The 57,671-nt window shown below is 30.5% G+C and carries 65 protein-coding genes and 2 pseudogenes (2 of these 67 only partly in view); 45 read left to right on the forward strand and 22 right to left on the reverse strand.

Annotated features, from left to right (window positions below; genetic code table 11):
- From G9F72_RS09995 to G9F72_RS10005, 3 genes and pseudogenes are all read left to right on the forward strand, one after another.
- Positions 1–838: pseudogene (locus tag G9F72_RS09995) on the forward strand (ATP-binding cassette domain-containing protein) (it extends 38 nt beyond the left edge of the window).
- The gene (locus G9F72_RS10000) at positions 838–1,587 is read left to right on the forward strand and encodes a hypothetical protein (RefSeq protein WP_164956283.1); all 750 of its coding nucleotides are present in this window, start codon (positions 838–840) and stop codon (positions 1,585–1,587) included. The pseudogene G9F72_RS09995 and the gene G9F72_RS10000 overlap by 1 nt, the downstream one beginning before the upstream one ends.
- A 439-nt stretch (positions 1,588–2,026) precedes the next feature.
- The gene (locus G9F72_RS10005; protein ID WP_164956284.1) at positions 2,027–2,779 is read left to right on the forward strand and encodes an NYN domain-containing protein; all 753 of its coding nucleotides are present in this window, start codon (positions 2,027–2,029) and stop codon (positions 2,777–2,779) included.
- A 59-nt stretch (positions 2,780–2,838) separates the two neighbouring features.
- Here G9F72_RS10005 and G9F72_RS27580 read toward each other — a convergent pair whose 3' ends face one another.
- The gene (locus G9F72_RS27580; RefSeq protein ID WP_164956285.1) at positions 2,839–2,976 is read right to left on the reverse strand and encodes a FeoB-associated Cys-rich membrane protein; all 138 of its coding nucleotides are present in this window, start codon (positions 2,974–2,976) and stop codon (positions 2,839–2,841) included.
- Here G9F72_RS27580 and G9F72_RS10015 point away from each other — a divergent pair.
- The 15 genes from G9F72_RS10015 (at position 2,943) to G9F72_RS10075 (ending at position 16,760) form a co-directional block, all read left to right on the forward strand.
- Positions 2,943–3,212, forward strand: coding sequence for a hypothetical protein (locus tag G9F72_RS10015; RefSeq protein WP_164956090.1), 270 nt, complete (start codon positions 2,943–2,945; stop codon positions 3,210–3,212). The genes G9F72_RS27580 and G9F72_RS10015 overlap by 34 nt on opposite strands.
- A complete protein-coding gene (locus tag G9F72_RS27010) occupies positions 3,209–3,343 on the forward strand; it encodes a hypothetical protein (protein WP_263486853.1) in 135 nt (44 codons plus the stop codon). Before G9F72_RS10015 ends, G9F72_RS27010 begins: the two co-directional genes overlap by 4 nt.
- Positions 3,344–3,610: 267 nt before the next feature.
- Complete coding sequence (locus G9F72_RS10020) at positions 3,611–4,798, forward strand: winged helix-turn-helix domain-containing protein (protein WP_164956286.1); 1,188 nt, start codon at positions 3,611–3,613, stop codon at positions 4,796–4,798.
- A 52-nt stretch (positions 4,799–4,850) separates the two neighbouring features.
- Positions 4,851–5,627: a 4,5-DOPA dioxygenase extradiol gene (gene ygiD, locus G9F72_RS10025; RefSeq protein ID WP_164956287.1), complete on the forward strand. Its 777-nt coding sequence runs from the start codon at positions 4,851–4,853 to the stop codon at positions 5,625–5,627.
- Positions 5,628–5,646: 19 nt separating this feature from the next.
- A complete protein-coding gene (locus G9F72_RS10030; RefSeq protein ID WP_164956288.1) occupies positions 5,647–6,090 on the forward strand; it encodes a DUF3052 domain-containing protein in 444 nt (147 codons plus the stop codon).
- 186 nt (positions 6,091–6,276) lie between these two features.
- Positions 6,277–7,293, forward strand: coding sequence for a LacI family DNA-binding transcriptional regulator (locus tag G9F72_RS10035; protein WP_164956289.1), 1,017 nt, complete (start codon positions 6,277–6,279; stop codon positions 7,291–7,293).
- A gap of 124 nt (positions 7,294–7,417) precedes the next feature.
- On the forward strand, positions 7,418–7,693 hold the full coding sequence (locus G9F72_RS27015) for an alpha-amylase family glycosyl hydrolase (protein WP_318010946.1): 276 nt from the start codon (positions 7,418–7,420) through the stop codon (positions 7,691–7,693).
- Positions 7,694–7,716: 23 nt separating this feature from the next.
- Positions 7,717–7,905 carry an alpha-amylase family glycosyl hydrolase gene (locus G9F72_RS27020; protein WP_263486854.1) on the forward strand — a complete coding sequence of 63 codons (189 nt, stop codon included), beginning with the start codon at positions 7,717–7,719 and terminating at the stop codon, positions 7,903–7,905.
- Between the two features lie 387 nt (positions 7,906–8,292).
- Positions 8,293–9,162 (forward strand): cation diffusion facilitator family transporter, encoded by an 870-nt coding sequence (locus G9F72_RS10045; RefSeq protein ID WP_164956290.1) that lies wholly within the window; start codon positions 8,293–8,295, stop codon positions 9,160–9,162.
- A 482-nt stretch (positions 9,163–9,644) separates the two neighbouring features.
- On the forward strand, positions 9,645–10,874 hold the full coding sequence (locus G9F72_RS10050) for a cofactor-independent phosphoglycerate mutase (protein WP_164956291.1): 1,230 nt from the start codon (positions 9,645–9,647) through the stop codon (positions 10,872–10,874).
- Positions 10,875–10,888: 14 nt separating this feature from the next.
- Entirely contained in the window at positions 10,889–12,379 is a 1,491-nt protein-coding gene (gene thrC, locus G9F72_RS10055) for a threonine synthase (RefSeq protein ID WP_164956292.1), read from the forward strand.
- Between the two features lie 28 nt (positions 12,380–12,407).
- The gene (locus G9F72_RS10060; RefSeq protein ID WP_164956293.1) at positions 12,408–13,721 is read left to right on the forward strand and encodes an aspartate kinase; all 1,314 of its coding nucleotides are present in this window, start codon (positions 12,408–12,410) and stop codon (positions 13,719–13,721) included.
- Between the two features lie 54 nt (positions 13,722–13,775).
- Positions 13,776–15,065 carry a homoserine dehydrogenase gene (locus G9F72_RS10065; protein WP_164956294.1) on the forward strand — a complete coding sequence of 430 codons (1,290 nt, stop codon included), beginning with the start codon at positions 13,776–13,778 and terminating at the stop codon, positions 15,063–15,065.
- Between the two features lie 172 nt (positions 15,066–15,237).
- Positions 15,238–16,530 (forward strand): helix-turn-helix transcriptional regulator, encoded by a 1,293-nt coding sequence (locus tag G9F72_RS10070; RefSeq protein ID WP_164956295.1) that lies wholly within the window; start codon positions 15,238–15,240, stop codon positions 16,528–16,530.
- A gap of 89 nt (positions 16,531–16,619) precedes the next feature.
- Positions 16,620–16,760, forward strand: a complete 141-nt coding sequence (locus G9F72_RS10075) for a hypothetical protein (RefSeq protein WP_164956296.1) — start codon at positions 16,620–16,622, stop codon at positions 16,758–16,760.
- A 61-nt stretch (positions 16,761–16,821) separates the two neighbouring features.
- Here G9F72_RS10075 and G9F72_RS10080 read toward each other — a convergent pair whose 3' ends face one another.
- On the reverse strand, positions 16,822–18,378 hold the full coding sequence (locus G9F72_RS10080; RefSeq protein ID WP_164956297.1) for a M4 family metallopeptidase: 1,557 nt from the start codon (positions 18,376–18,378) through the stop codon (positions 16,822–16,824).
- Positions 18,379–18,940: 562 nt separating this feature from the next.
- On the opposite strand from G9F72_RS10080, the gene G9F72_RS10085 reads away from it, so the two are divergent.
- Both G9F72_RS10085 and G9F72_RS10090 read left to right on the forward strand, forming a co-directional pair.
- Positions 18,941–19,168, forward strand: coding sequence for a DUF6199 family natural product biosynthesis protein (locus tag G9F72_RS10085; protein ID WP_164956298.1), 228 nt, complete (start codon positions 18,941–18,943; stop codon positions 19,166–19,168).
- 194 nt (positions 19,169–19,362) lie between these two features.
- The gene (locus tag G9F72_RS10090; protein WP_164956299.1) at positions 19,363–19,542 is read left to right on the forward strand and encodes a hypothetical protein; all 180 of its coding nucleotides are present in this window, start codon (positions 19,363–19,365) and stop codon (positions 19,540–19,542) included.
- Positions 19,543–20,148: 606 nt separating this feature from the next.
- On the opposite strand, the gene G9F72_RS10095 is transcribed toward G9F72_RS10090, so the two are convergent.
- From G9F72_RS10095 to G9F72_RS10105, 3 genes are all read right to left on the reverse strand, one after another.
- Positions 20,149–20,637 (reverse strand): DUF6773 family protein, encoded by a 489-nt coding sequence (locus tag G9F72_RS10095; RefSeq protein ID WP_164956300.1) that lies wholly within the window; start codon positions 20,635–20,637, stop codon positions 20,149–20,151.
- Entirely contained in the window at positions 20,615–20,833 is a 219-nt protein-coding gene (locus G9F72_RS10100) for a helix-turn-helix transcriptional regulator (RefSeq protein WP_164956301.1), read from the reverse strand. Before G9F72_RS10100 ends, G9F72_RS10095 begins: the two co-directional genes overlap by 23 nt.
- 181 nt (positions 20,834–21,014) lie before the next feature.
- Positions 21,015–21,635, reverse strand: coding sequence for a hypothetical protein (locus G9F72_RS10105; protein WP_224676057.1), 621 nt, complete (start codon positions 21,633–21,635; stop codon positions 21,015–21,017).
- Here G9F72_RS10105 and G9F72_RS10110 point away from each other — a divergent pair.
- From G9F72_RS10110 to G9F72_RS10130, 5 genes and pseudogenes are all read left to right on the forward strand, one after another.
- A complete protein-coding gene (locus tag G9F72_RS10110; RefSeq protein ID WP_411955953.1) occupies positions 21,599–21,712 on the forward strand; it encodes a CatA-like O-acetyltransferase in 114 nt (37 codons plus the stop codon). The two genes, G9F72_RS10105 and G9F72_RS10110, sit on opposite strands and share 37 nt — an antisense overlap.
- A 581-nt stretch (positions 21,713–22,293) precedes the next feature.
- On the forward strand, positions 22,294–22,950 hold the full coding sequence (locus G9F72_RS10115) for a class I SAM-dependent methyltransferase (RefSeq protein WP_164956302.1): 657 nt from the start codon (positions 22,294–22,296) through the stop codon (positions 22,948–22,950).
- 83 nt (positions 22,951–23,033) lie between these two features.
- Positions 23,034–23,444, forward strand: a complete 411-nt coding sequence (locus tag G9F72_RS10120) for a GNAT family N-acetyltransferase (protein WP_164956303.1) — start codon at positions 23,034–23,036, stop codon at positions 23,442–23,444.
- A gap of 420 nt (positions 23,445–23,864) precedes the next feature.
- Complete coding sequence (locus tag G9F72_RS10125; protein WP_164956304.1) at positions 23,865–24,755, forward strand: GNAT family N-acetyltransferase; 891 nt, start codon at positions 23,865–23,867, stop codon at positions 24,753–24,755.
- Positions 24,756–24,956: 201 nt separating this feature from the next.
- Positions 24,957–25,597, forward strand: a pseudogene (locus G9F72_RS10130) (lactate utilization protein).
- A 136-nt stretch (positions 25,598–25,733) separates the two neighbouring features.
- Here G9F72_RS10130 and G9F72_RS10135 read toward each other — a convergent pair.
- Entirely contained in the window at positions 25,734–26,108 is a 375-nt protein-coding gene (locus G9F72_RS10135; RefSeq protein WP_164956305.1) for a pyridoxamine 5'-phosphate oxidase family protein, read from the reverse strand.
- A 232-nt stretch (positions 26,109–26,340) separates the two neighbouring features.
- Between G9F72_RS10135 and G9F72_RS10140 the strand changes: the two genes are divergently transcribed.
- The 7 genes from G9F72_RS10140 (at position 26,341) to G9F72_RS10170 (ending at position 31,952) form a co-directional block, all read left to right on the forward strand.
- Positions 26,341–26,844, forward strand: a complete 504-nt coding sequence (locus G9F72_RS10140) for an RrF2 family transcriptional regulator (protein WP_164956306.1) — start codon at positions 26,341–26,343, stop codon at positions 26,842–26,844.
- A gap of 132 nt (positions 26,845–26,976) precedes the next feature.
- Entirely contained in the window at positions 26,977–27,195 is a 219-nt protein-coding gene (locus G9F72_RS10145; RefSeq protein WP_164956307.1) for a hypothetical protein, read from the forward strand.
- Between the two features lie 434 nt (positions 27,196–27,629).
- A complete protein-coding gene (locus G9F72_RS10150; protein WP_164956308.1) occupies positions 27,630–27,827 on the forward strand; it encodes a BlaI/MecI/CopY family transcriptional regulator in 198 nt (65 codons plus the stop codon).
- Positions 27,828–27,832: 5 nt separating this feature from the next.
- Positions 27,833–29,359, forward strand: coding sequence for a M56 family metallopeptidase (locus G9F72_RS10155; RefSeq protein ID WP_164956309.1), 1,527 nt, complete (start codon positions 27,833–27,835; stop codon positions 29,357–29,359).
- Between the two features lie 366 nt (positions 29,360–29,725).
- Positions 29,726–30,499, forward strand: a complete 774-nt coding sequence (locus G9F72_RS10160) for a hypothetical protein (protein ID WP_164956310.1) — start codon at positions 29,726–29,728, stop codon at positions 30,497–30,499.
- A 264-nt stretch (positions 30,500–30,763) separates the two neighbouring features.
- Positions 30,764–31,219 carry a DUF441 domain-containing protein gene (locus G9F72_RS10165; protein ID WP_164956311.1) on the forward strand — a complete coding sequence of 152 codons (456 nt, stop codon included), beginning with the start codon at positions 30,764–30,766 and terminating at the stop codon, positions 31,217–31,219.
- Between the two features lie 214 nt (positions 31,220–31,433).
- Positions 31,434–31,952 carry a hypothetical protein gene (locus tag G9F72_RS10170; RefSeq protein WP_164956312.1) on the forward strand — a complete coding sequence of 173 codons (519 nt, stop codon included), beginning with the start codon at positions 31,434–31,436 and terminating at the stop codon, positions 31,950–31,952.
- A gap of 63 nt (positions 31,953–32,015) precedes the next feature.
- Here G9F72_RS10170 and G9F72_RS10175 read toward each other — a convergent pair whose 3' ends face one another.
- On the reverse strand, positions 32,016–32,345 hold the full coding sequence (locus tag G9F72_RS10175) for a FlxA-like family protein (protein WP_164956313.1): 330 nt from the start codon (positions 32,343–32,345) through the stop codon (positions 32,016–32,018).
- A 441-nt stretch (positions 32,346–32,786) separates the two neighbouring features.
- Here G9F72_RS10175 and G9F72_RS10180 point away from each other — a divergent pair, with 441 nt between their 5' ends.
- Entirely contained in the window at positions 32,787–33,317 is a 531-nt protein-coding gene (locus G9F72_RS10180; RefSeq protein WP_164956314.1) for a GH85 family endohexosaminidase C-terminal domain-containing protein, read from the forward strand.
- Positions 33,318–33,390: 73 nt separating this feature from the next.
- Here G9F72_RS10180 and G9F72_RS10185 read toward each other — a convergent pair whose 3' ends face one another.
- Together G9F72_RS10185 and G9F72_RS10190 are read right to left on the reverse strand one after the other, a co-directional pair.
- Positions 33,391–34,782, reverse strand: coding sequence for a sensor histidine kinase (locus G9F72_RS10185; protein WP_164956315.1), 1,392 nt, complete (start codon positions 34,780–34,782; stop codon positions 33,391–33,393).
- On the reverse strand, positions 34,779–35,465 hold the full coding sequence (locus G9F72_RS10190) for a response regulator transcription factor (RefSeq protein WP_164956316.1): 687 nt from the start codon (positions 35,463–35,465) through the stop codon (positions 34,779–34,781). Before G9F72_RS10190 ends, G9F72_RS10185 begins: the two co-directional genes overlap by 4 nt.
- A 218-nt stretch (positions 35,466–35,683) precedes the next feature.
- Here G9F72_RS10190 and G9F72_RS10195 point away from each other — a divergent pair, with 218 nt between their 5' ends.
- The 3 genes from G9F72_RS10195 (at position 35,684) to G9F72_RS10205 (ending at position 37,820) form a co-directional block, all read left to right on the forward strand.
- The gene (locus tag G9F72_RS10195) at positions 35,684–35,983 is read left to right on the forward strand and encodes a hypothetical protein (RefSeq protein WP_164956317.1); all 300 of its coding nucleotides are present in this window, start codon (positions 35,684–35,686) and stop codon (positions 35,981–35,983) included.
- A 266-nt stretch (positions 35,984–36,249) separates the two neighbouring features.
- Complete coding sequence (locus tag G9F72_RS10200) at positions 36,250–36,606, forward strand: hypothetical protein (protein WP_224676058.1); 357 nt, start codon at positions 36,250–36,252, stop codon at positions 36,604–36,606.
- Between the two features lie 194 nt (positions 36,607–36,800).
- Entirely contained in the window at positions 36,801–37,820 is a 1,020-nt protein-coding gene (locus tag G9F72_RS10205; protein ID WP_164956319.1) for a phosphodiester glycosidase family protein, read from the forward strand.
- Between the two features lie 57 nt (positions 37,821–37,877).
- Here G9F72_RS10205 and G9F72_RS10210 read toward each other — a convergent pair whose 3' ends face one another.
- The 3 genes from G9F72_RS10210 to G9F72_RS10220 all read right to left on the reverse strand — a co-directional run bounded on the left by G9F72_RS10210 (position 37,878) and on the right by G9F72_RS10220 (position 40,550).
- A complete protein-coding gene (locus G9F72_RS10210) occupies positions 37,878–38,456 on the reverse strand; it encodes an HDIG domain-containing metalloprotein (protein ID WP_164956320.1) in 579 nt (192 codons plus the stop codon).
- Between the two features lie 198 nt (positions 38,457–38,654).
- The gene (locus tag G9F72_RS10215; RefSeq protein WP_224676059.1) at positions 38,655–39,224 is read right to left on the reverse strand and encodes a hypothetical protein; all 570 of its coding nucleotides are present in this window, start codon (positions 39,222–39,224) and stop codon (positions 38,655–38,657) included.
- 111 nt (positions 39,225–39,335) lie between these two features.
- Positions 39,336–40,550 carry an amidase domain-containing protein gene (locus G9F72_RS10220; RefSeq protein WP_224676060.1) on the reverse strand — a complete coding sequence of 405 codons (1,215 nt, stop codon included), beginning with the start codon at positions 40,548–40,550 and terminating at the stop codon, positions 39,336–39,338.
- A gap of 257 nt (positions 40,551–40,807) precedes the next feature.
- Here G9F72_RS10220 and G9F72_RS10225 point away from each other — a divergent pair, with 257 nt between their 5' ends.
- A complete protein-coding gene (locus G9F72_RS10225; RefSeq protein ID WP_164956322.1) occupies positions 40,808–41,191 on the forward strand; it encodes a DUF1523 domain-containing protein in 384 nt (127 codons plus the stop codon).
- 271 nt (positions 41,192–41,462) lie between these two features.
- On the opposite strand, the gene G9F72_RS10230 is transcribed toward G9F72_RS10225, so the two are convergent.
- Both G9F72_RS10230 and G9F72_RS10235 read right to left on the reverse strand, forming a co-directional pair.
- Positions 41,463–41,978, reverse strand: a complete 516-nt coding sequence (locus G9F72_RS10230) for a hypothetical protein (protein ID WP_164956323.1) — start codon at positions 41,976–41,978, stop codon at positions 41,463–41,465.
- A 254-nt stretch (positions 41,979–42,232) separates the two neighbouring features.
- Complete coding sequence (locus G9F72_RS10235; protein WP_164956324.1) at positions 42,233–42,727, reverse strand: hypothetical protein; 495 nt, start codon at positions 42,725–42,727, stop codon at positions 42,233–42,235.
- 183 nt (positions 42,728–42,910) lie between these two features.
- On the opposite strand from G9F72_RS10235, the gene G9F72_RS10240 reads away from it, so the two are divergent.
- The gene (locus G9F72_RS10240; RefSeq protein WP_164956325.1) at positions 42,911–43,768 is read left to right on the forward strand and encodes an ATP-binding protein; all 858 of its coding nucleotides are present in this window, start codon (positions 42,911–42,913) and stop codon (positions 43,766–43,768) included.
- Positions 43,769–44,030: 262 nt separating this feature from the next.
- Here the strand turns inward: G9F72_RS10240 and G9F72_RS10245 are convergent, their stop codons facing one another.
- Complete coding sequence (locus tag G9F72_RS10245; RefSeq protein WP_164956326.1) at positions 44,031–44,240, reverse strand: hypothetical protein; 210 nt, start codon at positions 44,238–44,240, stop codon at positions 44,031–44,033.
- 378 nt (positions 44,241–44,618) lie between these two features.
- Between G9F72_RS10245 and mltG the strand changes: the two genes are divergently transcribed.
- Positions 44,619–45,398 carry an endolytic transglycosylase MltG gene (gene mltG / locus G9F72_RS10250; RefSeq protein ID WP_224676061.1) on the forward strand — a complete coding sequence of 260 codons (780 nt, stop codon included), beginning with the start codon at positions 44,619–44,621 and terminating at the stop codon, positions 45,396–45,398.
- Positions 45,399–45,591: 193 nt separating this feature from the next.
- Here mltG and G9F72_RS10255 read toward each other — a convergent pair whose 3' ends face one another.
- A complete protein-coding gene (locus tag G9F72_RS10255; RefSeq protein WP_164956328.1) occupies positions 45,592–45,783 on the reverse strand; it encodes a hypothetical protein in 192 nt (63 codons plus the stop codon).
- Between the two features lie 349 nt (positions 45,784–46,132).
- On the opposite strand from G9F72_RS10255, the gene G9F72_RS10260 reads away from it, so the two are divergent.
- Entirely contained in the window at positions 46,133–47,062 is a 930-nt protein-coding gene (locus tag G9F72_RS10260) for a DUF2935 domain-containing protein (RefSeq protein ID WP_164956329.1), read from the forward strand.
- 161 nt (positions 47,063–47,223) lie between these two features.
- Here the strand turns inward: G9F72_RS10260 and G9F72_RS10265 are convergent, their stop codons facing one another.
- Together G9F72_RS10265 and G9F72_RS10270 are read right to left on the reverse strand one after the other, a co-directional pair.
- On the reverse strand, positions 47,224–47,877 hold the full coding sequence (locus tag G9F72_RS10265) for a hypothetical protein (protein WP_224676062.1): 654 nt from the start codon (positions 47,875–47,877) through the stop codon (positions 47,224–47,226).
- Positions 47,878–48,058: 181 nt separating this feature from the next.
- Positions 48,059–48,535: a DsrE/DsrF/DrsH-like family protein gene (locus tag G9F72_RS10270; RefSeq protein ID WP_164956330.1), complete on the reverse strand. Its 477-nt coding sequence runs from the start codon at positions 48,533–48,535 to the stop codon at positions 48,059–48,061.
- A 185-nt stretch (positions 48,536–48,720) separates the two neighbouring features.
- Here G9F72_RS10270 and G9F72_RS10275 point away from each other — a divergent pair, with 185 nt between their 5' ends.
- Positions 48,721–49,764: an alpha/beta hydrolase gene (locus tag G9F72_RS10275; RefSeq protein WP_164956331.1), complete on the forward strand. Its 1,044-nt coding sequence runs from the start codon at positions 48,721–48,723 to the stop codon at positions 49,762–49,764.
- 196 nt (positions 49,765–49,960) lie between these two features.
- Here G9F72_RS10275 and G9F72_RS10280 read toward each other — a convergent pair whose 3' ends face one another.
- The 4 genes from G9F72_RS10280 to G9F72_RS10295 all read right to left on the reverse strand — a co-directional run bounded on the left by G9F72_RS10280 (position 49,961) and on the right by G9F72_RS10295 (position 53,773).
- Positions 49,961–51,097, reverse strand: a complete 1,137-nt coding sequence (locus G9F72_RS10280) for a glycosyltransferase family 4 protein (protein WP_164956332.1) — start codon at positions 51,095–51,097, stop codon at positions 49,961–49,963.
- 13 nt (positions 51,098–51,110) lie between these two features.
- A complete protein-coding gene (locus G9F72_RS10285) occupies positions 51,111–52,115 on the reverse strand; it encodes a CotS family spore coat protein (protein WP_164956333.1) in 1,005 nt (334 codons plus the stop codon).
- A 22-nt stretch (positions 52,116–52,137) separates the two neighbouring features.
- Positions 52,138–53,160, reverse strand: a complete 1,023-nt coding sequence (locus tag G9F72_RS10290) for a CotS family spore coat protein (RefSeq protein WP_164956334.1) — start codon at positions 53,158–53,160, stop codon at positions 52,138–52,140.
- 340 nt (positions 53,161–53,500) lie between these two features.
- Positions 53,501–53,773, reverse strand: a complete 273-nt coding sequence (locus G9F72_RS10295; RefSeq protein WP_164956335.1) for a hypothetical protein — start codon at positions 53,771–53,773, stop codon at positions 53,501–53,503.
- Between the two features lie 209 nt (positions 53,774–53,982).
- On the opposite strand from G9F72_RS10295, the gene G9F72_RS10300 reads away from it, so the two are divergent.
- The 4 genes from G9F72_RS10300 to G9F72_RS10315 form a co-directional block, all read left to right on the forward strand.
- On the forward strand, positions 53,983–54,378 hold the full coding sequence (locus tag G9F72_RS10300; RefSeq protein WP_164956336.1) for a hypothetical protein: 396 nt from the start codon (positions 53,983–53,985) through the stop codon (positions 54,376–54,378).
- Between the two features lie 217 nt (positions 54,379–54,595).
- Positions 54,596–55,681, forward strand: coding sequence for a glycosyl transferase family 2 (locus G9F72_RS10305; protein ID WP_164956337.1), 1,086 nt, complete (start codon positions 54,596–54,598; stop codon positions 55,679–55,681).
- Between the two features lie 265 nt (positions 55,682–55,946).
- The gene (locus G9F72_RS10310) at positions 55,947–57,407 is read left to right on the forward strand and encodes a hypothetical protein (RefSeq protein ID WP_224676063.1); all 1,461 of its coding nucleotides are present in this window, start codon (positions 55,947–55,949) and stop codon (positions 57,405–57,407) included.
- A 226-nt stretch (positions 57,408–57,633) separates the two neighbouring features.
- Positions 57,634–57,671: the start of a spore coat associated protein CotJA gene (locus G9F72_RS10315; RefSeq protein WP_224676064.1), read on the forward strand. Its footprint extends 217 nt past the window's final position; the window shows 38 of its 255 coding nt (coding positions 1–38); it begins with the start codon at positions 57,634–57,636; its stop codon lies off the right edge, out of view.

The following is a 57,671-nucleotide window of genomic DNA, read 5'->3' on the forward strand; positions in this document are numbered from 1 at the left end:
TGGGGATACTATTGCATTAGATAATATATCATTAACAATAGAGGAAAATAAAATTTATGGATTACTAGGAAGAAATGGTGCGGGAAAGACAACTCTTCTAAATGTTATAAACAAAAGAATTTTCTTGAATGAGGGGACTATTTCTATAGACCAAAAGAGCTTTTCTGAGTATGAAAATGGTTTGAGAAAAATTTATTTTATGACAGAACAAAACTTATATCCACAGGCTATGAAAGTAAAATAACTTTTGAGTTGGACGAAAGAATTTTATCCGAACTTTGATATGCAATATGCGTTAGGGCTTTGTAAAAAGTTTGAACTAAATATAAATAAAAAGATTAAGGAACTTTCAACGGGCTATGCCTCCATCTGTAAAATTGTAAATACCATGGCCTCAGGTGCAGAGATTTTAATATTCGATGAACCAGTTCTAGGATTGGATGCCAATCATAGAGAGCTGTTTTACAAAGAACTTATGGAAAGTTATATAGAAAAGCCTAAGACTATTATAATTTCTACTCACCTTATAGAAGAAGTTGCACAATTATTAGAAAGGGTAGTTATTATTGCGGATGGAAAAATAATTGTGGATGAAAATGTAGAAGAATTATTAAAAGGGTCTTACTGCGTATCTGGGTTAAATAAAAATATAGATGCTTATATTGAAGATAAGAATTGTATAAGTGTAGATAAAATGGCAGCTTTTAAATCAGCGGTTATAATAGGGGAAAATGGAGACGCAGAAAAGATGTGTCAGAAAAAACTAGATTTAGAAGTTTCAAAGGTTGAACTTCAAAAATTGTTTATACATTTGACAAATCAAGGGGGTATAAAATAATGAAAAGTTATAAACTTGTTAGATACAATATTAAAAGCAGCCTCAAACCAATAATAATTTATTACTGCATTATAATAGCTGTAATAACAAGCGCGATTATTTTAACTAAAATTTCTGGAGGAAATGGTTATTCATCTGGTCTTGAGTTTTCTTCTATGATATTTTTATTTGTGATAGGGTTAAACTTTTTCAAAGAAAATTTTTATTTTGCCCAAGCTAATAATATTTCTAGAGAAGATTATTTTAAATCCGTAGCAATAGCTATTTTAGAAGTAACCTTAGGTATGTCTATATTCGATGTAATAATAAATAGAGTTTATAATTTATTTCAGATGTGTCCAACACTGTATGATATGAGCTATAATAACTTCACAGGTGCCCCTCTAAATATAGAAGTATGGATTCAAAGTAATAGTATAGGAACACTATTTGGAACAGTTACATTTCTATTTACCTTTTATATGGCAGCGTTTGCAATAGGATTATTAATAACTTTGATATATTACAAGTGTAATAAAACAATGAAAATTTTTGTATCTTTAAGCCCTCTGGCTATCGTTGCTATATATGGGAAACTTGCAGTTGATTATCCTGAGTTTGGAGAAAAAGTATTAATTTTTATTGATAATATACTTGGGATTAGCACAAAAAACTCTTATATGGCTGTTTCAACATTTATAGGTCTATTCATATTATCAATGTTTTTTGTATATATACTTGTGAGAAAAGCAGTAGTTAAAAGAGTTTAAATGATGAATGAACTCATGGGAGAGAAAGCTGTTAAAAGATTTGAATATTATAGTTTAGAATAAAGTGATACAAGTGATTTTACTTGTATCACTTTTAGCGCTAAAAGCTATATAAAAAGGATAGACATGGTATACTTGAAATGCTTTTATCTGTACCTATTTCAGGCATAATAAAACTCTTCTTAATGAAGATTATAACAAAACATAAAGGGCAATCTAACGCTCAAGGTTTAGAATAGAATAATTTATTGGTAAAGCGAAATTGCTTTATTTCATAATAATATGATGGAAATTATGTGTGAATATAATAATTATAAAAATTAAGAAGGAATATTTAGGATTTTGTAGAATTGTATAGAATAGTATGTTATTTTAAAGTAATGGAGTATTAAATTTTCTGAAAAATAGTTAAAGACATTAAGGTGTGAAGGAGATAAAAATGGAAAAGGATAAAAAAATAGCAGTTTTGATTGATGCTGACAATGTATCTGATAAATATATAAAATATATAATTGATGAGATTTCAAATCATGGAACACCTACATATAAAAGAATTTACGGAGATTGGACCAAACCTCAACTAGCTTCCTGGAAGAATGTATTACTTAATTATTCTATTAGTCCAATACAACAATACAGTTATACCACAGGCAAAAATTCAACAGATGCAGCTCTTATAATTGATGCCATGGATATACTCTATTCAAAGAATGTTGATGGTTTTTGCATCGTGTCTAGTGATAGTGATTTTACTAAACTTGCAGCTAGGCTAAGGGAAGCTGGTATGTATGTTATTGGCATGGGGGAAAAGAAAACTCCTATACCTTTTATTTCAGCTTGTGAGAAGTTTAAATATCTTGAAGTATTAGCTTCAATGTCGCCAAAAAATACTGAAGCCATTACTGTTAAAGGGGTACAAATACAAGAAGAATCTAAACTTGGTATGACAAGTACCGATAAATTAGTAGAGGCTATTAAAACTATTATAACTGAGATTTCTGATGAAGACGGCTGGGCATTTTTAGGAGAATTAGGTAGCACTCTTAATAAGAGGTATCCAGATTTTGATACAAGAAACTATGGGTATACAAAGCTTACACCTTTTGTAGCTTCTTTAAATCATTTTGAGATTAGATCAACAAAAACTAGCAATCCAAGTATAAGTCTAAAATATATAAGAAATAAAGAGTAAAATATAAAAGAGGCTATGCATCAAATTTTAAAATTGATGCATAGCCTCTTTTATATTAATTATCGTTTGTTGCACTTACTTTTATCAGAACAGCTGCTACCACAACTGCATTTATTATTTTTGGTATCAGTATATACTTTTTTAAAAGCTAGTATTATAATACATGCAAAAACTAAACCAACTATTATGTTCCCCATATTACATTTCAACTCCTAATTCAGCACGTTTAGATACAAACGTTAGACTACTTAATGTAGGAGACGCAAATGCGGAGGATGTTTCAAAGGCAGATGCAGTAGCATTTGGATGTCCATCTATGGGATCAGAGGAGCTTGAGGAATCAGAAATGGAACCATTTATTGAGTCAATTGCCAGTGTGGTAAATGGCAAAAATATTATATTGTTTGGTTCGTATGGATGGGGTAATGGATGACTGATTGGCAAGAGAGAATGGAAGGGTATGGTGCCAACGTTATAGTAGATGGACTTATAATTAATTATGCGGCGGATAGTGAAGGCATAGAAAAGTGCAGGGAAATTGGTGAGTTGTTGTCAAAAGCTTAAAAAAGTTCCAGTATGAAATTGGGATTTTTAACCCACAGAAATATTGAAAGAAAATATATTAAATTTAGTGACCATCTAAGCTCTTGATTTCTCAAGAGTTTTTTTGATTTTAAATAAACAAGCCACCTGAAAATGTTAGGCAACCAATTATTTAATATATGTTAATCCATGTGAAAAAAAATTCATTTGTGATACACTGAGTATATGAAATTAATGACAATTTTAACCTGATAAACAAATGAAATAAAGTAGAAGGTGAGAAACATTATGAAATCAGTAAATCTTACAAATAAACAAGCTCGTCAATTTATTCTGCTAAAGCAAGGATTAATGGGACAACATAAATTTATTAAAGAAAAGGGCGTTTGTGACTATATTAAACAGGCAGGGTGTATTCAGTTTGACCCCATTGATGTTTGCGGTAAAAATGCTGAACTAGTATTGCAATCAAGAGTAGAAGGCTTTTCTAAAGATATGCTTTATAAGCTTTTATACAAAGACAGAAGACTTATAGATTATCTTGATAAGAACATGGCTATATTCAATATAGAGGATTGGAAATACTTCTCGCGGCTCCGGGCATCTTACAATGAATATGGTAGAAGTATGGATGAAATAAATGATGTTTCAGATGAGATAAAGTCAATTATTAAAGAAAAGGGATTTGCATCTTCAAAGGATATTAATTTAAATGAGAAAGTTGATTGGGCGTGGAATCCTACTACCTTATCTCGAGCAGCCCTTGAAACTATGTATTTTCGTGGAGAGCTAATTATTCATCATAAAAAAGGAACAATTAAGCAGTATGCGATTGCCAGTGAACATATAGCTGATGAGATTTTAAATGCTAGCGATCCTAATTTAACTGAGGATGAACATCAATCCTGGAGAGTTCTAAGACGTATTGGTGCAGTGGGAATGCTATGGAATAAACCATCAGATGCCTTGCTTGGAATTGATGGGTTAAAAGCTGCCAACCGCAAAATTATATTCCAGAGATTATTTCAAGAAGGCAAAATTATTGAAATCACAATTGGAAATATACCTGATAGTTTTTATTGTTTGCCCGAAGATAGACCTATCATTGACAGGGTATTGAGTGATAATGAGTTTAAGTGTAGAACAGAGTTTATTGCACCTCTTGATAATATGCTTTGGGATAGAAAGCTTATAAAAGTGATTTTTGGTTTTGACTACAAGTGGGAAATATACACACCTGTGCTTCAGAGAAAATATGGGCATTATGTTTTGCCTGTATTGTCTGGAGATAGGTTTATTGGTAGGATAGAAATAGTAAATGATAAAAAGTTAAATCAACTTATAGTGAAAAATTTCTGGTTTGAGGATGATATTGCTTTCCATGATAGGTTCGCTGAGAGTATTTATGACTGTATTAAAAGGTTTTCTAAATTTAATAATTGCGAAGAGATCAAATTAGGGTGTAAAATAGGATAAACATATTACTAATTTAAAATAGATTATTAGTTTAATTAGGAGGTAATTATAAATGAATAAAAAAATGCCTGTATTATTTATTGGACATGGTAGTCCCATGAATGCAATTTTAGACAATTCATATACGGAAGCTATTTGTAAATCAATAGAGAATATACCAAAGCCAGAAGCAATTTTGGTGATATCTGCTCACTGGGAGACCGATGGTACATATATTACAGCAAGTGATGCACCTAAACAGATTTATGACTTTTATGGGTTTCCTCAGGAACTTTATAATATCAAATATAACCCAACTGGTGCTAAAAAATATGCGCAAATGGTAGCAGAGGAACTTGTGGATTCTAATGTTATGCTTACGCAGGAATGGGGTCTGGACCATGGTGCTTGGTCTGTGCTAACACATATGTATCCCAAAGCTGATATCCCTGTATTTCAAATGAGTTTAAACAGGTTAGGGGATGAAAACTATCATTATAACCTTGGCAGAAAACTATCTGTGCTTCGTGAAAAAGGGATTCTAATAATAGGAAGCGGAGACATAGTCCATAACCTAAGAATTATGAATTATGATATGGATGCAGCACCATTTGACTGGGCAACTGAATTTGATAATTATATTTCCGAAGCTATAGTAAATAGAAAGCATGATAATATCATATCCTATGAAAAATTAGGCAAAACAGCCAAATTATCTGTACCTACTAAGGAGCATTATTTACCATTACTTTATATAGCTGGGTTACAAGAAGAAGCAGATGAGGTTAAGTTTATATATAAAGGGATACAACATAGTTCTATGTCTATGACCAGTATACAAATAGGTTAAAACTAAGGAGTCGTATATTATGAATTCAATATTTAAGAAATTAGGATTAACCCATCAAAATCCAGTGCTCATTTTAAATGCTCCAGAAGAATATAAAGAAATTATGGGAGCCATTGAGGCTGAGGTGCATGAACAAGTTATAGGAAAATATAAATTCATACAAATATTTGCTAAGGAATTTGATGAAGCTAAAACCTATGCTAGCGAAGCAATTAAAGTATTAGAGGATGATGGACATTTGTGGCTATGCTACCCTAAGGGAGCTTCAAAAAAGTATAAATCAGATATAAATAGAACAAAATCATGGGATATATTTGCACCATATGATTTTGAACCAGTATCCCAAGTATCAATTGATGAAGACTGGTCAGCAATGAGATTTCGCCACGTGGATAACATAAAGACAATGAAGAGAAAGACAGCTGCCACTGAAAAGGGACAGGAAAGAATCAAATTAAAATAGATAAATAATTTATTGGTTTTTAAACCCATTAAAGCTTTAAATATTAGTAGCATAAAATTGTATACATAAATATTTAAAGCTTTTACTTATAAAACTATCAGAATATTATAAAAAACATAGGCAAATTTACTTGTATATGGTAAAGTAAATTCAAGTTTAATCGTTTACTGAAGGAGTAGTTAGAATATGGATACAATAATGAAAAAACCCACAATAAAAGATGTCGCAAAAAAAGCGAATGTTTCTGTGGCTACTGTTTCTAGAATTCTTAATGGTTTAGAGGGCTACTCTGAGGAAACAAAGCTGAAAGTAACTGATGTAGTAGAAAAAATGGGCTACAGAAGAAACGCTATTGCTATGAACTTAAAGACAAAAACTACCCGAACCATAGGTGTGTTGTTGCCTAAAGTTGAAACTACTTTTTATGTGGAGATTTTAAATGGTATAGAGGACATGGCACATAAGAATAATTACAGTGTTTTTATTTGTACAACAGGATCCAGCTCCCATTTGATGCCTTACTATTTAAATGTATTATCTGAAAGACAGGTAGATGGCATTATTGCCTGCAGTTTTTCACCTAAAGATATGTATGATAAGGATATTGTTGACACTAAGATACCTTGCATCCTTGTATCAACATTTTCACCACGTTTTCCTCTTCCATACATTAAAGTAGATGATTTTCAAGCTTCATATGCGGCTACTAGATATTTGATAGAAAATGGACATACTAAAATAGCCATTCTAGGTGGAGATAAAGAGGATCCAATTGCAGGTATACCACGTTTAGAAGGATATATGAAAGCTCTAAAAGAACATGATATCCCCATTAATGAAAATCTTATAAAACATAATGGTTTCAGTTTTGATGGAGGCAAAAAATCTATGGAATCGCTTCTAAGTGAAAATATAAAATTCACTGCAATCTTTGCATCTTGTGATGATATTGCAGTTGGCGCAATGTTCATAGCTCATAAAAGAGGTATGAAAGTTCCAAAGGATTTTTCTATAATATGCTATGACAACACTAAAGTAGCGGAAATGGCTTATCCACCACTAACAGCATTAGCTCAACCCTCCTATGAGATGGGCCAAAAGTCAGTTGAAATGCTAATTAAAACTATTACTACTAATAAAAAAAGTGAGAGCATAATAATGCCCTTTGAAATCATAGAAAGAGAAACAGTTAGAAAACTTTGATAGTTTTTTATACTATTTAAGTAATCGATTAACCAAATCAGATTTACCCAAGGAGCTTTAAAGATAGTAATGGAGACGGAATCGGAGACTTAAGACTGCCTGGGACCTTGAGCCTGAAACCCAAATGTACTATTTGCACTTATTCTCCAAAAAACAGCCAGATTTAAATTGGGAAAATGAAGATTTAAGAAAAGAAATTTTTGATATGATGAAATGGTGGTTAGAAAAAGGAGTTGATGGTTTCCGTATGGATGCTATCAACATGATTGGAAAAGAGCAAAGCTATCCTGATGGAATTGTTAAGGGCCCTAATACCTATGCAGATCCAGGAAGCTTAAGCAAAAACCATCCAAAAGCTAATGATTATTTAAAAGACCAATTCAAGCAATTTAATATGTAGGCGAAGATAGTAATGAATTAAATATGGTGTTTCAATTTGAACATATGGGTATAGGGGATGGACCCGACGGAAAATGGGGCAAAACAACATTTGTACTAAAGGAATTCAAGACCATTATGTCGAAATGGCAAAATGAACTCCAAGGAAAAGGCTGGAATAGTCTTTATTTAAATAATCATGACCAACCAATAATGGTTTGCTCTTCCAAATAACATAAAATATACTCATAGTGAGCTTCTAATTTCAAATTATTTGTAGAATCTGATGTTATAGAGGAAATTGAGCTTAAACCTTATGAAACGAGAACATATCTATTAAAATAAAACAAAAGGCTGTGAAGTGCTACTTCACAGCCTTTATTATTAAAGTAAAGGGGGACTTCGCTTTAATTTATTAACCTATGAGTAGATGATAACATAGAATTATGTCGAAATTATGAAGAAGGTGTAAAGTATCTTTAAATATTTAATAAAAATGATAAATTTATTAAAGCTAATATTTTTAATAGAACAAAGAAGGAGAATAGAATTTATTAAATTAAGGATAATAGATAGTGGAATAGTTGTATAAATGACTCTATCAAATTAGGAGTGGTAAATATGGAGGAAAAGTATAAGGGTCTAAAACTAGCAGAGCGAGGTGCGCGCATAAGTATTTTAGCTTATATTTTATTGGCGTCATTAAAGCTTGGAGTTGGATATTTATCTGGCTCAAAGGCTCTAACTGCAGATGGACTGAATAATACAACAGATATAGTTGCCTCACTAGCTGTTTTAATTGGATTAAAGATATCAAGAAAACCCGCGGATGATGATCATCTTTATGGTCATTTTAGAGCAGAGACTATTGCCTCACTAATTGCCTCCCTTATTATGATAGCTGTAGGAATGGATGTTTTATACAAAGCAGCACGCTCTATTTTTTTCTTCAAGGCGCAGGTTCCAGATTTAAATGCAGCTTTAGTTGGTATCATTTGTGCAGGAGCAATATACTTTGTGTATCGTTATAATAAAAGAATTGCCATTCAAATAAATAGTTCAGGACTAATGGCTGCTGCAAAAGATAATCTTTCAGATGCATGGGTTAGTATAGGAACATCTGTAGGCATTGTTGCTTCTCAATTTGGTTTGCCATGGATAGATCCATTGGCTGCAGTAGTAGTTGGCATATTAATTATAAAGACTGGTTGGGATATTTTTAGAGAAGCATCACATAACTTGACAGATGGTTTTAATAGTGAACAATTAAATAATATAACCCACTGCATAAATCAGGTTTCGGGAGTCAAAAGGGTTAGGGCCATTAGAGCGCGTGTCAGTGGGAATAATATTCTTCTTGATATAATAGTAAGGGTTAGTGCAAACTTAAGTGTGGTTGAAGGTCACAATATCACGGAAAACATTGAAGAAAAACTGAGAAGTGAATTTGATATTACAGAAGCAGTTGTGCATGTAGAACCTGAAATTTAGTTAGTTTAAATTATTGTCTTTTAAATTAAATATATTTGCGTTATGCTATAATTCGAAAAACAGAAAAGCTGCGAAGTGATACTTCGCAGCTTTTATTATTAAAGTAAAGGGGGACTTCGCTTTAATTTACTAACCTATAAATAAATCATAACATAGAATTGTTACGGCATTATTAAGAATATGTGTAGTATTTGTTAAATATTTGACATGCTAAAAAATGTTTCATATTTAAATCTCATAATCTGTATAATTATTATGATTTATATAGCTATTAATTTCCTATTATAATAGGAAAATGACGGCTTCTGAAAAAAAATTACTCAAATTTAGCTTATAATTTTGATTTATAGACAAATTTATACTATAATATATAAAACTAGTTTAAAGAGTAATGAATATTCTTAATAATCCAATCCATCATTTGAAAATATTTAAAGATGATTTGAAGTATTATAAATATTCATATAAAGGAGAATTAACATATGAAATATATTGTAGTTTTAGGAGATGGGATGGCAGATTATCCTGTAAAAGAATTAAATAACAAAACACCGATTCAATATGCGAGTACTCCTACTATTGATTATATGGCAAAGCACGGTACTATCGGTATGGTTAAAACTGTGCCAGAGGGTATGCCTCCGGGAAGTGATACGGCGAACATGGCTGTTTTTGGTTATAACCCCTTTGTGTATTATAGTGGACGGTCACCCTTTGAAGCAGCAAGTATGAGAGTTCCATTGCTAGATACAGATATTGCCTTTAGATGTAATTTGGTAACAGTGTCAGAAGGCGAGCCATACGCGGAAAAAATTATGCTAGATCATAGTGCTGGTGAAATAACAACAGAAGAATCAAGTGAATTAATAAGTGCATTAATAAGTGCATTAAGTGAGTATTTAAGCACTGAGACAATAAAATTCTATCCAGGCATTAGCTATAGACATCTTATGATATGGGCCAGGGGTCCCTATGAATGGAAGCTTACGCCACCTCATGACATTCTAGGTAAAAAATTAAAAGATTATATGCCTAAAGGTTTGAATAGTGAAGTAATTGAAGAGATGACAAAGAAAAGTAGTCAATTTTTATCTCAGCATGATATAAATAAAAAAAGAGTGGCAAAAGGATTAAACCCAGCTAACTCCATATGGATTTGGGGTGAAGGTAAGAGGCCACTTTTATCTAGCTTTTATGATAAATATAATTTGAAGGGCTCTGTAATTTCTGCAGTTGATTTAATAAAAGGAATAGGATTGTGTGCAGGGTTAGATGTTATTGATGTAAAAGGTGCCACGGGGAATATTGATACTAATTATATAGGCAAAGCAAAAGCCGCAATGGCAGAGCTTGCAAAGGGAAATGATTTTGTATATATTCACGTTGAAGCACCAGATGAATGTGGACATAGACAAGAAATAGAAAATAAATATAAGGCTATAGAATATATAGACAACCAAATAGTAAAGGTTATTAGTGATGAAATGGAGAGAATAGGTGAAGATTATAAAATGATAATACTTCCTGATCATCCTACACCACTAGCTCTCAGGACACATACAAGTGATCCCGTTCCATTTTTAATATACCAAAGTAATGATGAGAAGGACAACCCTAATGGATGTTATGATGAATTCGCAGCAAAAGACACAGGTTTATATTTTCCAGAAGGATATAGGCTAATGGATTATTTTTTAAAAGGTATTAGGTAGGGGGAAAGAATATTATGAAACAAATATATTATAAGAGTACTAGAGGAAATGAAAAGGGAGTAACTTCTGCAGAAGCTATTTCAAGGGGACTTAGCGCCGATGGTGGACTTTTTGTACCAACATCAATACCAAAGTTAAATATCCAGCTTAAAGAATTGATGCGTATGAATTATAAACAGTTAGCGTTAACTATAATGAAGGAATTCCTAACGGATTATGAGGAAGACGAGTTAAAGGAGTGTATACATAAGGCTTATGATGAAAAATTTGATACGCATATGATTGCACCTCTAGTAAAACAAAGTAGAACATATTTTTTAGAGTTATACCATGGACCTACTTTAGCATTTAAAGATATGGCCCTATCCATACTACCACACTTATTAAAAACCGCAGTAAAAAAGCTAAATAACAATAAAGAGATGGTTATTCTTACTGCCACCTCTGGAGATACAGGAAAAGCTGCCTTGGAAGGCTTTGCAAATGTGGAGGGTACAAAGATAATAGTGTTTTTCCCAGAGCAGGGTGTAAGTGAGATTCAAAAGAGGCAGATGGTAACACAAACTGGAGATAACACCTTTGTTATAGGCATTAAGGGGAACTTTGATGATGCACAAAATGGAGTTAAACAGATACTTACGGATGATAATCTTCTGGAAAAATTAGAGGAAAAAAATAGTATGTTTTCATCAGCTAATTCAATAAACATAGGGAGGCTAATACCTCAAGTTGTATATTATTTTTATGCCTATACTCAGTTATATAATATGGGGGATATCAAAATAGGGGAAGAGATAAATTTTTCTGTCCCTACAGGTAATTTTGGTAATATATTGGCAGGATACTATGCAAAAAAAATGGGACTACCAATTAAAAAGTTAATTTGTGCTTCAAATGAAAATAAGGTTTTATTTGATTTTATAAATACCGGAACCTATGATAAAGTAAGGGACTTTGTAATTACTATGTCTCCTTCAATGGATATATTGATTTCAAGTAATCTTGAAAGGTTGCTATATTCTATCAGTGGGCAAAATACAGAAGTAATAAAAAACCTTATGGAAGATCTTAATGTAAATGGTAAATATGAAATTGATAGTACAATGATAAAAGAATTAGTGGACTTCTATGGAGGTTACGCAACGGAGGAAGATACTTCTAAGGCAATAACTGAAGTTTACAAAACTGCTAATTATGTAATTGATACCCATACAGCAGTATCCTATGCAGTTTATCAAAAGTATTTAGAAGAGACAAAAGATACTACAAAAACAGTTATTATTTCTACTGCAAGCCCTTATAAATTTACACCGGATGTTATGAAATCAATAGATGCAAAATATATAGGGTTAAATGATTTTGAATTAATAAAGCAGCTGAGCAAAATAACAAATCTTGATATTCCAGCAGGGATAGTGGATTTAGATAAGAGGCCTGTGCTTCACAAAACTAAATGTGAAAAGGATGAAATGCAAAGGCAAATAGAAAAGATTCTTAACTTATAAAATTATAAAATAGTAAGGGGCAGAAGTTATGGAAGTTATAGTTGCAAAATTTGGTGGAAGCTCATTATGTGATAGTGAGCAATTTAAAAAAGTAAAGGATATTGTTTTGTCCGATAGTAGGCGGGCCTATGTTGTGCCATCAGCCCCAGGTAAAAGAAGCAAAGCTGATTATAAAATCACAGATCTTTTATATTTATGTCATGAACATGTGGAAAAGTCACTACCCTTTGATGAATTATTTAAATTAATCCAGGAAAGATATACTGTTTTATGTAGTGAATTAAATCTTTCATTAGATATTTCAAAATATTTAAGGGAACTTAAGGAAAAAATAATTAATGGAGCCTCAGAGGCGTATGTAGCAAGTAGGGGAGAATATTTTAATGGTTTAATATTAGCTGAATATTTGGGGTATGAATTTATTGATGCTGCAGAGATTATTGTTTTTAAGAAAAGTGGACGTTTGGACGAGAAAGCAACCTATGATGCTGTAAATAAAGGATTGTCCCAGGTAAAAAAAGCGGTAATACCAGGATTTTATGGTGCCTCCACAGATGGAGAAATAAGAACCTTTTCAAGAGGAGGTTCTGACATTACAGGAGCAATAATTGCTAAGGGAGTATGGGCACTAGTTTATGAAAATTGGACAGATGTGGCAGGCTTTTTAATGGCAGATCCTAATATTGTGAGTAACCCCAAACATATTGAAGAGGTAACCTATAAAGAACTTAGAGAACTTTCATATATGGGGGCAAATGTTTTTCATGAAGAGGCGATTTTTCCTGTTAAGAATAATGGAATCCCAATAAATATAAGAAATACTAATAACCCAATGGAAAAGGGGACCACTATTTTAAATGATAAATTAGAAGTTAAAGCTGGGAATATAACAGGCATTGCGGGAAAAAAAGATTTTACAGTAATAGCAATTGAAAAAACCCTTATGAATAGGCATATAGGCTACTTACGAAGGATTCTATCAATTCTTGAAAATAATAATGTAGCCTTCGAGCATATACCATCAGGGATAGATTCAATTTCATTGGTAATTGACGATGCTCAGTTAGACAATAAACTTGATATAATATTAGAAGAAATTGAAAATCAATGTAAACCAGATTCTTTAGTAGCCTATCCTAATATGGCCTTAATAGCAGTAGTTGGAGAAGGTATGATAAGAACTAAAGGAATATCTGCTAAATTATTTAGTGCCTTATCAAAAAATAATATAAATATTAGAATGATTAATCAAGGGTCTAGTGAATTAAGTATTTTTGTTGGTATAGAAAATGAGGATTTTGAAAATGCAATTAGAGCTGTGTACAAAACCTTTGAAAATTAATCATCACTTGACCTACTGTAATAATAAATTTCAACTATGAGGGGGGAGATCAATATGGAAAAAGTAAAGATAGCAATTTTAGGTTTTGGAAATGTTGGCACAGGTGTTTGGAAAATACTCCAGGAAAATAAAAAAGAAATAATGAAACGTTCGAATTACGAAATAGAGGTAGCTAAAATATTAGTAAAAGACATAAATAAAAAAAGAGATATACAGGTATCTAAGGAAATATTAACAGACGATATTGATGATATTATTAATGATGAAAGTATTAAAATTGTGGTTGAACTTATTGGAGGATGCGGTGAGGCTAAGGATTATATGATACGCGCCATGAAAGCTAAAAAGAATATCGTAACTGCTAATAAACTAGTTATTGCAAACTGGAGCAACGAGTTATTCAAAATAGCTGAGGAAGAAAAGGTATTATTTTATTATGAAGCAAGTGTGGCTGGGGGAATTCCAATAATAAGAGAAATTAATGAGAGCCTTACAGCCAATAGAATTCAGCAGATAATTGGAATTATAAATGGAACAACTAATTATATATTAAGTAAAATGACTAATGATGGAATTAGCTTTGAAGAGGCATTAAAAGAGGCTAAGGAAAAGGGTTATGCTGAAGCAGACCCAACCTCTGATGTAGAAGGTTATGATGCAGTGTATAAGCTTGCTATAATGGCTTCATTATCCTTTGGAACTAAGGTTAATCATGATGCTATTTATAGAGAAGGAATAAGTAATATTAGTTCACTGGATATAGAATATGCTAAAAAATTTGGCTATACAATAAAGTTACTTGCAATAGCAAAAGAGGAAAATAACAAATTAGAGCTAAGGGTACATCCAACATTAGTTCCTTCTAACCACCCAATGGCAAATGTAAATGATGTATTTAATGCGATTATGATAAAAGGAAATGCAGTGGGAGAACTAATGTTATATGGAAGAGGAGCTGGAGATTTACCAACTGGAAGTGCAGTTGTAGGAGATATAATATCTATACTTAGAAACAATGTAAAGCAAGCGGACGTAAGTGACACAAATGAGGAAGTGGATTTTAAAGAAATAAAAAAACCAGAGCAAAATGAATCAGAATTCTATATCAGACTCAATGTTAAAGATAGAGCAGGAGTTTTAGGAGATACGGCTGCAATATTCGGGAAAAATAATGTTAGCATTATATCTATGACTCAAGATGTTAGGGATGAAGATGATGTACCACTTGCATTTATTACTCATAAAAGTGTAGAAGCGGATATAAGAAATTCCTTGGAAAAGATAAAACTACTTGAAAATGTCAATAGAGTAGAAAGTATAATAAGGATAGAATCATTTAATTAAAACATCAGAAACAGAAGTTGGTAAATTATTATCAACTTCTGTTTTCTGATTTTTGAAAAGTAATTTATTGACAAATAGTTCTAACATGTTATAATGTTTTATAATAAAAAGGATTAAATTAGTATTTATTGAATATTGATAGATAAAGATAATATATTAAGTAGGTGGAAGTATGGAATTTCTAACCATTGGTGAAAAAATTAAAAATCTGAGAAAAATTCTTGGAATAAGACAAGAAGAATTAACGACAATAGGTGTATCTAGAAACTTTATAAGCATGGTTGAAAATAATAAAAGAAAACTAAGCTTGAAAACTTCAGAATTGCTTATAAAAACGTTTAAATTAAAATCAAAGGAAATTGGGATGAACTTAGATATAGATAAAAAGTATTTACTAAAAAGTCCACAGGACGAAGCTATGGAATATTGTATCGAAAAAATAAACGATGACTTATTAATCGAGGAAATTGATAGTTTAATTGATATATGCAATCGGTATAATTTGTTCGATATCTTATCAACATTATATGTAAAAAAAGGAAATATATTATATAGTAGCAGTAAATATAGTGAGGCATTTACTCACTATTATGATGCTTTAGTTATTTATAATAGTATTAATAGTCTAGAAGATAAAGCTTTTATTTACAATAAATTAGGTAGATGTAGGTTGCAAACGTTGGAATATTTTGAAAGCATGAGTTTTTTTACAAAAGCATATAACTTATCACTTATTGGCAATTACAAATTAGTTAAAAAAAATTCGTTATATAATATATCACTGGTATATAAAAAATTAAATAAAATAGATGATGCGCTTGAGCATATAAATAAGTACATAAATATATGCGACTATGATATAGACTTTTTCGATATAATTGATGCTAGAATTTTGGAAGCAAATTGTTATTCATCTAAAAATGAGTACAATATAACTATACAAATTTATAAAGAAATATTAAATAAAAAGAATCAATTAAAAAATTCTATGTTAGGAAATATATACAATAATTTAGCATTAGCATATTTAGAAGTAAATGATTGTGAAAATTCATTGTTTTATTTTAATAAATCACAAGAACTCAGAGAAGTAAGTGATAAATCCAAATTGCATCGTACCTTAATATATAAGGCTAATGTGTTTATTAGAAATAAAATATTCAATGAAGCTACAAATCTTTTAACAAAAGGATTTGATATGTCAGTAGTATATAAGGATTTAGAGTATACAATATTGAGTTTTAATATGCTTGAAAAAATATATATAGATTTATGTGACAATAAGAGGTTAATTAACTTATATGAAGAAATGTTAGAAATATTAGGTTCAAGAGAGAATATCCAATCATTACTATTAATTTATACTAAAATATCTAATAAACTAGCACTTATAAATATTGAAAATAATGATATAGAAAAATGTAAAAACAGATTGCAAACTTTAAATAAACAAATAAATATGTAACCATTTTTTAAAAAAATATAGTTTCATATTACAATTAATGTTATAATTCAATTAGATGTAAATATTTATAAAAAATGGGGGGATTAATTATGAATAAAAAGTCTTTAAGAAATATGTTTTGTTGTATTATATTAGTTGTAGCAGTCGCGGTGTTTGGAATAATAAGTACAATGAATACAGAGGATCCAGATTCTAAAGGATTTAATGTTACATCAGTACACAATGTATAAACATAGGTATTTAAGGTAACAAAAAAATAAGTAACCCTATATTAATAGGGTTACTTATTTTTTAGTTTACGCCGACAGCATCCCAAGCTGCATTTATCGCAGCAACTTCTGATCCGCTTGCACCGTAAAGATCTGTTGCAGATTGAACAAGTGCAACTCTTGCATCGTGGAAGTTAGAAGCAGAAATTAAATAGTTAGCTAAAGCTCTGTAATAAATTTGTTCCGCTTTATTTATACCTACATTTGGATTAGAAGCTATAAGATAACAAGCTTTGTTTGGAATTCCACTATTTGTATGAACACCACCCCAATCTCCCGCTTGAGTATTAGGAGAAACTACAAATTTACTCATATTATCTGGATCTCCATATTTAGCAGGATTGGACATGTCTCTTAATGCATCGCCAGCTATATTAGGTGTCCAAATATCTTCACCCATTAGCCAATCAAATTTACTAGCTTGTCCATAACATTCAATGAATGCACCAAAAGTATCTGACAAAGATTCATTTAATGCTCCAGATTGAAATTCATATATGAGATTTGCTTCATTTTCATCTACGGCATGGGTCATTTCATGACCCACTACATCTAAAGCACCAGATAATGCAACAGCCTGAACGCCATCACCGTCCCCATAAATCATTTGAGTTCCATTCCAAAAAGCATTTACATAACTTCTAGAGTAGTGAACTGTAGATTTAATTCCCATACCTAATCCATCAAGACTATTTCTATTGAATTTAGATTTATAATAATCATATACAACTCCTGCATAAGCATGTGCATCTACAGCTGCTTTATCATTAATTGTGTTTGTAGTTGAAAAAACAGTAGTCCCAGGTGTTCTAGTGCCATTAGCAGCAGTAAAAGTAGTTATAAGAGCACCTTTTGTAGTGTCTACTAATTGATATTGAGTCTTTCCTTTTACAGTAGCCGTGTTAAGGTTTAATGTTTTGGTATCGCCAAGTACGCCGAGTCCTGTTCCTGTAGTAGCAACATTAGATATTTTATTGACTTGTTTTATTATAGTTCCATCTTCAGCATTTACAAAGAAGTTCCAATAACCTGGTGTTGGGGATAGGAAACTTAATGAAACTAAATAAACTGGAACATATTCATCATTTATATTGTATAAGTAAAGTTTGGTGGTTGGGGGTGCTTCAAGTTCATCAAATGTAACTTGTGCTTTTGCAATCTCAAGAGCTTTAGTTTCACCTATAAAATTTCCTTTATTTATTTTAGCATCTTTTGCATTAACATCATATTTACCATTTATAGCGTATACTTCACCATTTTGATTAAAGTGAATGATATACTCATTACCATAGACTGGAATACCTTTTACCATTTGTTGAGTTTTAATATGTTTAAAACCCAAGCTGTCATCACTTGATTTTAATTCTGCTAATTGATTCACAGAATCTTCAATTATAATGTTATTTTCTTTAAAGAATTGATGTACACCTTTCATGTCCTTTGACAATTGTTTTGATAATTTTCCCTTTTCAAAACCTGGTGGATTGCTTTCATTCCCCTTAGCATGTACAGGAAATACAAAACCTGAGAATAATAATGATGAAACAACAACTAAAGAAACCAATTTTTTTGATAACAAAATAAAACCCCCTTTTAGTTTTATATTTTTATTATAAACTATATACAATAAAAATGTAACTGAAATATTTAGACATTTGGTTACAACTTTTTGTTTTTAAAATTAAAAAGCTGTTGATTTCTCAACAGCTTTCATAATTTAAATTATTCTACCTTGTATTTTGGCAATTACTCTTAGGTTATCTATTGAAGATCTAAATTTTTCTGGTTTTAAAGATTGATCTCCAAAGGGTACCCATATTGTTATTTAGCCACAAAAAAATAAAAACACTTCATCCTACAAAAGGACGAAATGCAAAGTTTCGTTACCACCTAAATAACCATCTTTGTCAGGCACAGATTGCTCGATATTTTGTCCTTATAACGGTAGACACTCCGGTTAATGCTACTATTTGTGGAGTTTTTATTTGCTACACATTAGGAAAATGTAAAGGATGAGTCATATTTAATCTTTACTATTATGTTATAAAATGGTAGTATTGATTTATATTAAGAATGTTGAATTGCAATCGTATTTTAAAGAGAAAGTAATTTATATGGTATAGAATGAGAGGAGAAAATTTATGCCAAAGGTGATTACAATAATTCCAACTATTTTTTTAGGTTTTATATTTTTTTACGGGTTATTAAATGCTATAATTCCGAAAATGCTGTGGAAAACCTTTGAAAGCTGGAAGGCAACAAAAGAGCCAACTAATACTTATTTCATGTCGCGGAGAATAGCAGGTATTATTACAATGCTTATAGTTTCTGGTATTTTTTTATTTCCTTACTTAATGAGTAAACAATAAAATAACATTAGAATGCGAGGCATATTACTTAAATATGGTATGCATTCTTTTTTTATATGAACTTTAAATGTTGGAGAAAGATATGGTGCATGATATTTTTGAAATAAATAAGAGCTCCTATCAAAAAAATATTATTAATGAACACTTGTAATATAATATGCCCAAACTATAAATAAAGAGGAAGGATGATTCATATGAAAACTAGTTATGCCACAATTATGTTTACAGTTATTAACTTTGTACTATTATTTGCAATCATAGTAGTGATATATAAAGCAATACAAGGCTTTAAAAGTTTTATTAATAGAAATAAAGAGATGGATAAAAAGATAGATATTATTCTAAACAAATTAGAAAATAAGGAAGATAAATAAAAAAATCATATATTTATACTTTGCTTCAAAATGTAAAAAAGCAAAAGCTTTTTAATACTAAAAGTGTTCATTAAAGCGATTCCCATTAATGAATACTTGTATTTAAAAGCGAAGTATAATTATTTATTTAATTGGAGGATATAATAATAAGTTATAAAGAATAGATTATAATTATTTTGAGGCATACGATACAATTCCTATGCAAGTTGATGTAACCAGCCATTATGTGTTAAATAAAATTAATACTGTATGGGTTATTTTAGGTTTGGCAATAGCGCTAACTATTATATAGTCCAGTTAGAGTGGTATTGTAAAAGCCTTATATAATAAGGAAATGTGATTAATTTAACGCTAAATATATCTAAATTTAGACTTTGTCTCGTTGCGAAAAATAATAAATTCAAACAGAGGAAAATAGCATTAATATAAAAATCAATACTATTTTAAATTTCATAATTTATTTGAAGTACGACATAAAAACACCGTAAATTCAGTTATGAATATTACGGTGTTTTATGAATTATTCGGTTTTAGTAGTTGCACCGCTTTATATGAAGAATGAGTATTATTTTGACTATGAATTAAATCTCTATCATGATTTTATTACTATTTTATATCGCTTTCTTCTTTATCTAATTCTTCTGCAATTTTTTTCTGCCTCTTTTGATTTAGCTTATATATAGGCGAGTATATCAAGAATGTTACAACTGTTCCAGAAACAAATAGCATTGCCAAAGTTATCATAAAGAATATGCCGTCTGTATATTTTTCGCCATATCTTGCGTAATTTGCGATTCCTGAAATTACACATGTTGCTAAGCCACCCACAAGGCTTATTAATACAACTGATTTTTTACCGCTATTTTTTGTTTCACACAAATCATTCCCTGCTATGATGTTCCTAATTACAATATATATGAAAGCTCCAAATAAGCATATAACCTCTGTTACGCATTGTGAAAAAGGTACGTTGAAAACATATTCCTTAATAAATAAGGATATACCCAGTCCACCGAGCAATAGATTGCAAACTTCATTGCCAATTTTACGTTTTTGAGCCACAGCCCGCTCATCATGTATTAAGTTTTTTTTCATGTTTTTCCTCCCAAAATAAATCATTTAATGTTTTGCCAAGTGTTTCGCATATTGAAATACAAAGATTTAGTGAAGGGTTATAATTTCCTGATTCAATCAGTCCAATCGTTTGGCGTGTAACAGCCACAGCTTTTGCTAAATCCTCTTGTTTCATATCACATTCAATACGAGCAATTTTCATTCGTTTATTTTTCATATATTACCTCCTTACATTACATAGTATACTATATATATTTCTTAATGTAAAGTATATATTGCATTTATTTATTCACAAAATAATAGCAGATAACTTTATGTCTGCTACATAAAACATAAATAATCCTACTCAGCATTTTTCTACAATCTCGGCTTAAATCAATTACTTCTATAGGGTGTATTTAAGTTTTAAAAGCATTGCTTTTAATAGCCTCTAAATCCTCATTAGCTATCTTATAATGCCTGTCTGAAATAATTAATTCATATACAATGTTTTCAATATCAGGTAATTTTAATATGGAACTTACAAGACTATATAAGGCGAGCTTTTTGTATTTTTTCATATCGTGATTTTTACAGATTGCATATAATTTTGATTTCGGTTGGTCAAGAAGATATTCTCTTCTGTTAAAACTTTTAACACCATCTTCTTCGTCAAACTTGAAATATTTATTACTTGTTGCTATCCGTATTTTTTCTGGTTGAGCTTTTAAAATGCCTATGTACCTTGTTGAAGGTATTGGTAATACAAGTTCTTTTTTATTGATGTGAGCAACAGTATATTTTACTTTGGTTTTGAGTATATCAATAAATATCTGTTCTGTATCTTTCATAGATGATGGATAATTACCATTGGTTACTCTCCAATTCCTAATGTAAGTGAAGGAACCAATGTAATCCTGTAAATATTTAGTGCTTACATTTACCATATGCCAATATATATAATCTTTTATATCCGGGTAAATACTTTGAGGAAAATGGAAAGATAAAGTTACCACTATCTGTTCAAGTACATCACTCACTAGTAGATGGCATACATGTTGGGCAATACTTTAATAAAATTCAAGAAATTTTAGATAATCCTGTAGAGTATTTATAATATCTGCCTTTATAAAAAAAATCATTTGTTCAGTTGATTTTCAATGTTCTTATTAGGCGTCACAAACAATAAAAGTTTGTGGCGTTTTTGATTACTACAAACTAGGATAATATGGTGCAGTAAAGATTGGGCTGTTCCAATCTTTACTGTTATGTTATATAATGGTAACAATGATTCGAAATCGTAAAACACTATATAATAACATAAGGAGTAAAATCTACAGAAAATTTACATATGAAAAGGAGTGTTAAAATGAAATCGGTAATGTCATGTATATTAAATCGTAGAAGTATCCGAGCATATACTTTAAAGAAAGAGATGAAGTTTTTACTTATTATTATAAAAATGCAGAGATCTTAGCTGACATTATTTTGAATGGTAAAGAACAGTTAAATATTTGATTGGTATGATGGAATTATAATAGGAAGTAAAAAAATGTAAAACTTGATAGGTGTAGGTGATATCAGCGATATCTGAAGACATTTCTCAGATATATGTCAAACTTATAAAATATGACGAATTAACTTGAATGGTATAAAACATTAATTATTATAATTAATTTTTGAATGGGGGATATTTAAATGGTAGATTCAAAAGGTTGGGAATGGGAAAAAGCAAATCAATCGCCTTGGTTAACACCAACTGATGATGTTTATTATCTGGCTAACAAGTGGTTAGAGTTAGGCTTTAAAAAGGTTTTAGATTTGGGTGCTGGATTAGGACGGCACTCTATATTTTTTGCGCAAAAAGGTTTTAAAGTATCGGCAATAGATATATCAGATTACGGAGTGAATCATTTAAAAGAATGGGCTAAAAAAGAAAATTTAGATATTGATATTAAACTTGGAGATATGATTTCTTTACCTTATGCAGATAATTCTTTTGACTGTGTAATTGCTTATCATTCTATTTCTCATACTGATACATCGGGTACAAAAAAGGTTATAAGTGAAATAGAGAGAGTATTAAAGCAAGGTGGAGAAGTGTATACTTCAATGTGTTCTAAAGAGTCTTGGGAGTTTGCTAAAGCGGGGTATCCCCAAATAGATGAGAATACAGTATTAAATAAAGAAGATGGACCAGATAAAGATGTACCACATTTTTATGCTAATAGTGACGATATTTTAGACTTATTTCACAATTTTGATATAGAAAGGGTACGGCATATTGATTATTGTGTTATAGACAATGAAAAACAAGATAGCAAATATTATTATATAAATGGACGTAAAAAATAGAAGGTAGAAGATTAATATGTCTTATTAGCAAAAAAAGATATGTATACTAAAAGGTTTTGCAAATTTAAAAAGGAGTTTATAAGATGGAAATACATCAAGATGAATATTTATTTACTGATGATGATAAAAAAATTAATTTAAATGAACTTTGCAATCTATTAAGACAGTCGCATTGGGCTAAAAATCGACCTATTGGCGTAATTGAAAAGACAATTGAGACTTCACTTTGTTTTTCTATCTATCACAATGATGTGCAAATTGGATTTGCAAGAGTTGTGAGCGATTACGCTGTTTATAGTTTAATATTAGATGTGATTATTGATGAAAAATATAGAGGGATAGGCTTAGCAACAAAACTTATTGGTTTTATAAATAATCATCCAAGATTAAAAGACACAAATAAAGTTCTTTGGACAAAAAATGCAAAAGATTTGTATTTGAAGTGTGGATTTAACGAAGAAGATTGTTATACTTTTATGTTTAATAGACCTTAATAGGCTGTAACAAATACTTCATAATATTTATAAAGTTCGTCATACCTCCGTCTTATGGACTATCCGAGTAGTGAATATATACAATAACAGAATTTTTGGTTCTGAGGGCAGAGAAGTGACTCCATTAGGCTATTGCGGTAATCCATCTAACATAGACTTGAAAGATGCAAAGAAATTTACCGATGACTTTGCAAAGTCATCTGCTAATTTAATAATTAGCTCGATAAGGTCTTTGTAACTTATCATATCTTAATATAATATCTATAGAATTAAAAATCGCGGTTTATGCAAGAGGCACTATTGAGAAACTCTGCTTACATTGATAATGGATATATTAATGCATATTACTATTGAATAATTAAGAGTGATTATATAAATGTTAATAAAATATAATTATAAGTCATTTAGGGGGTGGACAAAATGATGCTCGAAAATATTAGGTTTAGTCCAAGAGCATATAGTTTAATTGAATATGCAGGTATATATGCCATGGAATATAAATGTAATTCAATTCATCCTATACATATATTCTTAGGTGCATTAAAAATGGACTATAACCTCAATAATGAATTAAAATCTATCTACCAAGTAGATGCTGGAATAATAAATAGCATTTTTGACTCAATAGAGTTAAAAAATGCTTGTAATGAATATGTAGCACTTAAAACTAATAATTCATCATTAATAAATATATCTTTATTAACTAAAAATATTCTATTTGATGCAAAAAAAATATCAGAACTTTACGAAGAACATGGCCAAATATATGTTAACGATAGTCATATATTACGAGCCATATTTAATTCTGATGATAAGGCAACCAAGCAATACTTATCTAAAGTTGATAAAGATATAATACTTTCCGTAACAGCATCCTCTAAGGACATGATTGTTGATTTAAATAAGCAATTTACTATCAACGATATAGAAGGAGTGACTATAAGAAAAGTTACTGAAAATGACAAGGATGCTCTTAGTGAATTTGTGCTAAAAAATTTCTATGATAGATGGGCTAAGACAATACAGTACGGTCTTGCTCTGAATGATATGCCAATTTATATAGCCATAATAGATGATAAACCAGTAGGATTTGCGGGATACAATATTTCTAAACAGAGAAAGGGATATTTCGGACCTTTGGGAGTTTTAAGAAATTATAGAGATGTAAAAATTGGTCAAGCATTATTAAATGCCTGTTTAATTGATATGAAAAAACTTGGTTTTAAAACTTGTATAATCGGAAATGCAAGTTCAATTGAGTTTTATCAAAAATCATGTGGAGCAATTGTTATTCCTTTAGTTGAGTCATAATATTCATATAGGACGAAACATTAGTCTATATACTTTTAAAGAAGGTATTTATATGGAAAATAGGGGTTATTGTTCTTGTTGCTATATATGTAGTTATAGCTATAAATTTAAAATTTTTAGTTACTACAAGTAAAATAAAGTAAAGTAAAATATCAAAGTTATTTTATAAAGATGATGAAATTGGAAAGGATGTATAATTATATGGATAATGATGTTTTGTGGTATATAGAAAAGCAAATTGATAGAACCATAATTAATTTAAGAAAACGCAACATGGAAGGCTTCTTTGTTAAAGATAATAAGGAGTAAAAGAACTTTTGAAAGAACTTATAGCTGAAAATTCTGTAGTAGGTGTTGGTGATTCTATGACTCTCTTTGAAACAGGTGTTATAGATTTTCTTCGCGAGGAAAACTATACTTTTTTGGATAAGTATAGAGAAGGTATCATAAGTAAAGAAAGAAAACAAATATATATACAAAACTTTTCTGCTGATACTTTTATATGTAGTACAAATGCTTTAACTGAAAGTGGAGAACTTTATAATATTGATGGTAATGGAAGTAGAGTCGCACCAATGATGTATGGGCCTAAACAGGTTATTTTAGTAGCTGGAATGAATAAAATTGTTAAAGATATAGAAGAAGCAGAAAAAAGAGTTAGAAATTACTCGGCTCCAATTGACGCAAAAAGATTAAATAAAAATACTCCATGTACTACTTTGGGTTACTGTGTAGACTGTAAAAGCCCTAACAGGATATGCAATGATTTTACAATTATTAGAGGGCAATTTATTAAAGACAGGATAAAGGTAATTATTGTAGGAAAACAGTTAGGATATTAATGCCTTATTTCGTAATGTTCTTAAATGGTTCATCACTTGGGCTTTTTATTTTTTTACTTAGTGTTCATTAAAGTGATCTCCATTAATGAACACTTGAAATTTCAAATGGGTTAAATTAGTTAAGAAAATACAATAATTAAAGCATTTGCTTTGCTGATGTAACTGTTATTTCGAGCACTCTAGTTAAAAAAGAGAACTTTTCTTTCATCATATCAAATTCTGAACCTGATTCAAGGTATTTTGCAGTACCTTCAATTACGAAGCCTGTTCCCGGGTAATCTTTATAACCCGAAACTTCTTTACTACCTAAAGCAATCTTTACTTTATTATTTTGATTTACATTTTTTTCTGTTTTACGCATTGCATATGCAGGAACTAAAATTCTTTCATCAGATGTTACAACTAAAAATGAGTTCCAAGTGTTAACCACATGTGGTTCATCTATCCCCCATGATACTATTGAAACTACACCTTCATTTTTTAATACATCAAAAAATTTTTCTGTAAGCATTGAACTTTTCCTCCTAAAAATTTTACTAAACAATACGTGACAATTACAGATAACGTATATCGTCGATAAATACTGTCTACAATTATTATATATAGACTTTTTCAAAAAGTCAATATATAATAATTGTATTAAGGATAAATATTATCTGTAATTAGATAGTTAATATTGAATAATAAAAAAGTAGTGAAGTATTATGTGGAAGGATATTTTATTATTTAGGAGGTTGATTGTATTGCAATTTTCAATAGGAGTAGAGTATGCGTTACATTGTTTATTATATATGGTAGATATTCCATCAGGAAGGGCTGTTGGAATTAAAGATTTAGCGGCATTCCAAGGTGTCTCAGAAACCTATTTATCAAAAGTATATACAAAATTAAGGAAAGCAGGGATTGTGAAGTCAATTCCAGGTGTTAATGGGGGATATGAGTTAGCGCGTATTCCAGAAAGCATAACCTTTTGGAATATAGTTGAAGCAGTAGAAGGGACGACCCCATTATTTCAATGTGCGGAGATTAGGCAAAATGAGATATTGCTTGATAAAAATAATTTACCTGATACATATACAAAATGTCCTTGCTTAATAAAAGTTGTAATGTTAGAAGCGGAAGATCGGATGAGACAATATTTGAACAATAAGACTTTAGGATGGCTACATGAACAAGTTAGTAATAAGATTCCTAAAGAGCATGGAAAAGCAACGATTGAATGGTTCAATAATATTAAATCACGATAAATTTAAGATGCATGGGAAATCGAGTTTTATAGACTTGTCTTTGATAGGTCTATATTTATTTATTTTTCATTGAAACTTTTTCTCCATATTTACGTCTAATATATATAGTAAATATTAAGGAGGATTATATTTATGCTGCTTGCTCGAATTCTTTGTGCTATAGGCTTGATTTTGGGTTTATTTATGATTATTTGCCCTGTAAGAGTCTTCAAAATGAGAAACACTATTAGAAGTATTTTCATGATTAATGAATTAGGGGTTGGTGATTTTAAAATTATTATTTACAGAGCTGGAGGTATATTTGAAATTCTAATTTTCACCCTTTTATTAACTCAAACATTCACAATATAGATTACATTCTTCTTTTATTATTTATAAAGGTAGCATAATAGACGTGCCATTTGGCAAGTCTATATTTTTTGTAATGCTTGTCACTTTGGATTTGCTTTACTGTTACTAATTATTAGAACTCTGGTGAGGGATATATTACAATGCCAATGGATCTCAGCAAGACTTATAAAATTTGTGGAAGTTAAGCTAGAAATTAAACTTAGAGAAAACATTAGGGTAGGTATGGTAGAAAAAAGAGCCCGGTTATCTTAACTGCTTTCATCTTCATGCCTTTGGAGAGTTCTCGTACTCTTCGCTCTAGTGGAATCTTAAATTTTTTATTAAGTTCGTCAAATCTTTCCTGGGAAAAATCATTATAGGTTTTCTTATAAAATTTTAAGAGTTCTTTTACTTTGAAAGATGAAAAATATTGATTTTCATCGGATACATAGCCTATGCATGAGTACCTATATTTTCCTTTGGTATCAGAAGATGAATGTATAAAAACAGAAAGTAAGTCTTTTATTGATAGGGTATTCAATGGCTCTATTAAATCGATGCTCTTAACCTTTGCAGAGTCAAAAGAAATATCTGAAAAGGACATAGAGGAACTCAAAAATATATTAAACCAATCAAGTAAAACGGAAGGTTGATGCGTATGGATTTATTGAATATTTTTGGGGTGATTGTACCTTCCTCTATAATGGGTAGCATAATTGTACTAATGATATTAATTATTAAAGGCATATTTAGAAATAAATTGAATTCTACCTTTCACTATTATATATGGTTGATACTTCTCATAAAATTAACCGTTCCTTTTGGCCCGCAAACTTCTTTTAATATTAATAATCTATATGAAAATTTTTATAAGCAAACTACCACAAGTGAAAAGACACAAATTAGTTCTTCCGTAAGATTTGAAAATGCAAATTTAGGAGATTCAAAATCTGAAAGTACTTATCTGCCTTCGAATAAAAGTGAAATTAATAAAGCTATGGACATACCTTTAAAAAGCAAAATTAATATTGAAAAAGTGATCTGTTTTATATGGATGTTTGGAGTCCTATTATTAATTGGCATATTAGTTGAAGGACATAAAGAACTTAGAGGAATTGTTAAAGCTTCTACAAAAGAGATTAATAGCACACATAAAGAAATTCTATATAATTGCATGAAAGTTATGAATATAAGAACTGAGGTAGTTCTATCATATTCTTATAAGATAAGTAGTCCTTCATTATGTGGGTTAATTAAGCCACATATATTAATTCCAATGAAGGTTGCAGTTAATATTTGTGATGAAGAATTTAAGTATATTATAATGCACGAATTAACCCATCTGAAAAACAAGGATATGTTTATAAATTGGGCTATTACAATATTGTCGGTGGCTTACTGGTTTAATCCAATTTTGATCTATGGCTTTTATAAAATGAGACACGACTGTGAATTTTCCTGTGATGGTCAAGTGATTTTACATTTAGGTCAAGGTGAAAACCTGCAATATGGAAAAGCAATAATTAGGGTGCTGGAATTAGGTGGAAATAGTAATAGACTTATGGGTACTACTTCAATGGTTATGAATACTTCGGAAATAAAAAGGAGGGTTATTATGATTTCAAAGTATAAGAAGGTAAATATTAAGGGCATATTATTAGGAGTTTTGGTTGTAATTATTATAGGTGGCATAGGCATTGTACTAAACACTTCAAACCTAAACTCAGATAAAAGTATTGCCAGGGCTACAACATTAAAAGTAGAAACACCAGTGACAACTTCTAAAAGTGAAGTTAACAATACAGCAAATGATGCACAAGCTACTAATATAAAAGAATCATCAAGTAATAGCGAAAAGCCTATAGTAACATTTTCAACTGACATAGTAATTTATAATAGTCATCCTGATGAGGCGTATGCTTCAGGATTAAAAGTGACTGACATTGCTGCTTTAATCAATGATAAGCTCCTTAAGGAGGGTCTGAAAAGTAGTTTTATCAGGTGTAATGCGCCTATAGAATATGACCAATCATATCAAACTTCACGAGATTTAATAATAAAAAATGTAAAAGATTATAGCAATAAAATTCTATTAGATATACATCGAGATTTAATTACAGGTCCTGAATTTAACATAAAAAAAATACAACTTGTACTTACTAAAGAAAATCCACATCAAAGTTAAGTTATAACATTGATGTGGATTTTATCGCGGTAATATATAAGAATATCTCTAAACAATCATACTATTATTGTAATTTATTGAATCAAATTTACATTTACATTCAAATATCTAAATAATGCTTGTACCATAACCAAAAACATGATAACATGGACAAAGAAGGATTTATATTAAATATATGGTATATTGTTTTTTAGTAAGTATAACTTTTTACTTCGATAGTATGTGGTGCTAATAAAAGCATGTTGTAAGTGCATTTGAAGACATAAAAAGTAAACACAAAGCTAGCTCAATTCATGGACAAGACACCATATGATCCATACACATAAATACAATCAATTCAAATAATTTTGAAAAGGGGTAATTTATATGAAAAATGTAAAATTGAGTTTATTCGTAACTGCTTTAACACTAGCAATAGCTGTACCTACAGGAGTTTATGCTCAAGGAAGAGATGCAAAAACAAATTCGGTAGAACATAAAATTGAATGTAAAACAGTGAAAACACAAGAATGGGATGCAAAATTCATTGAAAATCATAAAAACAATGTAAAATTAAGTGATTCAAAAGTAGCTTCTAAAGATGCAAAAAATAAAGAATGGAATGAAAAATTCGCTAAAAATCATGAAAATAAAAACAAATGTAAAGATATAAAAGAAAAATGTAAAGATATAAAAGTAGAACTTACTGTAGAACAGAAAGCTGCATTAGAAGTAAAAAAAGTAGCAATAAAAAAACTTGAAGTAGATAATAAAGTTTTACAAACAGCTATTAATACAAATAAAGAAGCAATAAAAGCTGAGCTTACGAGAATTGAAGCTGCTAAGGCAGTTATACCTGCAGATGTCCAAGCTCAAGTTGATGCAGTTATAACGCCAGTACTTGTTGTAACCCCAGTACCTGTAGTTGTTACACCAGTGCCAGTAGTAGAACCAGTAGTTGTGGTTACTCCTGTAGTAGAACCGGTAATTGATGGTGCTCCAGTTATAGTACCAGTGCCTGTAGTTGAGAAAACATATTTTGAAAAATTACAAGCTAGATTTGATAATGTAATAGTAGACTTAACAGCTAAAAATACGGAGTTAACTGATTTAAGTATTAAAATATTAAATATTTTAAATACTTTAAAACTTATACAATAATAGTGAATAATAACATAGGCACATATTAATTCAACGGATTCATTTTCGATGTGCTTTTAATTAAATATTAAGATATTTAACATACTAATTATAAATAACATTATAATTAGTATGTTATTTTTTTTGTGGGTATTCATACACTGGATATTTCACTATTATTTCACAAAATATAATCGAATTAAAATAGTACATTTTGAATAGAATATTTCAAGTGGATAATTTTTCAAAAATATATTAAGTAATATATTCAGGAGATGATTTGTTTTGAGTTCTAATATTATTTTATTGTTGATTCTTGCTGCTGCCATATTTGGCAAGGCGAATTCAGTGGCTATTGCTACATGTGTCTTACTTATGCTAAAACTCTTAGGTTTGGACAGATATGTATATCCCTTTATAGAAAAAAGTGGAATTACAGGTGGACTTATATTTCTTATAGCTGCCATAATGATACCTATTGCAAATGGTCGAATTACAGTAGAGAATATAAAAAATGTATTTACATCCTGGATAGGTATAACAGCTCTAGTTCTTTCATTTTTAACAACATATTTAAGCGGACAGGGATTGAATTATCTTACTGTTCAGGGACATAGTGATATTATGCCTGCCATGATAATAGGAGCAGTTGCTGCTGCAGCTTTTTTAGGAGGGGTGCCTGTAGGACCGCTTATTACATCTGGAATGGTAGCTTTATTTGCAAAGATGATTCATAAATAATAGTTCTGTGAACATGGGATGAGAAATCCTACTTTTGCTATTTACATAAGTTTAAAGTTAGCAATTAAATTGAAAGAAATGTATAATGGATATATATGGTTGATTGGCTTTTGCTTAAAGAGGCTAAAAAATCAATTTAAAAGAATTAGAGGATTGTACTCAGTTAGATAGGTGGCTATAAAAGGGCAGTATAAAACAATATAGGGGGTTAAATGTGATCAAAAAAGTTTTTATTATTATGCTTTTAACAATGATTTTTATAGGCATATTTGGGTGTGTGAAGAATGATAAAATACCAAGCATAAGAGTTACGATAGATAAAGAAAAAATTAATTGCATTACATTAAAAGATACTGCTAATGGTTCGTCAAATTATAAGAATGATATATTTAAATTTGCATTTGAGGAAAATGCTTCAGTGGATATTAAATATATTAAAATTGGTTCCGTGGTTATTCTGGATTTTGGGGATAATCCGCCAAATAAAATATCTATAAAAGATAGTCTTCTAAATGCAAATGGAGAGCATTTGAATCCAGATAAATTAACAGTAGAAGTTCCATATACAGTGGAAAATGGCAAATATAGCTTTACAGTCCAAAAAAATATGGCTTCTCTACTTAGTTCATTTTACGAAGAAAATAAAACGGATTTTAGGGGATATATGATAACATCATATTGGGACAAAAGTGAGTATGAACATGCTTTTGTAATAAAAGCAGATTCATACTAATGTTAGACCATTTTCATACCAGTTGATTTAAATCTGCTTATCATTTTATTATCTTTCAGATGTTTAAGCAAAGAGTTCAATTATATTATTAGGATTTATTGAATTCACTTTAGTTATATTTGAATTTCTAGCAACATCTTTTGAAGGTTCTACCTTTTCAGTAGGTAATTGGCCTGTTTTGGTTGTTTGTAGTTGCTGAATTTGTGCTTGAATTTGTTGTATTTTAGCCGCGATTACTTGTATTTTCACTTGTTTTATCTTTTCATCATCAATACTTGAACTAATTTGGCTCAACTGTGATTTGAGCGTTGATTCCTGTAGCTTAAGTTGACTTATATCACTGCTATTATTTGTTACCACGTTGGATGTTGATAATATTGATGAAATACTCATATTTTTTCTCCTTAAATTTATTTATATTTACTTAATCTATTGGGTTTCATAGCTTCTTCAAGGGCTCTCATAATATCATTAAACTTTTATTTTTTAATGTTTTCCTATAATGAAATTATAATAGTCAATTGTGGCATCAATGTGTAATAATTATGTGAACTTTATGTGATAGGAAAAAATAGATTTTTTATGGATGCAGATTCTGCATGAAATAATAGAAGCTGCATCCATAGAATTTTCATTTATATAAAATTAAGGTAACTATTATTATTTTGTAGTACTTTAAAAGCCAGTTATTTAAAAGATGTTATGTAGGGGCTTAGGTCCCTATTTTTTTATGACTTTTGTCCCTATAAGAAGAGTAAATTAGTCCCTTTTAGGAAACTTTAATTAGAAGTATAATTAAATTATAGAAAATAAAGAAAGAAATGGGGGAAAACTATGAAAAGCTTATCAATTAAAAAAGTATCGACATATTTATTAACTATAAGCATGTTACTATTTTCATTTAGTTTAGTAGTTGCTGTTTCACCAACAGCGACAGCAGCGCCAGAAATAATAGGGCTTACAGCACCAGCAATGATTGTTGCAACTGCTGAAGATTCGCAAATAAATTTAACTTGGTCACCAGTTACAGGAGCTACTTATTATAATGTATATCAATCAATAGACGATTTAACATATAATTTAATTGCCTCTACTCCTATGGCAAATTATAATGTCCAAGGACTAACAAATGGTATATTATATTATTTTAAAACCACTGCAACGAATACAGTTTTGGAAAGTACTTATTCTAATCTTGCAAGTGGAACTCCACTTGCAAGGATCAATCCAGTAAATCTTGGTACAGCCGGTGATTATGCAATTTTATCAAAAACAAGAATATCCACCGTACCTAATTCTGTTATTACTGGAAGAGCAGTTAACTATACAGAATGTATACCGGAGACATTAGTGGCCAAACACTAACGGAAAAATTAATCCAAATAAAAAGCTTGCAATAAATAAAAAGCAATCAGCTATTGAGTTGATTGCTTTTTATTTATAACCGATATTTAATTAAAAAACTAACACCCACATCTCTATTTATAGCCTCTATTTCTCCATTATAAAATTTTATAATTTTTTTACTAATAGCGAGGCCAAGACCAAAATTGCCAGTCTTGTCTTTGTAGAAATTATCAAAAATGTAACATAGATGCGCCTCAGGAATATTAGGTCCGTCGTTATAGATCTCTATCACTGCAAAATTTCCATCTTTTTTTAGGGTTACGGAAATTTTTTCTTTAGCATATCTAAGACTATTATCCAAGATATTTTCAATAGAAACCTGTATTTTATCTACGTTTCCAATTATAAGAGCTTCTTCAATCCCTAAATCCCATTGAATATTATTATTAATTACTTTAAATCTATTTATGATATGGAAGATTAGACGATGCAAGTTAATTTCAATATCCTCAATGTTATTTTTTAAAACATAATCAAGAGTATTCAAATATAACATCTGCTTAACTTTTCTTTCGAGACTTATAGCCTCATCTCTTATTATCTCAGCGTTTTTCTCTACTGACTCAACATAAACACCATCCATAATTGCGGCAGCATGGCTCATAATTACCATTATTGGTGTTTTTAAATCGTGGGATATACTTTGTAAAAACATTTTCTCCTCTTCATCCGCACGCTTTAACTCTCTTTGCATCATATTCATTGAGTTTGCAAGTCTTCCAATCTCGTCTGCGTTTTTTACATTAATAGGTTCCTTCCAATCTTTATGGGCTATTCTAACAGTATAATTCTCAAGTTCCTTAAGGGGTTTCGAAATATAATTTGCAACTAATTTAGAAGTTAAAAAACCAATAGCTATAAACACCAGACCTATTATGAGTACCATATAAAGCAAATTATTATCTTGCATTTCAGGCATATATGTTATTAAATATGACTTCCCAGTATCTTCATATTCAACTGAGCTTATTATAAAAATAAATTTCATATCTTTATAGGACTCTTTAAATTGTTTTTCAACAAGAGTACCTGGTGTAATGAAACTTGACATCCATAGCTTAACATTTTTATCATTTACGCTAAATGGCGAATTAGGGTCATTGGGAGCATTTGGGGGTAATCTACGCCCTTTATTTATAATTACAATTTTGCTGTTATTATTATCATCCACATTTAAAATATAATAATCGCTGCCTCTTAGATTTTTCAGCTCGTCAAATCTATTAGGCGCTGTAAAATTCTTATCCTTTATTAAAATATCATGAGATACTTTTAAGTCTTCAATTTTAGCTTTCTCGTCTAGGGTTTTAAAAGCAACAAGATAGAAAAATGAAATGCTGAAAATAATTATAAGAATTATGATTGTAAAGGTAGTCCATATCCTCATGGTAAGGGATTTAAATTTAAAATTTAGCTTCTTCATGACTTATACACTAATTTATAACCGTAGCCATATACAGTCTCTATAGTGAATTTATCTACTTTTTTTCTAATTCGTCGTAGGGTGTCATCAACTACTCTATCCGAACCGAAGTAATCATCTCCCCATACAGTATCTAATATTTGCTCTCTAGATACTAAATTATTTCTGTTTTCAATAAAATAATAAATCAATTCAAATTCTTTGTTAGTTAGTATAACTTCATCTTTACCTAAAAAAATCGTTCTTTGTTTCTTACTGATGCTATACCCTCCTAAATTTAAGTCAGCACTAGCTTGAAGAGCATCATCTTTATCTACTCCAGAAATTCTCGCTAAAAGCTTATTTGTTCTAATAATAAGCTCCCTAGGTAAAAATGGTTTTGATAAATAATCATCGCTACCCAACTCTAGTCCCACCACGCGATCAAGCTCTTCATTTCTTGCAGACATAAAAATCACAGGTGTATTTTTATTGTTAGCTTTAATAGCACTAATAATTTGATAACCATCAATATCTGGAAGCATTATGTCTAGTATCCAAAGATCAGGCAAATCTTTAATTTTTGCCAGTGCAGAATTACCATCTGAAAAAGTAGTTACTTCATAACCTTCACGTTGTAGGTATTTTTCAAGCAACATATTTAAACTTATTTCATCTTCAACAAGATATATTTTTTTTGACAAGTGTATCACCCCTATAATTGTGTACTGTGTTTTATATTTATAAAAATAATAAATTGCTTATGATCTATATATACTTATTAATTATATTCTATCATACAATTTTCAAAACATTTCAGATAATTTATGTGAAGAATGTGTGTTTTATAAAGCCCTCTTAGAATATTATGATATATACCATCTATATCGTAAGGGTGCACATAGGGGAGGTGTTTATAATAATGGCTAATTATATAATATTTTGTATTTTTATTATTACAGCATTTCTTATTATTTCTTTTCCTATAATATTGGACATAATTAATATGAAAAAAACTCATGAGACTTGCGATACAAAAAGTTTAACTAGAAGAAGTATTACATTAGGTTTAATATATATTTATCTATGTCTCCAAATTTATATTATTATTTTCGAAAAAAAGGCTACTCTTTCAGAAGAATTTAAGACTATTGTAATATCTGTTGTTTCATATTATTTTGGAAGAAGCACAGCATTAGATGACCCAAATAAAAAAAGTTAACAACATTAAAATTTTAAGTTTTATCGGGTTTCCCAGTTATAATTAATAGCTGGACTGGTCCAAGATAAAAAGGAGAGGGAATTATGCAATAATAGGAATTGCAGGCTTAAAGTCGACATCACCTAATTAATACCAGTGATGTAAAGTGCAAAAAAATTGGAGAGGATGTAAAATAAAAATATATAAGTTTAAAATTGCTAGTCTATATTAAAAATGATATTTTTTAATATAAATATTCCGCTATAGTTTATAGTGATATAATATAAATGCGAGGTGATATCATGGATGAAAATAAAATGTTTGACCTGTTAGAAAAGATATATATTGAGGTTCAAGAAACAAAAGGTGAGGTGAAGAGCCATACTGAACGGTTTAATAATGTTGAAATTAGACTTGACGCCCTTGAAAATGAGGTTAATAAAATAGGCATAAAGATAGATGGTGAACTCATTCCAACTGATAAGGCTCTCTTCGATGGATACAAAGATAAGACTGAACATATGACAATCATCGATGATAAAATTGATAGGCTCCAAATAGATGTTAATAGTATTAGTATGAAAGTATCCTATAATGACAGTCGAATTATAGAAATATCTAAAGAACTTAAAAATGTAAAATAATATTAAGAAAACCTTCCGGAATAAAGCCAGGAGGTTTCGTTTTTCTTTATCAATTATTCAGTTTTCGCCGTGAAATGAAAATCTTCTATTTTTTTATAAAATTACTATAAATATAATATAAAGTCTTGTAAAATATTTGAAGGTTATGTTAATATTAGTTTATAATTGAGATGAGAAAGAAAAGGGTGGGAGATATGATAAAAGTAAAAAGATATCCAAAAGCCAAAAGAAGTACAAGTTTACTTGTTTTGTTATGTATAGTATTTGAGCTTACTTTCACAGCAATTACAGGACCATTTTTGCTTTACTATGGTCCATTTAAAAAGGTAAAGACTACAATAGTGGGCGCAGCCATGACTACTCTCACATTACAATGGCTAGTAACATCATTTTTATCTGATGAAAAAATAAAACAAATTATGAACGAGCAAAAGGTGGAATCTATAGATCAAGACAACTTAGAGGGCATAAATTCTCCTGTAAAAGTAGAAAATAAAAATGATAATAGTATTGAAAGATATGAGGTAACCGGTAAAAGATTTAAAGGGTATATTTTAGTAATTAATGACCCAACTAGAATAAAAGTCGGTTATAGCAGTAAGATGGGCAAGGAAGGCGAACTTACTAGCAAAATTGCAAAGGACAATAATGCCATTGCGGCCATTAATGGTGGTGGGTTTACAGATAAAGTTTCTGGAGCCCTTTGGGCAGGAACTGGAGCGAACCCAGAAGGAGTCATAATGTCTGGAGGGAAAATTGTTTATAATGATATAAAAAATGAAAATGAGAAAAGAGAAGTTGTAGCATTAACTAAAACTGGAAAGCTACTAGTTGGTAAACATACCATTAATGAAATGAAAAAAGTTGGAGTATCCGAGGCAGTATCTTTTGGTCCGGCAATGATAGTTAATGGAAAGAAAGCTATAAATAGCGGTGATGGGGGTTGGGGCATAGCACCTAGAACATGTATTGGACAAAGAAACGACGGAGCAATAATATTATTAGTTATTGACGGTAGACAGATAAATAGTTTAGGGGCTACTTTAAAAGAGGCACAAGATATATTGTATAAATATGGTGCTTATAATGCTACTAATTTAGATGGAGGTTCTTCTTCTACCTTGTTTTATAATAATGAAGTTATAAACAATCCTTGTGACAGCTTGGGAGAAAGAACTGTACCTTCAATTATTTATGTAACAGGCGAAAAATAAGCAGGAAATAAAAAAGTATGCTAAATTAAATTAGCATACTTTTTTAGCTAAGAGATTCTATAGTTCTCCTTTTAATCCGATTTCACCTGCAACACTCTGCATACCTTTTATGGCTTCACTAAGTATTTCACTAATGTCCATTCCCATTCTTTCTGCTCCAGAAAGAATAACCTCTCGATTCACACCTGCTGCAAAACTCTTTTGATTCCATTTCTTTTTAACTGACTTTACTTCTAAATCAAGCACGCTCTTACTTGGTCTCATGAGTGCAGTTGCTGTAATAAGCCCAGTAAGTTCATCAATTGTAAACAAAACATTTTCCATCTTATGTATCGGTTCTATATCTATGCACAGTCCAAAGCCATGACTCTGAACAGCATGTATGTACTCCTCTGGATAGCCCTCTGCCTCTAATATAGCTCTTGCTTTAACACAGTGTTCTTCAGGATACATCTCATAATCAACATCATGAAGAAGACCAACTATGCCCCATTTTTCTACATCCTCATTGTATAGTGTAGCAAAATGTCTCATAACGGCCTCAACAGAAAGTCCATGTTTTATTAAACTGTCGCTCTTATTGTACTTTTTTAATAACTCAAAAGCCTGTTCTCTTTTAGGAGATATTTTTTCCATAAGTAATACCTTCTTTCCTTTAGCTAATTTGATCAATTTTATGATAAATTATAGTCTTATATGAAAATTAAGTCAAATATAAGTTTATTATTAGTCTTTATCCATATTTTATCAAAGGATGGTATAATTATAATTATGTTAACTATTTGGAATAATAATGGACTAGTTAATGGCAAATTAAATGGTAGTAAATTGGAATTATTTAACTAACAGTAATTGCTGTTTTCCAGCCACTTTGCTTTTAGCATCCATTTTGAATGTAGATTTAGCTTGATTCGTAGTAAAGTATACATTTCCATCAACTTTAGCATCTATTAACTGAAAGTTAATAGATGAAATATAAAGGTCACCTTTGAAAGTTCCATATTCTATACTGGTTTGAGGGCTATTAATAGTTAATTTCGGTGCAGTTAGAATGAATCTGTTCTTATCTTCGTCTTGACCGTATAGATCTATCTTACGTTCTATAAGATCCTTACCACTAGCATCTTTATTACCGCTTTTATACTCACCATCAACCACAAGATCTTTATCAATAGTTAGATTCTTTGTTATTGCAATAATCCATGTACCTTTACTACTTATAGCCTTTTCAAAAGAAGAGGCAGTACTTGCCATTGATACTGTAATCCCAGTTGGAGTACTTACTATTGAAACTTTGTTTGCTACATTTGGAGTTATTTTCGATGGCGCTTTAGGTTGCATAGTACATCCTACAAATAATACAGTTAATATAGCTGATGTAAATAATATAATTTTTGATATCATTAGAAAAACTGGTTTTTTTAAATCTGAACAAATCTAAACATCTAGATTTAAAGACCAGAGTTCACCTCCACTTCTATTTATATTTTTGAAATTATAACCAACGTATTAAATCTATTTTACTCGTATTAAATAGAAATTAATATTTTTATCTCCCCAGCCTAAGTCCCAAGGCACACGATATCTGTCAATTGTATGAGTATTAACAAGAGGATAACCATGAGAATCAAATCCAGTAACTATAGCAAAATGATCTATAACATTACCTTTGGCATAACATATAAGATCGCCTATATCTAATTTCTGTACTGCACCACAGGGATAGCCAGGAATACGAGAAATTAATTCCTTAAATGATCCTTTTCCTACTATTTTCCCTTTGCCACTATAAATCAAATATTTTTTAAATGCATCAGCATTAATCCATGCTGGGCTTTCGTCAGCTCCATCATTTTTTTTATAAGTACAATACCAAATACCATCAAATGGTAGCCCCCCACCTTCTTTATCCCCAATTGATTGAGATACGTAATTAGTACAATTTCCACCAATGCCGTTATAGTTTGTGTATCTTTTATTATATTTTGTTGAATTTCCACTTGCCCATGGTACTCCACAGTATTTATCCGCATATTTAACAGCATTTATTTTGTCATAACCACCATTGTTAACAACCTTGAGTTCAGATGGTATTTTAGGACAGTTTTCGAGCTTGTAAATAGGGTCTTTATCAGCTTTAAGCTTGAAGTTTTTTATTTCACCAGAATATGATTTTAATGCATCTTCAAAGCAATCTAAATATGAATCAGAATAAATTATCCATTTATATCCAGTTATTATTAGTTCAATAGAGTGTGATAATCCTACACCAAAAACATTTATAGTAGGTGTTATATCATTTTTATAAGCATACTCAAATTTATAATATTCATCTACCAATAATCGAAGACCTTTTTTTGTATTAGTTATTTTCTTGATTTTGGGAGTAGATTCAACTTTTATAAAATTCATACCTCTTTGATTTGACCAATCATTAAAATAAGTAAGTCTTTTCACTTCATGATCCAAACTCGCTTTTCCAAGTTTTTGAGATGTATCATAATAATTAGGGAGATTAGTAATATCTCTAGTAATAAACATGGAGCAACGATCTTCATAAATATTTTCGAGTACTTTTGTAATTTCGGCTTTATCAGAATTTACAGAAGCTATTGTAGAAATAGACATATCTTTATTGGTAAAACAATTATCAGATTTATAGCAAATTAAACTTAATGTTAAAACAAAAAGCAAAATAAGAATATGAATTTTGTGAATATGTTTTTCCATGAATTATATACCACCTTATATTTAAATTAATTATCAAAAAAATATGCTCAACTTAGTATTCCACACTAATAAGATTTTTTGCAAAAATAAATGAAAAGTTAATTTGAAATCCGATTCATACAAAATGGTCACTCTATATTTGACAACTATATATTAAAACAAAATTATTTTAGAAAATATTTATATATTATGTTCTAATATCTAGATAAAGGAGTAATAATTAAAGTAAATGGATTTATTAAAATAAAGGAGATTTTATGATAAAAAATAATTCTTATAGATTTAGAAATAGAATTTTTTTAAAATCTAAGATTATAAAAGTAATAATTATCCTTATTATAATAGTAAGTGTAATTATAGGCTTTCCACATTTTTTTAGAAACACTTATGTAGTAACTATTACAAATAAACGAGTAATAAGACGTGATAATATTGATACGTATTTAATTTATGCACAAATGGAAAATGGTAGTATAAAGGTATTTAAAAATACTAATAGTTTACTTGAATTTAAAATACGTTCTGAAGATGTGTATTGGGCATTAACAATTACTAACAAATACGAAATTAAAGCATATGGCTTAAATATACCTTTATTATCATCTTATCAAAATATTATAAAAGTTAAAGGGGTAAAATAATAGATTAACACCAGAAGAAAGAGAGAATTTTTTTATATCAATAAACAACGAAAAAACTGTGAATATTATTCACAGTTTTCTATATTAAAGTAAAGGGGGAACTTCGCTTTAATCAATATTTAATTTATATTTAAATAATAACATAGAAATGTGACAATATAATGAATAAAATGTGTAGTATATGTTAAATTTTAAAAAAATATCGGTTTTAATGACAATATTGGATAGAAGTAAGGCGAAAAATAAAAAATGAGTGCTCCTTCAGGAGTACTCATTTTTGTTTATCAAATAATCTTTGGAAAATTCCCTTTTTCCTATGAAGTTCTTCTTCAGCTGCTGCTTTGATTTTTTGTCTTTCAAGAGTTTGAGTTAGATTATTAACCAATTGGATATCATGTTCTTTAATGGTGTCAGGTAAGGATAATATGGCTTTATTTTTTTCTTGATCTTGTCTAAATAGGATCTGTGTATTTTCTAATAATTTATTAATATCGTAGAGTTGCCCGTCCTTTACACCTAATTGCTCTTTAAGAAACTCAATATTATTTTTAAGTATATCAATCATATCTTCTTTTAATTGAGTTACCTCTGTAGCAGCCACTTCCTCATCTGCAGTTTGATTATATTTTAGACATAGTCTAATTGCTTCTAGGCCTTCCTCATCTACACATGTTTTCCCATTGTGGAATATTAAAAAAGCTTTTATTTCAGGTAATTTCATCTTGGCATAAACAGTTACTGTACTAATGTTTAACCGTTTAGATACTTTTAATGCATCATATATCATTTTGCTCGCCTCCTAATTTTATATAGGATATATTCTCCATTTATTCCCAAATTCCTTTTTTTACAAATTAAATTTAATAAGAATTTAGTGAAATTTAATAAGAATTTAACTTGGCGCTTAACAGAAGTATCCATGAGGTATTGAAATCATTGAGTTTATTGCAGTTAAGTGTTAGTTAATAATGCTGGTAAAGCTAATTAAATTTAATCTATAATTAAAAAGCACTCATTTAGTTATGAGTGTTTCTTAATATTTTACCAATTATAGAAAAGAGTATAAAGTGTATCTCCTAAATAGCTAGTGCAACCATAATCAATTAATACATTTTCATTATTGTAAATTCCCCAAGAGCTTGTAGAAATGATGTCATCAGCAAGAAGCATAAAATTATTTGTTAATTTGTTTAAATCAGCATATGATTCTTTTTCTGGACGGATTGTTTTAAGATCTATATATTTGTCTTTAATTAAACTAGAAAGTGGAATTGCTCTTCTCATTATGATTCTATTAGGTTTAAACCATACTATTGGGCACAGGTATTTAAGCAAATCCTTGGTAGCGTGGGTATAAACATGGTTTTCTACTCTGTTTTGATAGCTGCCATCATCTAACTTTGCTACTTTAACTACATAATCATCATTAATGGAGTATACCTCTCTACACAAACCTTCACCTAGAAATGTATATCTCTGAGCAATTTCACTATTGCTCAGGTTACATATATTTTTAAACATCATTTTCTCATCCATAATATAAAATCTCCTTAAAATATAGGATATTATAAGTTATCTATTAGTAAAGTATATGCTGAACTGTGTTAAGAGGTGAGGTGTAAGATATAGTTTCCATATCTGTAGTAATAATTATGTGTTATATTTATATCATAAGATTAATTAAAATTGTATTTTATAATATAGAGGGGAAGGTGTGAAATGAACAAAGATGGTCTAATTAAAATAGCATCGGACTTTGTTGAAAACTCAAAAGACAATTATATAACACATGAAATTGCTATTTCTGAAAATGTTGTGGGAATGAAGATTTTTGAAGCACCAATTTTTGGATTTGCTTCGCCCCAGGATGAATATTTTACATTATTTAAAGAAGCTTCTGTAATTGGGGAACACTTTATGCACCCTAAAGAATGGTTACTAGCTTCAAAGTCAGTTATCTCCTTTTTTCTACCATTTAGTCAAGCGGTTAAAAGGGGAAATGATAAAGAAAAATCATGGCCTTCTGAAGAATGGTTGCATGGACGTATTGAAGGTCAAGCTTTTATAAATAAGTTATGTATATATCTAAAGTCAGAATTGATAAAGGATGGATATAATAGTATAGTGCCTTCTTTTGATGAAAGGTTCTGGGCACAAACTTCGTTAAATGCTGCCTCTGCACATTCTGAAGTATCATTTACAAGCAATTGGTCTGAAAGACATGCGGCATTTGTATGTGGACTTGGAACATTTGGGCTTTCTAAAGGTCTAATAACTTCAAAAGGTGTAGCTGGAAGATTTGGTAGTATTATCACAGAATTATATTTGTCGCCAGGCAAGAGAGAGTACGAAAACATCTATGAATATTGTTCAATGTGCGGTGCATGTGTTAAAAAATGTCCGGTTAATGCAATATCCATAGAAGAAGGTAAAAATCACATGATATGTTCTGAATTTTTGGATGAAACAGCTGAAAAATATAAGCCAAGATATGGTTGTGGGAAATGTCAGATAGGTGTACCTTGTGAAGGGAGAATACCTAAACAACATAGTATAAAAAAACAGAATCAATTTTGATTCTGTTTCTTGTTTACTTGCATTCGCATTTATCCCTTTAACACCTCAATTTTAAAAACAATCATCTCCCATATCTTTAACAGGAAGTTAGCTATATAATCAAAATACTTAGGGAACGTTTGTATTGATTTGTACGTAGCATAAGCTATTAATGCTCCGCCAGCTTATAATAAAAAAACACCTACATAACAGATAAATCTGAAATCCAGATGTTTAATATTAATTTTAATCTTAATATATTCAGTATTACATTGAAAAAGTATTATATTTTATTTTTATCCAAATACATATCCAATTCCATACTATTTTTATCATTCAGAGTTAATGTTCTAAAATGTTGTTTCAATTCTTCTTTGAAATTATTTTCCATGTTACTTGTTTTTTCTTTTTTACATTTGCTGTTTTTATTAATTAACTGATTCATATATCTATATAAAAATATACTTAAATTAATATTTTCGTGGTTATTCATATATTTCATCTCCAAAAGGTTTAATTAGTTTAGTAATTTTACTCTATGCACTAATTATACACCAAGTTACACAAAACGACAAAGTATTTAATTTATATATAAATTTATTTAGTATTATCACTGTGTTAACAACTTTTACTTTCCATATTTGAATTATATAATAAAGAAAGATATTATGCTTGCTTAAATATAATTTTATACTGACTCTTTATAGGTATCTCTTTTTTATACCGAGGCATTTATATAAGTTCGTTCTTAGAATATTAAATAATGATGGTCTTCATTTATGTTATACTAAAAATACATTTAACAATAAAAAGGAGTTGAAACTGGTTCTTATCAACCTACTGAGTTGAGACAATTATGAACCTTATAATTATGAAATTTAAAAAATCTATATTTATAATTATTGTTCTTATTTTAGCATCATATGGAATATTTTACTTAGCAAATAAGTTGAATAAAAAAGTTAATACAGTAATGGTTACAATACCAGAGGGATATACAAATAAAGAAATAGGACAAAAGTTGGAAAAATCAGGATTGGTTACAGAAAAAGATTTTATAAACCAAGCTGAAAACTGGACAGACAATGATTACTGGTTTTTAAAAGGGTTGCCAAATGATAAACATAAGTTAGATGGCTTCTTATATCCTGCCACATATTCTTTTTCAAAGAATGTATCAAGTAAAACAATTATAAATAAAATGCTTAGAACTTTTCAAATGAATATTGAACCTAATAAAAAATATATAACAGAAAACAAACTAAGTATAAGAAATATTGTAATAACAGCATCTTTAATAGAAAAAGAAGCAGTAAAAGATGTAGACAGGCCAAAGATAGCAAGTGTTATTTACAATAGATTGAATAAAAATATGCCCTTGCAAATAGATGCAACAATTCTATATATAATTGGACATAAAGACAAGCTATACAATAAAGACTTAGTAGTACAATCTCCGTATAATACCTACTTAAATAAAGGATTGCCACCATCACCAATATGTAATCCAGGAACTAAGTCAATAAATGCTGCTATTCACCCCTCAAAGACTGATTATCTTTATTATGTATTAAATAGTAAAACTAATGAGCATGTATTTGCTAAAACATATGCGCAGCATGCTAAAAATGTATCTTTATATATCAAATAAGTAAATACCTGATTAAACATCTAGATTTCAGATTTATCTGTTATGTAGATGTTTTTTATTTAAGGCTATGTTAGACAATATTGAGGATAAAAGAATATAATATGGGCTTGTCATAAACGGACAAGCCCATATACTTTTCCCTAACTATTAAAGTATCGTAAATTTGTGATTGATGAACTAATAAGAATATTGTTTATTTAAAGATTTCTTTATCTTTGGCAACAAGTTCAACATGCCCACAATTTGAACATACATATGTTTCTATACCACACGCTTTTCGCTTTAGCCCTTTAATTGGTTGTTCAATTATAAGAACTCCTGCCCCAGTACTTACCCATGCTTCTTTCATTTGATTTTTACAATTTATACACTCTCTATTTTCCATATAATTACCTTCTCTCTTTAATTATTTAATTACGCCATAAATTACAAGTGTTTACTAAATTATAGTTTGTTTATACACTAATAATAACATAAATTTCAAGTATAAGGGATTAAATTATCTAAAAATAGGTTCTCTACCTTTGTAAATAGCAATTATCGTATCTACAAAGGGTTCATCCATTTCTACAACGCCATCAACATGCCCTGTACCCATAAATGTTCCAATGGGTCTCTCAATTAAAAATAAGAAGGTGTATATGTAAAAAAGAAATTACAGTAAAGAGGAACCTTTTATGTATTCAATTAATATAATAATAACGAATAAAATTTTATAATAAGGAGAGTATACTATGCTATCTAATACTCAATTCATCAGACAATCGCTGGAATTACATCTTTTCTTTGCAAGGATTATGAAGGAACACTCATTTTTTTTAGAAATAGGTTTTACACAAAAGGACTCAAATTACATCAACCAGGCGGATAACTTCCGAATGGAGTTTGACAGACTTTTAGCAGAAGCTATATCACTTTCTAATGGTGTTGTTAGCACTAGTGTATTAAATTCTGGTGAAGTAATAACACCTTTTACATTAAAAGCTGAGATGGCTACAGCATATTTTACAGGAGTGAATATCCCCATAAATTTAACAAAATCAGAAGCAGGATTAATGGGCAACGACGCATTAATGAGTGGCAATCATATGCTTGAACAAAGAGTATTTATGCTTAATCAGAGAGCGATGGGATTAATTAAAGCTTTAGCGCAGTTTAAGACTATGATTTTATCGGAGGTTATATCTTGTAGAATATTTACAAATAATTACCCTTTACTTATAGATCATATTTTGAGAGAAGCAAAATTTTATTTTCAGTTAATACAAAGGCTGCAAAATCGTGAGGAAATCAACCTAGAGAGAGATGCTTATGAGCAAGAAACATTCTGGAATAGAATTATGGCTGAACACTCTAAATTTATCCGTGGACTTCTTGACCCCACTGAAAATGAGCTTATAATTACAGCAAACAACTTCGGAAATGAGTTTGATAAGTTGACAAGAGAGTCAAAAGAAGCGATGGATAAGACAATCCCAATTTCAAAAGTTACAGAGGATAGCCTTAAAGCTACTATGGAAATAAGTAAGTTTAAGGCACAAGGTACGCAAGGATTGTTAGAATGTAAAATCAAGTCCATAATAATACCGTTGCTAGCTGACCATACTTTACGTGAAGCAAACCACTATTTACGTTTATTGAAAATATTTACAAAAGGTATATAACTACTAAGTTATTTAATAAATATTGCACAAAGTGGCTAATGAATATTGAATGAACATTGAATTTATATACTTTGTGTGAAACCTATAAAAATACCGTATTATTTAGTTGCACTAAATGATACGGTAAATATAATCATACTATTTATATTAATTCATATTTATTATTTACCAATAAAAGTAGCCATTCCGTTATCTCCACTGTAAGGAGGTGCCCCTTTGACTGTTACATAACAAATTATTAGCATATACTCTGCCCCTCTAGGAATCTGTCTATTAAAAGTTAATATAAATGTTTTTGCTGAGCCATTCTTTGACGCTATTCTAACCTTACTAGCCGTAAGTGAATTCCCAGCATTAACCTTATCATTTTTACCAAGTGTGGCTATGCCTTGGGGTATAGCATTCATTGTATCTTGGATCCAGTAATTAGTTGGCTTCATTCCTAGACTCATATCAACATCTCTATCATAGCTAATTTGAATTTGATTTGGTGATAGCTGCTCCAAATTTACTAGCATTGGAATAGGAAATTGCCTCTTATCATCTTGCATATACATAGGTTTCATTTGACTCGCTTCATCCATACACATCATAGGGTACATACTCTGCATAATCATTAAATGATGCATGCTATGCATCATATGGCACATACTCTGCATCATTTGATACATAATTTGCATATCCATCATCTGTTTCATTTCATTCATACCACCCATCATTGGGTACATGCTCTGCATATCCTTCATATGTGGCATTCCGTACATACCACCCATTTTCCACATATCTTGCATAGGATCTTCTAAATATGTTTTCAATAATCACACCTCATTAATAATTTTTATTTACATTAATATTATATGAAGTGAGCTAAAACTTGTGATTACTTTTAAATATTAGATTTAACTAATAATTATAATGGCTTATATAGAAAAACACCTAGATAGCAGATAAATCTGAAATCTAGATGTTTAATATTTATGTACTCAATGCTTACCCTTATATAAATAATTGTATATCTGATTGAAGTGCATCCTTTAAATAATCCGTAGCTTCAATTACCACTAATTCAGGAATGAGTTCTTCTTTTTTAAAGCCCATAACTTCCATTGAAAGCTTACAACCATAGAACTTAACACCTTTTTTTACAGCGCCCTCAAGGAATTTTGAAAGAGTTGGTGTTCCATCCTCCTTCATCATAGCTTCAAGCATTTTTTTCCCTAAACCACTAAAATTCATATTGGAAAGAGGTAATTCATCTGGGCCTTTGGGAGCCATATTTCCCATAAGTTTCTCTAGTGAAGACTTGCCTTCGCTTATATTTATATTAGGGTCTCTCAATAGGAGTAGACCCCAGAAAGCAAAAAACATGGATACTTCCATTCCTAATTCTTTAGCCGAATTTGCCAGTATTAATCCTGCTAAAGCTTTGTCATACTCTCCGCTAAACATTATAAGGCTTAATTTTTTATCCATTATAGCACCTCGTTTTTTATTTAGTGTGTGTATATATTTACGTATTATTCATTGATAGTTACAGGGATTATGAAGAATTTTTCAAAATTTCACTAGTAGCCAAGTTTTAAATCAAGTCCGAAGCCATAACTTATTATTATAATTTATATGGGCATACTACTAATAATAAATTGTGGAGGTATAATATGAAAAAGAAATTTTTTTTATTTTTTTCGGTGGTTGTCTTAATTATTATAATAATCGGTTCTTTTTCATTTAAAAATTTGACTACAACAAGTTATGGTAAACTTGATACAATATTTGGTGTAATGTCAAAAATAGAAAAATATTTTAACCCTAGTTTACTAAAAGAAAAATCAATATATGAAATACGTATAGCCTTACATAAGGCTACAACAAAATGGAGCCCTAAGCCTATATCTTTTTCCAATATTAAAAATATGGATATAAAAACAGATACAAATCAAGTGCCAGTGCGAATATATACGCCTGCTAATGGCGATATTTTCCCTTTGATAATCTATTCCCACGGTGGCAGCTTTGTAAGTGGTAATATTGATGAAGTTGATAATATTTGCAGGAAGCTTTCAAAAAATTCAAAGGCTATAGTTGTATCTATAAATTATCGATTAGCACCAGAAGATCCCTTTCCAGCAGGACTTAATGATGTATATAATGTGCTCCAATGGGTTTATAGAAATGCTAAGAGTATTAATGGGGACTCTAGTCGAATATGTATTATAGGGGACAGTGCTGGCGGCAACCTTTCCGCTGCAGTTTCTCAAATGTCACGTGATAAAGATGGGCCCCACATAATTTCTCAAGTACTAATATATCCATCAACAAATATTTATGAGCTAAATACTAAATCTTGGTCGTATTTTGGTATGGATTATAACCCTACAAAGGAAAACACTGAGAAATTTATATCACTATATACTCCAAGATTAGAAGATAGAAAAAGTAAATATGCTTCCCCTCTATTATCTGAAAATTTTAAGGGATTACCTGATACACTTATAATTACAGCTGAATTTGATCCACTAAGAGATGAAGGTGAAGATTATGGTAATAAATTAAAGGAGGCAGGTGTAGATGTGATTTCTACCAGATATAAAGGTGTTACACATGGCTTTATGTCTATGGGCAGGATTACAAATAAAGCAGATGAGGCATTAAATGAAATTTCCACATATCTACTAACACAATTCAATAGAAAGAAGGTTTAATGCTTAAAGTAGTATAATAAATTTTAGAACATTGAACCTTAGTGGGGATTTCTGATGTAATAACCTTTGAGTTAAACAAAAAAAAGTTATGAAATTTAGGTGTTAAGCCTACATTTCATAACTTTTTACATGCTTTAATTTTAGCAAACTATAAGGTAAGATTGGCGCTAGTAATAAAGTACTAAATAGTAAAAAATTATTTAACACTATCAAAAAGTTTTAATAAATCTTTAGCCAGTCTATTAAAATTATACTTTTCCTGTGCTATTTTTCTGCCATTCACTCCTAGTCTTAGTGCTAAATCACTATTATCTAAAAGACGAACTATATTATTCTCTAGCACCCTTGGATTTTTATAATCATTTATTACAAAGCCATTTACGCCTTCAATCATTACCTCTGCATTGCCTCCACGATTAGTGGTTATAATAGGTAATCCAGCGGCCATAGCTTCATAGTGAACTCTTGCTAAGGGTTCTTGCCATTGAGACATATTCACGAAGATGTCTCCTACGCTATAATATTTTGGAATTTCAGTTGGGCTTAAATAACCTGTAAAAATAACTGGTCCTTTTAGCTCTTTAGATATTCTCTTTAATAATTCTATATAAGCATTAGATTCATTTCCACCATACCACTTGCTCCCTATAATCATTAGTGCGGTATTTGGGTGTGATTCCATAACAGAATTCATGGCATCTATTACTATATGGGTACCTTTTTTTGGCGTTAATCTACCTACATATAATATTGTTTTATGATTCTGCAAGCCATATTTTGCACGCAAATTATTTCTATAAGAATCCTTATCATCATCCCAAATTGGTTTATATATATTACAATCTACTGCAGAATACACAGGATAAAGTTTACTAGCAGCAGAAGGATATAAAGCTTTTACACCATTGGCAATAAAATGGCTTACGGTTGTAATAAAACTGACTCTATTAACACAGGCATTGGCTAAGCTTACAGTGATTTTGTTTTGTAAAAACATTTCATTATGCAAACTTAAACTAAAGGCACAAGTTAAGTTTTTACTTAAAAAGTTAACCCAACGTGGCCTGTTAAAAACATGCACTAAATCAAAGTCATTTGTAAGATAGTTTTTTAAACCACGCACATACTCTTCTGTATTTCTTGCGGGCAATCGTATATATTTTACTCCATTAATAAAAGCAATGTTAGGTAGTTTAGGATCTTGTATACTAAACACAGTTATTTCATGATATTGTGATATTATAGGTAGAACTCCTTCGAGATATACTTGAACTGCCCCCCCATTAATAGGAGGGAAGGTAAGCTTTTCTGTACAAATAAATGCTATTTTCATAAAAACACTCCTCTTAAAGCCATCTCTGTAATATTGAAAATTTATTTTGTTCAAACTTTGAAATTGAAGTAATTTTGTCACTACCTATTGGTTTTGTTTTGTTAAACAATGTCTTTACTAAGCCAAAAAACCAGTGCGGGAACATTAAATCAATTTTTAAAACTTTTTTTTGCTCAGATGTTAGGGTAGCATTTGTTTCATAGTATTTTAAAATAGCTTCAATATTTTGTATACTATAATCATTATATTTCATCATTCTCTTTCCAATAATCTTTCTTAAATCCTTAACTTTCAAATCATAAGTTACGCTATCTAAATCAATAACAGTAGCTCCTTCTTTTGAAAGCATCACGTTGCCAGTGCCAAAATCCTGATGGCATAAACAGGATTCCTTTTGCTCAATACTACATAAAGCACTATAAGGAGATTTATTAATTAAATTAATAGTTTTATTACAAATTTCTATGATAGGATCTACTTGATTTACATAGGTAGAATAAGCTGTATTATTAGGGGTTTGTAAGCAGAGTTCCTTTATTTTTAGCATTCTATTTTTCATGGATTCATATTGATTTGGCCACTTTCCAAGTTTAGATGATACTAAGGCAGTTGTGGGTGGCTCATATCCAATTGAGTCAATATGGAACTTTGACAATGCTTGCAAAGCTAAAGCTAAATCTTTAGGATTATCTAGATTCATATCTCTTCCATGGATCCAACTATATAATACAAATGATTGTCCATTGTACTGCGTAATAGAATTCCCATTAGAATTAGGGTAGATTTTTGGTACATTACCACCATTATTCAATATATATATTTGAGCATTAACAGAGAAAAGAGCTTCTTCCAATGAATGCTTCAAGCGTTTAAGACATAATGTAGTACCTTTATACGTGAATTTCCACAATGTTTTAAGTCCCTTACTTTGTATTGTTTGTAAATTTTGTGGTGCTATATTATACTCTAGAAGAACTTTTCTACCAAGCTCTAAATAATTAGTTAAGTCGTTTTCCATTATAAATGCCTCCTATATTAACCTATGAAGGAATAATACTTTCAAAGTTTTGTAAAATTGGATCTATAGATTTATCTACTTTTATCATTGTTTTTAGTCTTTCAACATATCTATCTTCAGTCCAAGTAGCTTCGCGTCCTTCATAATATTTACTCATAATACCTACGAAGAGATGAGGGAAGGTTATAGTTTCCTTTAGGACTTGCCATTTCCAAGGTTCAAGAGGATTTACAGTGTTATACCAATGTAGGATTTGTTTTGTTAGGTTTAAATCCCATGTGCCATTTTTTTTCATTACTTTATTTAAAAGTTTCCTGATATCGCGTGTAGGCAAATCAATAGCTATGGAATCTATATCTAAAACAAATATTTCCTTGGATTTTGTAAGAATGAGATTACTAGCGGTAAAATCTTGATGACAGAGGGAATTTAGATTTTTATCAGCTTCAACCCATTTGTTATAACCTGATTTTTCGTTTTCAGCTATGGCGAGTTGCATTCTTTTATAAAAATAAGGAAATACACTAAGGATAATTTCACCAAATCGCGAATGTATAGGTTTAGAGTGTTCCACATCATAAAAATTCTTTAATTTAGTCATCTGATCTTGAAATTCTTCTCTTTGAATGCCTAAGTGAGTTCTTATCTTACAGTCACTTGGGGGTACAAAATTTTTAGATGCAGAATGAAAATTAGCTAATTGTTCTACAACCATTCTTAATTCTTGAGGTTTGTCCCCATTTGGTGTGACGCCAGATATAGCTTCGCTTAACACGTAGCAACAATCAATGCCTTTTATAAACTTAGTGCCTTGTTTTGTTTTAATAATTTTAGGAAGATTAACTTTGTTATTAGATAAATGTTCCACAGCGGCAAGTATGAATTCAAGTGTTTTAGCTGAACAGGAATGTTTTTTTAAAATAGTATCACCATGAAGTGTTTTTATCCACCAAACCGCCTTTTTACCCTTATTACATTCATTTCTTATATTAGTTACAGTAATATCATATTGGGCTAATATCAAATTTATATTTTCTTCTTCCATGAAATGCCTCCTTGTAAATCTCTGAGCGGATAACAATATTAACTGTTATCCCTCCTATAAATATAAAAAGAAAAGCTATTTATATTAAAATTGCTCTTTGTAATATATTCCATTTTATATTTTAATTTTATATATTATGAAATTAAAACTAAACATTTAATAATGAGAATCTATTAAAGAGAATTGTGGTTGCAATCCTATAAATTTAGAATTATATTTGGAACCCTAAGGAGCATTATTGAATATTAAGGAAAAGAAATCATTGTAAGATTGTTTAGTTAATAGATGAAAATATTAATTAATATTTTTATAATGCATCCTTAGGTAATGTTAAAATTTTTTAAAACTCAAAGGTTTTATCTTCGTTTTCGTTGCTGTTTTCTTGAATGTCTTCAGGTTGTTCAGGTTTTTCGCCCCATTTAACTTTAATTGTAAAATCACCGTAATTTTCATCTGAATCAATTTTAATTTGATAATCTAATTCCTCATTATCAGGTATTAAAACACGGTTTCCTTCTATTGCAAGTTTATCCTTGAATAATTTTATAACTTCATCTTTTAAGAAAAAATAAAATTCTTCTTTGTTGCCAGTATATTTTTCTCTGGAATTCATGTATAAAGCCCCCTTTCACTATAATAATATTCCGATGCGACCTTAAGGGTGATAGTATTTTTGTATATTTTTTAAGGATTTGGATTTGAGCTCGAAAATAAAACTTATGGGATGCTTTAGCCGTCTACGAATATGTATTTAAATAATTAGTAACAGCTCTTTAAGTAATTCATATTATACTAGTGTAGTAAAATCGATGGAGGTTTACAATGTTATACCGAACAATGCTGGATAATGAAAATATGGATATGCAAGACCCTCAGTATATACCTAATGTAAATGATACTAATCCTACGCAACAATCTGAAATGGGACCACAATATATGCCTTTTATGGGCTATCCAATGATGGATGAGATGTACAATTCTCCACCAACATATGGTTTAGAAACGCCACAGCAGCAATATCAAGCGCCAGAAGGAACTGGCCAAGATATGTCAAGGGCATCACATGACCATGATTCATATCAACAAGGTTATGAACAAGGACATCAACACGGTTATCAGCAAGGTTATCATCAAGGTTATTATCATCACAATAATAATTTTCCTTTTAATAATTTGTTTCCGTTTTTATTTTTACCTTTGTTTTTTGGTAGAGACTAAAAATAATAACAAAAAAGAGCATCATAAAGGATGCTCTTTTAAATTATAAAATAAAAAATCTAGTAATCTTTTACCCTAAAACTTCGAAACATATTGTGAGAATTCCTTTAGTTTTAAATAAAAAAAATAAAATTTTACTCACTATTTTTTAAATTAGCATAGTATAATATGTGCTAAATATTTTCTGGTCACTATTCATTTTATTGGGGGTTTTTACATGAGTAATAAATATAAAGTTTGCGTATATGCAATCTGTAAAAATGAAGAAAAATTTGTTGATCGTTGGATGGATCATTTTAGTTCAGCAGATGTTGTTATAGTTGCAGATACAGGCTCTACCGATAACACAATTAATAAGCTAAAAGAAAGAGGAGCTATTGTATATTCTATAGATGCGAGTCCCTTTCGATTTGATTATTCAAGAAATGAATGCTTAAAATTAATTCCAGATGATATAGACATTTGCGTATCCTCTGATCTTGATGATGTTAGTGAGCCTGGTTGGAGAAAGCATTTAGAAAATGCTTGGACAAACCAAACCACAAGAGGATTGTATCTATATAATTGGAGGATTAATTCTAATGGGTTACCTGCTGTACAATATACTTGGGACAGAGTTCATGCAAGACATGGATATAGGTGGATATATCCAACTCATGAGATTTTAGAATATTTGGGAGAGGGAGAGGAAAAACAAGTTTATATTAAGGGTATGGTAATAAATCATTATCCTGATGTAACAAAAAACAGGAGTTTAAATCTTCCATTATTGAAATTGGCTGTTGAAGAAAATCCTAATAATAGTAGAAACACATATTATCTTGGTAGAGAATATATGTTTGACAGTAACTGGGATGATTGTATTTTAACCTTAAAGAATTATTTATCACTGCCTACATCAAATTATGAAGAGGAAAGAGCATCTTCTATGAGGTTTATTGCAAGAGCATATTGTGAAAAAGGAGAAATATTAAACGCTAAAAAATGGTATCATAAAGCCATAAGTGAATCAATTTCATTAAGAGAACCCTATATAGAGTTATCTTTATTAGCTTACCAAGAAAAGGATTGGCTTGGTGTTTATTATTATGCAACAGAAGCATTAAAAATCAAAGAAAAAACATTTAATTTTGCTAATGATGAAAATGCTTGGGACCATACTCCTTATGATTTAGCAGCTTTAGGCTGTTATAATTTAAATATGATGGTAGAAGCAATAGGATTTTCTGAGCAAGCGATTAAGCTTTCACCTAATGATGAAAGGCTGTTAAATAATCATAAATTTTATTTAGATAGTTTTTAAATATAAATTTCACTTTATTTAATATAAATATAACATGAAAATTAATCAGCCAAAAATTCTTGGCTGATTAATTTTTGTACTAAGTTTTTTGAATTTAGTTTTAAGTTTTTAACAAAACTGTTTAACGTAAACTAAGGTGACTGCATACTATGTACTGACAATATTATATATAGTGCAAAGAAAATAGCAGCATCTTATATAAAGATAATGTCAACATTTTATGTTTTTATATAAAGTAAATATCATATAAAAGGAAGGTGTAATTATGGGTAAATCCAATGATAGTTCATCTAAGAAGTATCGTTGTACCGAGATAGATGAAGCTACTGGAAATCTTTTTATAAATAACCGTAATGTTTATGACAAAAACGGTGATTTCATTAATGATAGAGATGAGCGTTGTCATGACAGAGATGAATGCTGCAAGCATGACAGAGATGAATGCTGCAAGCATGGCAGAGATGAATGCTGCAAGCATGACAGAGATGAATGCTGCAAGCATGACAGAGACGAATGCTGTAAGCATGACAGAGACGAATGCTGCAAACATGACAGAGACGAATGCTGCAAGCATGATAAAGACGAATGTTGTAAGCATTGCTTTCCAGCATGTATAATTGGACCAACAGGACCAACGGGTCCAACTGGACCAACAGGCCCAACTGGACCAACAGGCCCAACAGGACCAACTGGTCCAACTGGACCAACTGGAAGAACGGGTGCTACAGGTGCTACAGGTCCAACAGGTGCAACAGGCCCAACAGGCCCAACAGGCCCAACAGGCCCAACAGGCCCAACGGGCGCAACAGGCCCAACAGGCCCAACAGGTCCAACAGGCCCAACAGGTCCAACAGGCCCAACAGGTCCAACAGGCGCAACAGGCGCAACAGGCGCAACAGGCCCAACAGGTCCAACAGGCCCAACAGGTCCAACAGGCCCAACGGGCGCAACAGGCGCAACAGGCCCAACAGGTCCAACAGGCCCAACAGGCGCAACAGGCCCAACAGGCCCAACAGGCCCAACAGGCCCAACAGGCCCAACAGGCGCAACAGGCCCAACAGGCGCAACAGGAGCAACAGGCGCTACAGGCCCAACGGGTCCAACGGGTCCAACAGGTCCAACAGGCCCAACAGGTGCAACAGGCGCAACAGGTGCTACAGGTCCAACGGGTCCAACAGGCCCAACAGGTGCAACAGGCGCAACAGGCCCAACAGGCCCAACAGGTCCAACAGGTCCAACAGGCCCAACAGGCCCAACAGGCCCAACAGGTCCAACAGGCCCAACTGGCCCAACAGGTGCAACAGGACCAAGTTTCAATTCCTTTGCAAATGGTGTTATAACAATAAATGAATTATCAATTCCAGTTGGAGGCACTATTATTTATAATGCTGTAGATATTGTAGGACCAGATCTCAGTTATAATCCAGCAACAGGTATTTTTACAGTTAATACAACAGGAGTTTATGTAATAGACTGGAAGATAGCAGTTACTCCAAATCCTGGAACCGTTTCTATACAGATTGATTTGGTATCATCCCTTCGTGGTGTTATTGCCGGTATATCTATTACAGCAACAAATCCAATTATAAGTGGCTCTAATAGAGTATATGCCGCAACAGCAGGAGAAACCTTCAGATTTGTTAATAATTCGAGTGGTCCTATTAGTATAGTATTAGTAGGTTTATCCGGACCTATTGGAACTGTATCTATTTTCAGAATTGTTTAATGGGATTAAGTTGAATTTTAAAAGTAGCAGATTGTAGAAAAATTCAAACCTTGAAAGGCTACCTATCTTAGGTAGCCTTTTTTACATATACCTCGGCTAATTATATATTTGCAATCTCTATAGTATTTACAGAAAAAAATATACAGGAAACAAAGGAGATTTTTTAATCACTTATTTCAACATTTGCATATTATATTATGTACTGAATACTTTCTGGAGGTTCAAATTGAAACAGATAGAAATGGGAAAAAAAACACCACAAAA

The organism is Clostridium estertheticum, from assembly GCF_011065935.2.
Taxonomy (GTDB): domain Bacteria; phylum Bacillota; class Clostridia; order Clostridiales; family Clostridiaceae; genus Clostridium_AD; species Clostridium_AD estertheticum_A.

Coding starts and splice junctions, on each gene's coding strand:
- G9F72_RS10000 (WP_164956283.1), top strand. CDS start 838: ATGAAAAGTTATAAACTTGTTAGATACAATATTAAAAGCAGCCTCAAA.
- G9F72_RS10005 (WP_164956284.1), top strand. CDS start 2,027: ATGGAAAAGGATAAAAAAATAGCAGTTTTGATTGATGCTGACAATGTA.
- G9F72_RS10015 (WP_164956090.1), top strand. CDS start 2,943: ATGCAAAAACTAAACCAACTATTATGTTCCCCATATTACATTTCAACT.
- G9F72_RS27580 (WP_164956285.1), bottom strand. CDS start 2,976: ATGGGGAACATAATAGTTGGTTTAGTTTTTGCATGTATTATAATACTA.
- G9F72_RS27010 (WP_263486853.1), top strand. CDS start 3,209: ATGACTGATTGGCAAGAGAGAATGGAAGGGTATGGTGCCAACGTTATA.
- G9F72_RS10020 (WP_164956286.1), top strand. CDS start 3,611: ATGAAATCAGTAAATCTTACAAATAAACAAGCTCGTCAATTTATTCTG.
- ygiD (WP_164956287.1), top strand. CDS start 4,851: ATGAATAAAAAAATGCCTGTATTATTTATTGGACATGGTAGTCCCATG.
- G9F72_RS10030 (WP_164956288.1), top strand. CDS start 5,647: ATGAATTCAATATTTAAGAAATTAGGATTAACCCATCAAAATCCAGTG.
- G9F72_RS10035 (WP_164956289.1), top strand. CDS start 6,277: ATGGATACAATAATGAAAAAACCCACAATAAAAGATGTCGCAAAAAAA.
- G9F72_RS27015 (WP_318010946.1), top strand. CDS start 7,418: ATGTACTATTTGCACTTATTCTCCAAAAAACAGCCAGATTTAAATTGG.
- G9F72_RS27020 (WP_263486854.1), top strand. CDS start 7,717: ATGGTGTTTCAATTTGAACATATGGGTATAGGGGATGGACCCGACGGA.
- G9F72_RS10045 (WP_164956290.1), top strand. CDS start 8,293: ATGGAGGAAAAGTATAAGGGTCTAAAACTAGCAGAGCGAGGTGCGCGC.
- G9F72_RS10050 (WP_164956291.1), top strand. CDS start 9,645: ATGAAATATATTGTAGTTTTAGGAGATGGGATGGCAGATTATCCTGTA.
- thrC (WP_164956292.1), top strand. CDS start 10,889: ATGAAACAAATATATTATAAGAGTACTAGAGGAAATGAAAAGGGAGTA.
- G9F72_RS10060 (WP_164956293.1), top strand. CDS start 12,408: ATGGAAGTTATAGTTGCAAAATTTGGTGGAAGCTCATTATGTGATAGT.
- G9F72_RS10065 (WP_164956294.1), top strand. CDS start 13,776: ATGGAAAAAGTAAAGATAGCAATTTTAGGTTTTGGAAATGTTGGCACA.
- G9F72_RS10070 (WP_164956295.1), top strand. CDS start 15,238: ATGGAATTTCTAACCATTGGTGAAAAAATTAAAAATCTGAGAAAAATT.
- G9F72_RS10075 (WP_164956296.1), top strand. CDS start 16,620: ATGAATAAAAAGTCTTTAAGAAATATGTTTTGTTGTATTATATTAGTT.
- G9F72_RS10085 (WP_164956298.1), top strand. CDS start 18,941: ATGCCAAAGGTGATTACAATAATTCCAACTATTTTTTTAGGTTTTATA.
- G9F72_RS10090 (WP_164956299.1), top strand. CDS start 19,363: ATGAAAACTAGTTATGCCACAATTATGTTTACAGTTATTAACTTTGTA.
- G9F72_RS10095 (WP_164956300.1), bottom strand. CDS start 20,637: ATGAAAAAAAACTTAATACATGATGAGCGGGCTGTGGCTCAAAAACGT.
- G9F72_RS10100 (WP_164956301.1), bottom strand. CDS start 20,833: ATGAAAAATAAACGAATGAAAATTGCTCGTATTGAATGTGATATGAAA.
- G9F72_RS10115 (WP_164956302.1), top strand. CDS start 22,294: ATGGTAGATTCAAAAGGTTGGGAATGGGAAAAAGCAAATCAATCGCCT.
- G9F72_RS10120 (WP_164956303.1), top strand. CDS start 23,034: ATGGAAATACATCAAGATGAATATTTATTTACTGATGATGATAAAAAA.
- G9F72_RS10125 (WP_164956304.1), top strand. CDS start 23,865: ATGATGCTCGAAAATATTAGGTTTAGTCCAAGAGCATATAGTTTAATT.
- G9F72_RS10135 (WP_164956305.1), bottom strand. CDS start 26,108: ATGCTTACAGAAAAATTTTTTGATGTATTAAAAAATGAAGGTGTAGTT.
- G9F72_RS10145 (WP_164956307.1), top strand. CDS start 26,977: ATGCTGCTTGCTCGAATTCTTTGTGCTATAGGCTTGATTTTGGGTTTA.
- G9F72_RS10150 (WP_164956308.1), top strand. CDS start 27,630: ATGCATGAGTACCTATATTTTCCTTTGGTATCAGAAGATGAATGTATA.
- G9F72_RS10155 (WP_164956309.1), top strand. CDS start 27,833: ATGGATTTATTGAATATTTTTGGGGTGATTGTACCTTCCTCTATAATG.
- G9F72_RS10160 (WP_164956310.1), top strand. CDS start 29,726: ATGAAAAATGTAAAATTGAGTTTATTCGTAACTGCTTTAACACTAGCA.
- G9F72_RS10175 (WP_164956313.1), bottom strand. CDS start 32,345: ATGAGTATTTCATCAATATTATCAACATCCAACGTGGTAACAAATAAT.
- G9F72_RS10180 (WP_164956314.1), top strand. CDS start 32,787: ATGAAAAGCTTATCAATTAAAAAAGTATCGACATATTTATTAACTATA.
- G9F72_RS10185 (WP_164956315.1), bottom strand. CDS start 34,782: ATGAAGAAGCTAAATTTTAAATTTAAATCCCTTACCATGAGGATATGG.
- G9F72_RS10195 (WP_164956317.1), top strand. CDS start 35,684: ATGGCTAATTATATAATATTTTGTATTTTTATTATTACAGCATTTCTT.
- G9F72_RS10200 (WP_224676058.1), top strand. CDS start 36,250: ATGCGAGGTGATATCATGGATGAAAATAAAATGTTTGACCTGTTAGAA.
- G9F72_RS10205 (WP_164956319.1), top strand. CDS start 36,801: ATGATAAAAGTAAAAAGATATCCAAAAGCCAAAAGAAGTACAAGTTTA.
- G9F72_RS10210 (WP_164956320.1), bottom strand. CDS start 38,456: ATGGAAAAAATATCTCCTAAAAGAGAACAGGCTTTTGAGTTATTAAAA.
- G9F72_RS10215 (WP_224676059.1), bottom strand. CDS start 39,224: ATGATATCAAAAATTATATTATTTACATCAGCTATATTAACTGTATTA.
- G9F72_RS10220 (WP_224676060.1), bottom strand. CDS start 40,550: ATGGAAAAACATATTCACAAAATTCATATTCTTATTTTGCTTTTTGTT.
- G9F72_RS10225 (WP_164956322.1), top strand. CDS start 40,808: ATGATAAAAAATAATTCTTATAGATTTAGAAATAGAATTTTTTTAAAA.
- G9F72_RS10230 (WP_164956323.1), bottom strand. CDS start 41,978: ATGATATATGATGCATTAAAAGTATCTAAACGGTTAAACATTAGTACA.
- G9F72_RS10235 (WP_164956324.1), bottom strand. CDS start 42,727: ATGGATGAGAAAATGATGTTTAAAAATATATGTAACCTGAGCAATAGT.
- G9F72_RS10240 (WP_164956325.1), top strand. CDS start 42,911: ATGAACAAAGATGGTCTAATTAAAATAGCATCGGACTTTGTTGAAAAC.
- G9F72_RS10245 (WP_164956326.1), bottom strand. CDS start 44,240: ATGAATAACCACGAAAATATTAATTTAAGTATATTTTTATATAGATAT.
- mltG (WP_224676061.1), top strand. CDS start 44,619: ATGAAATTTAAAAAATCTATATTTATAATTATTGTTCTTATTTTAGCA.
- G9F72_RS10255 (WP_164956328.1), bottom strand. CDS start 45,783: ATGGAAAATAGAGAGTGTATAAATTGTAAAAATCAAATGAAAGAAGCA.
- G9F72_RS10260 (WP_164956329.1), top strand. CDS start 46,133: ATGCTATCTAATACTCAATTCATCAGACAATCGCTGGAATTACATCTT.
- G9F72_RS10270 (WP_164956330.1), bottom strand. CDS start 48,535: ATGGATAAAAAATTAAGCCTTATAATGTTTAGCGGAGAGTATGACAAA.
- G9F72_RS10275 (WP_164956331.1), top strand. CDS start 48,721: ATGAAAAAGAAATTTTTTTTATTTTTTTCGGTGGTTGTCTTAATTATT.
- G9F72_RS10280 (WP_164956332.1), bottom strand. CDS start 51,097: ATGAAAATAGCATTTATTTGTACAGAAAAGCTTACCTTCCCTCCTATT.
- G9F72_RS10285 (WP_164956333.1), bottom strand. CDS start 52,115: ATGGAAAACGACTTAACTAATTATTTAGAGCTTGGTAGAAAAGTTCTT.
- G9F72_RS10290 (WP_164956334.1), bottom strand. CDS start 53,160: ATGGAAGAAGAAAATATAAATTTGATATTAGCCCAATATGATATTACT.
- G9F72_RS10295 (WP_164956335.1), bottom strand. CDS start 53,773: ATGAATTCCAGAGAAAAATATACTGGCAACAAAGAAGAATTTTATTTT.
- G9F72_RS10300 (WP_164956336.1), top strand. CDS start 53,983: ATGTTATACCGAACAATGCTGGATAATGAAAATATGGATATGCAAGAC.
- G9F72_RS10305 (WP_164956337.1), top strand. CDS start 54,596: ATGAGTAATAAATATAAAGTTTGCGTATATGCAATCTGTAAAAATGAA.
- G9F72_RS10310 (WP_224676063.1), top strand. CDS start 55,947: ATGGGTAAATCCAATGATAGTTCATCTAAGAAGTATCGTTGTACCGAG.